The 57,671-nt window shown below is 38.7% G+C and carries 47 protein-coding genes and 3 tRNA genes (1 of these 50 running past the window's edge); 4 read left to right on the forward strand and 46 right to left on the reverse strand.

The window, feature by feature from the left end; genetic code table 11:
• Nucleotides 1–226: 226 nt before the first annotated feature.
• From DWV85_RS08555 to DWV85_RS08630, 16 genes are all read right to left on the reverse strand, one after another.
• A tRNA-Lys gene (locus tag DWV85_RS08555) sits at nt 227–302 on the reverse strand.
• Between the two features lie 4 nt (nt 303–306).
• Nucleotides 307–381 (reverse strand) — tRNA-Gln (locus DWV85_RS08560).
• 24 nt (nt 382–405) lie between these two features.
• Nucleotides 406–481 (reverse strand) — tRNA-His (locus DWV85_RS08565).
• Between the two features lie 218 nt (nt 482–699).
• Nucleotides 700–1,539 carry a polyamine aminopropyltransferase gene (gene speE, locus DWV85_RS08570; protein WP_004695340.1) on the reverse strand — a complete coding sequence of 280 codons (840 nt, stop codon included), beginning with the start codon at nt 1,537–1,539 and terminating at the stop codon, nt 700–702.
• Between the two features lie 83 nt (nt 1,540–1,622).
• Complete coding sequence (locus DWV85_RS08575) at nt 1,623–2,252, reverse strand: hypothetical protein (RefSeq protein ID WP_118091589.1); 630 nt, start codon at nt 2,250–2,252, stop codon at nt 1,623–1,625.
• Nucleotides 2,253–2,256: 4 nt separating this feature from the next.
• Nucleotides 2,257–2,691: a peptidylprolyl isomerase gene (locus DWV85_RS08580; protein ID WP_004695336.1), complete on the reverse strand. Its 435-nt coding sequence runs from the start codon at nt 2,689–2,691 to the stop codon at nt 2,257–2,259.
• The gene (locus DWV85_RS08585; RefSeq protein ID WP_004695334.1) at nt 2,688–3,395 is read right to left on the reverse strand and encodes a tRNA threonylcarbamoyladenosine dehydratase; all 708 of its coding nucleotides are present in this window, start codon (nt 3,393–3,395) and stop codon (nt 2,688–2,690) included. Before DWV85_RS08585 ends, DWV85_RS08580 begins: the two co-directional genes overlap by 4 nt.
• A complete protein-coding gene (locus DWV85_RS08590; protein ID WP_004695332.1) occupies nt 3,395–3,769 on the reverse strand; it encodes a VOC family protein in 375 nt (124 codons plus the stop codon). Before DWV85_RS08590 ends, DWV85_RS08585 begins: the two co-directional genes overlap by 1 nt.
• Nucleotides 3,770–3,861: 92 nt before the next feature.
• On the reverse strand, nt 3,862–6,945 hold the full coding sequence (locus DWV85_RS08595; protein WP_123138522.1) for an SMC family ATPase: 3,084 nt from the start codon (nt 6,943–6,945) through the stop codon (nt 3,862–3,864).
• Nucleotides 6,946–8,178 (reverse strand): exonuclease SbcCD subunit D, encoded by a 1,233-nt coding sequence (locus tag DWV85_RS08600; protein WP_004695328.1) that lies wholly within the window; start codon nt 8,176–8,178, stop codon nt 6,946–6,948.
• Nucleotides 8,179–8,473: 295 nt separating this feature from the next.
• On the reverse strand, nt 8,474–9,310 hold the full coding sequence (locus DWV85_RS08605) for a deoxyribonuclease IV (RefSeq protein WP_123138523.1): 837 nt from the start codon (nt 9,308–9,310) through the stop codon (nt 8,474–8,476).
• 193 nt (nt 9,311–9,503) lie between these two features.
• Nucleotides 9,504–9,923, reverse strand: coding sequence for a Fur family transcriptional regulator (locus tag DWV85_RS08610; RefSeq protein ID WP_004695325.1), 420 nt, complete (start codon nt 9,921–9,923; stop codon nt 9,504–9,506).
• 171 nt (nt 9,924–10,094) lie between these two features.
• Nucleotides 10,095–11,642, reverse strand: a complete 1,548-nt coding sequence (locus tag DWV85_RS08615; RefSeq protein WP_004695322.1) for a DEAD/DEAH box helicase — start codon at nt 11,640–11,642, stop codon at nt 10,095–10,097.
• A 97-nt stretch (nt 11,643–11,739) separates the two neighbouring features.
• Entirely contained in the window at nt 11,740–12,168 is a 429-nt protein-coding gene (locus DWV85_RS08620) for a hypothetical protein (protein ID WP_004695321.1), read from the reverse strand.
• A gap of 105 nt (nt 12,169–12,273) precedes the next feature.
• Nucleotides 12,274–12,666: a hypothetical protein gene (locus DWV85_RS08625; RefSeq protein WP_004695318.1), complete on the reverse strand. Its 393-nt coding sequence runs from the start codon at nt 12,664–12,666 to the stop codon at nt 12,274–12,276.
• Nucleotides 12,667–12,687: 21 nt separating this feature from the next.
• On the reverse strand, nt 12,688–13,638 hold the full coding sequence (locus DWV85_RS08630; protein WP_021148458.1) for a hypothetical protein: 951 nt from the start codon (nt 13,636–13,638) through the stop codon (nt 12,688–12,690).
• 303 nt (nt 13,639–13,941) lie between these two features.
• Between DWV85_RS08630 and DWV85_RS08635 the strand changes: the two genes are divergently transcribed.
• Nucleotides 13,942–14,517, forward strand: a complete 576-nt coding sequence (locus DWV85_RS08635; protein WP_058948040.1) for a hypothetical protein — start codon at nt 13,942–13,944, stop codon at nt 14,515–14,517.
• A 62-nt stretch (nt 14,518–14,579) separates the two neighbouring features.
• Here DWV85_RS08635 and DWV85_RS08640 read toward each other — a convergent pair whose 3' ends face one another.
• From DWV85_RS08640 to recQ, 5 genes are all read right to left on the reverse strand, one after another.
• Nucleotides 14,580–16,064, reverse strand: a complete 1,485-nt coding sequence (locus DWV85_RS08640) for an aldehyde dehydrogenase family protein (protein ID WP_105086973.1) — start codon at nt 16,062–16,064, stop codon at nt 14,580–14,582.
• 262 nt (nt 16,065–16,326) lie between these two features.
• Nucleotides 16,327–18,639 (reverse strand): Tex family protein, encoded by a 2,313-nt coding sequence (locus tag DWV85_RS08645; protein WP_058948042.1) that lies wholly within the window; start codon nt 18,637–18,639, stop codon nt 16,327–16,329.
• Nucleotides 18,636–19,130, reverse strand: coding sequence for a dihydrofolate reductase (locus DWV85_RS08650; protein WP_008715045.1), 495 nt, complete (start codon nt 19,128–19,130; stop codon nt 18,636–18,638). Before DWV85_RS08650 ends, DWV85_RS08645 begins: the two co-directional genes overlap by 4 nt.
• Nucleotides 19,131–19,261: 131 nt before the next feature.
• Entirely contained in the window at nt 19,262–20,053 is a 792-nt protein-coding gene (locus DWV85_RS08655; RefSeq protein WP_058948043.1) for a thymidylate synthase, read from the reverse strand.
• Between the two features lie 125 nt (nt 20,054–20,178).
• Nucleotides 20,179–22,047 carry a DNA helicase RecQ gene (gene recQ / locus DWV85_RS08660; RefSeq protein WP_058948044.1) on the reverse strand — a complete coding sequence of 623 codons (1,869 nt, stop codon included), beginning with the start codon at nt 22,045–22,047 and terminating at the stop codon, nt 20,179–20,181.
• 316 nt (nt 22,048–22,363) lie between these two features.
• Between recQ and putP the strand changes: the two genes are divergently transcribed.
• Complete coding sequence (putP, locus tag DWV85_RS08665) at nt 22,364–23,851, forward strand: sodium/proline symporter PutP (protein ID WP_123138524.1); 1,488 nt, start codon at nt 22,364–22,366, stop codon at nt 23,849–23,851.
• A gap of 48 nt (nt 23,852–23,899) precedes the next feature.
• Here the strand turns inward: putP and DWV85_RS08670 are convergent, their stop codons facing one another.
• From DWV85_RS08670 to nifJ, 3 genes are all read right to left on the reverse strand, one after another.
• Nucleotides 23,900–24,928: a WYL domain-containing protein gene (locus DWV85_RS08670; RefSeq protein WP_123138525.1), complete on the reverse strand. Its 1,029-nt coding sequence runs from the start codon at nt 24,926–24,928 to the stop codon at nt 23,900–23,902.
• Nucleotides 24,929–25,288: 360 nt separating this feature from the next.
• Nucleotides 25,289–26,905 (reverse strand): class I SAM-dependent methyltransferase, encoded by a 1,617-nt coding sequence (locus tag DWV85_RS08675; protein WP_123138526.1) that lies wholly within the window; start codon nt 26,903–26,905, stop codon nt 25,289–25,291.
• Between the two features lie 196 nt (nt 26,906–27,101).
• Nucleotides 27,102–30,638, reverse strand: coding sequence for a pyruvate:ferredoxin (flavodoxin) oxidoreductase (gene nifJ, locus DWV85_RS08680; protein ID WP_123138527.1), 3,537 nt, complete (start codon nt 30,636–30,638; stop codon nt 27,102–27,104).
• A 386-nt stretch (nt 30,639–31,024) separates the two neighbouring features.
• On the opposite strand from nifJ, the gene DWV85_RS08685 reads away from it, so the two are divergent.
• Both DWV85_RS08685 and DWV85_RS08690 read left to right on the forward strand, forming a co-directional pair.
• The gene (locus tag DWV85_RS08685) at nt 31,025–31,948 is read left to right on the forward strand and encodes a LysR family transcriptional regulator (RefSeq protein WP_008602616.1); all 924 of its coding nucleotides are present in this window, start codon (nt 31,025–31,027) and stop codon (nt 31,946–31,948) included.
• Nucleotides 31,948–32,376, forward strand: a complete 429-nt coding sequence (locus tag DWV85_RS08690) for a hypothetical protein (RefSeq protein ID WP_038125714.1) — start codon at nt 31,948–31,950, stop codon at nt 32,374–32,376. Before DWV85_RS08685 ends, DWV85_RS08690 begins: the two co-directional genes overlap by 1 nt.
• Before the next feature lie 149 nt (nt 32,377–32,525).
• Here DWV85_RS08690 and DWV85_RS08695 read toward each other — a convergent pair whose 3' ends face one another.
• The 22 genes from DWV85_RS08695 to DWV85_RS08800 all read right to left on the reverse strand — a co-directional run.
• Complete coding sequence (locus DWV85_RS08695) at nt 32,526–33,143, reverse strand: SAP domain-containing protein (RefSeq protein ID WP_123138528.1); 618 nt, start codon at nt 33,141–33,143, stop codon at nt 32,526–32,528.
• A gap of 146 nt (nt 33,144–33,289) precedes the next feature.
• Nucleotides 33,290–34,603 carry an MFS transporter gene (locus DWV85_RS08700; RefSeq protein ID WP_123138529.1) on the reverse strand — a complete coding sequence of 438 codons (1,314 nt, stop codon included), beginning with the start codon at nt 34,601–34,603 and terminating at the stop codon, nt 33,290–33,292.
• 241 nt (nt 34,604–34,844) lie between these two features.
• Nucleotides 34,845–35,201, reverse strand: coding sequence for a cupin domain-containing protein (locus DWV85_RS08705; RefSeq protein WP_024066296.1), 357 nt, complete (start codon nt 35,199–35,201; stop codon nt 34,845–34,847).
• Nucleotides 35,202–35,229: 28 nt separating this feature from the next.
• Nucleotides 35,230–36,105, reverse strand: coding sequence for a DUF4261 domain-containing protein (locus DWV85_RS08710; protein WP_123138530.1), 876 nt, complete (start codon nt 36,103–36,105; stop codon nt 35,230–35,232).
• Nucleotides 36,106–36,121: 16 nt separating this feature from the next.
• Nucleotides 36,122–36,625, reverse strand: coding sequence for a hypothetical protein (locus DWV85_RS08715; protein WP_024064552.1), 504 nt, complete (start codon nt 36,623–36,625; stop codon nt 36,122–36,124).
• Between the two features lie 249 nt (nt 36,626–36,874).
• Nucleotides 36,875–38,422, reverse strand: coding sequence for a citrate lyase subunit alpha (gene citF, locus DWV85_RS08720; RefSeq protein WP_005385631.1), 1,548 nt, complete (start codon nt 38,420–38,422; stop codon nt 36,875–36,877).
• Entirely contained in the window at nt 38,412–39,377 is a 966-nt protein-coding gene (locus tag DWV85_RS08725) for an aldolase/citrate lyase family protein (RefSeq protein ID WP_123138531.1), read from the reverse strand. Before DWV85_RS08725 ends, citF begins: the two co-directional genes overlap by 11 nt.
• Nucleotides 39,377–39,646, reverse strand: coding sequence for a citrate lyase acyl carrier protein (gene citD, locus DWV85_RS08730; protein ID WP_004696923.1), 270 nt, complete (start codon nt 39,644–39,646; stop codon nt 39,377–39,379). Before citD ends, DWV85_RS08725 begins: the two co-directional genes overlap by 1 nt.
• Before the next feature lie 123 nt (nt 39,647–39,769).
• The gene (locus DWV85_RS08735) at nt 39,770–41,173 is read right to left on the reverse strand and encodes a DASS family sodium-coupled anion symporter (RefSeq protein WP_012864718.1); all 1,404 of its coding nucleotides are present in this window, start codon (nt 41,171–41,173) and stop codon (nt 39,770–39,772) included.
• A 387-nt stretch (nt 41,174–41,560) separates the two neighbouring features.
• Nucleotides 41,561–42,472: a LysR family transcriptional regulator gene (locus DWV85_RS08740; RefSeq protein WP_105086979.1), complete on the reverse strand. Its 912-nt coding sequence runs from the start codon at nt 42,470–42,472 to the stop codon at nt 41,561–41,563.
• A gap of 13 nt (nt 42,473–42,485) precedes the next feature.
• Nucleotides 42,486–43,229, reverse strand: a complete 744-nt coding sequence (locus tag DWV85_RS08745; RefSeq protein ID WP_101928435.1) for a Bax inhibitor-1/YccA family protein — start codon at nt 43,227–43,229, stop codon at nt 42,486–42,488.
• 35 nt (nt 43,230–43,264) lie between these two features.
• On the reverse strand, nt 43,265–45,013 hold the full coding sequence (gene pyk / locus DWV85_RS08750) for a pyruvate kinase (protein ID WP_123138532.1): 1,749 nt from the start codon (nt 45,011–45,013) through the stop codon (nt 43,265–43,267).
• A 199-nt stretch (nt 45,014–45,212) separates the two neighbouring features.
• Nucleotides 45,213–48,620 (reverse strand): DNA polymerase III subunit alpha, encoded by a 3,408-nt coding sequence (locus DWV85_RS08755; protein ID WP_123138533.1) that lies wholly within the window; start codon nt 48,618–48,620, stop codon nt 45,213–45,215.
• A 12-nt stretch (nt 48,621–48,632) separates the two neighbouring features.
• Nucleotides 48,633–49,400, reverse strand: coding sequence for a SprT family zinc-dependent metalloprotease (locus DWV85_RS08760; RefSeq protein WP_119563347.1), 768 nt, complete (start codon nt 49,398–49,400; stop codon nt 48,633–48,635).
• 182 nt (nt 49,401–49,582) lie between these two features.
• The gene (locus tag DWV85_RS08765) at nt 49,583–49,993 is read right to left on the reverse strand and encodes a hypothetical protein (protein WP_147416660.1); all 411 of its coding nucleotides are present in this window, start codon (nt 49,991–49,993) and stop codon (nt 49,583–49,585) included.
• Nucleotides 49,994–50,035: 42 nt separating this feature from the next.
• Nucleotides 50,036–53,350, reverse strand: a complete 3,315-nt coding sequence (locus DWV85_RS08770; RefSeq protein ID WP_243632560.1) for a hemagglutinin repeat-containing protein — start codon at nt 53,348–53,350, stop codon at nt 50,036–50,038.
• A 334-nt stretch (nt 53,351–53,684) separates the two neighbouring features.
• On the reverse strand, nt 53,685–54,116 hold the full coding sequence (locus tag DWV85_RS08780) for a hypothetical protein (protein ID WP_123138534.1): 432 nt from the start codon (nt 54,114–54,116) through the stop codon (nt 53,685–53,687).
• A 156-nt stretch (nt 54,117–54,272) separates the two neighbouring features.
• Nucleotides 54,273–55,160, reverse strand: a complete 888-nt coding sequence (locus tag DWV85_RS08785; protein ID WP_123138535.1) for an immunity protein YezG family protein — start codon at nt 55,158–55,160, stop codon at nt 54,273–54,275.
• Nucleotides 55,161–55,430: 270 nt separating this feature from the next.
• A complete protein-coding gene (locus DWV85_RS08790; RefSeq protein WP_004696790.1) occupies nt 55,431–56,195 on the reverse strand; it encodes a DUF3969 family protein in 765 nt (254 codons plus the stop codon).
• Nucleotides 56,196–56,332: 137 nt separating this feature from the next.
• Nucleotides 56,333–57,205 (reverse strand): hypothetical protein, encoded by an 873-nt coding sequence (locus tag DWV85_RS08795; RefSeq protein ID WP_123138536.1) that lies wholly within the window; start codon nt 57,203–57,205, stop codon nt 56,333–56,335.
• A gap of 38 nt (nt 57,206–57,243) precedes the next feature.
• Nucleotides 57,244–57,495 (reverse strand): hypothetical protein, encoded by a 252-nt coding sequence (locus DWV85_RS09430; RefSeq protein WP_243632561.1) that lies wholly within the window; start codon nt 57,493–57,495, stop codon nt 57,244–57,246.
• Between the two features lie 24 nt (nt 57,496–57,519).
• Nucleotides 57,520–57,671: the 3' portion of an immunity protein YezG family protein gene (locus DWV85_RS08800; protein ID WP_243632562.1), read on the reverse strand. The gene runs 460 nt beyond the window's last position; the window shows 152 of its 612 coding nt (coding positions 461–612); its start codon lies off the right edge, out of view; its stop codon occupies nt 57,520–57,522.

The raw sequence follows: 57,671 nt of genomic DNA on the forward strand, positions 1-57,671 counted from the left end.
CAATCGTTTTGATTGATTACCTATCATTGTTCAGTTTTCAAAGATCTGTTACGTTAGTTCTGCGCCCTAACGACTTGTATAGTATATCAATCTAACCTTAAATCGTCAACCTCTTTTCCAAAGATTTTTCAACCAATTTTTGATTAAATTTATACTCACAATCATAACCAAAATCTCTAAAAATAGAGATAGAAAACTCACAAACCGAAGTTTGTGAGTTTTAATTTGGTGACTCACCCGCGACTCGAACGCGGGACACCCTGATTAAAAGTCAGGTGCTCTGCCAACTGAGCTAGTGAGTCATGTTGGCAGGGGTGGCTGGGATCGAACCAGCGCATAACGGAGTCAAAGTCCGTTGCCTTACCACTTGGCGACACCCCTACAGTGATTACGATGTGTAGGTTATGGGGTGAGTAGTGGGGATCGAACCCACGCGTAACGGAGCCACAATCCGCCGTGTTAACCGCTTCACCATACCCACCACCTTGTAGGTATCGAAGACATTGTCTTCGTAACAAAGAGAATTATATCTTTTCTAGAGATTTGTGTCAACACCTTTTTCTCAATTTCATTAATTTTTACAACCGAAACTTTTGATTGTGTTATCTCTAATATAAGCCCTTTAATCCTCATATAAATAAGGAAGCACTATCGGAAACTTTCATTTCACAAATGGTGCTCCCCCATTATACATATTATTTACTTAGTTGGCAAATAATTTTTTACAAAATTTGGCAATGCAAAAGCAGCTTTTTGAATGTCTGCATTATAGTACTTAGTTTCAAAGTTTTGTTCTCGGTTTGGAGTCCATGTTAGAGGATCAAATGTTTTGGACCCCAAGGTGAAACAATGCATCCCTGCAGGATAGATTGGAATGAAAGCTGTATATAAGCGAGCAATTGGGAAATGGCTATTAACGTAACCAAAAACTTTTTCCACTAATGGTTGATGTAACATCGGAGATTCTGTTTGTTGTACAAACAAGCCATCAGCTTTCAAAGCTTTTAATGTATTCTTATAGAATTCTTCTGTAAATAAGCCTTCACCAGGACCGATTGGATCGGAACAATCCACGATAATTACATCATAGTAATCTTCTGCTTCTGCCATGAAACCAATACCATCACCAATTTTTACAGTCAATTTAGGGTGGTTTTCAATCATAGCTTTAGCAATAGTTGGTAGATATTGTTTTGCCAACTCTACAACCTTACCATCGATTTCAACCATTGTTACTTCTTTTACACAATCATGACGTACACATTCTCTAGCTACGCCACCATCACCACCACCGATAATCAAGACACGTTCAGGATTAGGATGTAAGAACAAAGGGATATGGCTCATCATTTCATGATAGATAAACTCTTCACGCTCAGATGTTTGAAAAACACCATCTAAAGCGAGCATCATACCATACTCTTTTGATTTAAAAACTTCAATTTTTTGAAACTCAGATTCCCCAGAGTAAAGCACTTCTTCCGCTTCAGCGCTTAGACGTAAGTGAGGTGTTTGTTCCTCAGTAATCCATTGACTCATGTAGTACCTCCTACTATTTATACTACAATACGCATCGCAAATCACTGCGATGCGTATATATATTACTTTAATTATCCTGTTACTTACTCTTTGCGACTAATGTAACAGAATCCACCACCTAAAATAGTGTCTTTCATCCAATTCGCCAAAGAAAAATCACGAATTTCACCTTCATCAAAGATGCCACAGCGGATATCATCACCGTCCATAAACATCTTGTGAATCGGAACCCAATGCCATGTATAAAGAGCCTTTTCTTTTCCTTTATGACGATTTAAAAATGCTACAGGCACATCCTGTGCCAATGCATCATGTATAAACTGAGCTGCAGCCTCCACCTCTACGCGTGATGCACAGAACGGAGATACATTCAACATATGTACATCATAAGATAGACCTTTATCCTCGAGTAAGCGAGTAAGACCACGTTCCATCCATTGAGTTTTATAAACACCACCACCAAAACGTGGCTTTACATATTTCCAAACTAAGTTCATCCGTTCTAAAGCAAGCGTTTGGTCGGATGTGGTTTCTAGATCTAATAAGCCATCCCTAAATAGCGAATAGCCCAATACTTGTGATGCCGATGTAGGCCCACAACCAGACAAGCGTTGCCACTCATCAGTGAACCACTCTTGGTCATACCCATATGATGTTTTACCATTTACATCGATATATAGCCATTCTGGATGTTTAATAGATACTTCATTCATGAGATTAACCTTCGATTACTTCTACAGTTTCCATGATAGCACCTTGTTGGATACCATCAACTACATCCATACCTTCAATGACTTTACCAAATACAGTATGTACACCATCTAAATGAGGTTGTGGCTCATATACAATAAAGAACTGACTACCACCAGTATTAGGGCCACGGTGAGCCATAGATAAAGCACCGCGCTCATGTTTATGCGGATTGCCAACTAATTCATCTTTAATTGTATAGCCAGGACCACCTGTACCGTTGCCATTAGGACAACCACCTTGTGCTACGAAACCAGGAATTACACGGTGAAAACGAAGGCCATTGTAGAAGCCTTTGTTAATCAAGTCGATAAAGTTTTGTACTGTGCCAGGCGCTTCTTTTTCAAATAATTCAATTACGATATCGCCGCCGTCAGCCATATGGATTTTCGCTTTTTTCATTGTTCAGGTACCTCCAAAATTGTACGCAACACATGTGCTGCTAATATAAAACCTGCCACTGGTGGCACAAAACTACATGTCCCAGGACTTGTAGCATCACCACGAAACTGTGGTTTTGTCGGTTTTTCAGTAGAAAATAAAACTAATTGTTTTTTTATACCCCGTTTTTTGAGTTCCCGACGCATAACGCGTGCCAAAGGACATGTATGAGACTTATTGATATCTGCAATCATAAGTTTTTCCGGGTAAAAGCGATTACCTCCGCCCATACAAGAAATAACAGGGATGCTTTCACGTTGACAAACCTCAATGATATTAAGTTTTGCCGTTACCATATCGATGGCGTCAATAACATAATCAACGTTCAAGCTTTGAATAAATCCAGGATAGTTTTCCTCAGTATACATAATATCATGAGTTTCTATCACCACATCAGGATTGATAGAAAGAGCTCGCGCCTTTGCTACCTCTACCTTACGTTCCCCAATCGTATTATGAGTCGTAATCATTTGACGGTTCAAATTGCTAGGCGCTATGGAATCTCCATCGATAATGACGATGCGACCTACACCAGCTCGCACCAATGCCTCAAGGGCACCACCACCTACGCCACCTACACCAAAGAGCGCGATAGACGTGTCTCTTAATGTTTGGATTTTATTGGGACCAACCAACCACTCTAAACGGGTTAACATATATTCCATTAATATTTCCCCGCCGGAATGATTTCTGTCCAATATCCATCTGGATCTGCTATGAAATAAATACCCATATCAGCATTCTCATAAGCAACAACGCCCATTTCTTTATGCTTTTTAAGAGCCGCTTCATAGTCATCTACATAGAATGCCAAGTGGAATTCATTATCCCCCAAATTATAAGGACGATCCCAGTCACGCAACCATGTAAGTTCTAATTCATGTGCTGTATAAGGACTTTTTAAATACACGAGGGTAAAAGCACCGCTTGGGTCTTCCAAACGACGAGACTCCTCGAGCAATAACGCCTCTTTATAGAATGCTAGACTTTTATCAAGGTCTTTAACATTTATATTATTATGAGCAAACGAAAACTTCATAGAACCCCCTTCGTAAATACAGGATGTTTTTGTAGGAATTCTCCTCTTTTTATAGTAACACATTTGGCAAATCTATATCTAGTTTATGATATCTAGTTAATAACAAATTTTGCCGTACTACCGTCGTCACCTCGAGTCACGTCTAAATGAGCAGGTATACGAGACTTTAACTCAGGTACATGAGAAATGATGCCGATGAGACGTCCTGACGATTGCAACTGTAACAATGTTTCCATGGCGAGTTCCAATGTATCTGGATCGAGTGTACCAAAACCTTCATCAATAAACATCGTATCCATATGGATGCCACCAGCATAACTTTGGATAACATCCGCTAATCCCAAGGCAAGCGCCATAGAGGCCAAGAATGTTTCACCACCAGATAAGGTATTTGCTGGCCTAGATTGGCCTGTAAAAGCATCCATAACCGCCAAGTCGAGGCCTTGCTTGCCACGACCACCACCTGTATAGTCGGATCTTTCCAAGGAATATCTGTTGCGACTCATCTTCTGAAGTCGTAAATTAGCAGCATATACAACCTCATCTAAAATAGCCCCCAGTACATAGCGTTCAAAGGTAACATTTTTAAAGCCTTGCTCCCCACCATTAGCGAGATCATTTAATCGGCTTAAGAACTTCACCTTTTCACGAGCCTCGCCCATAGCAGCTTCGAGTGCTTCTAATGAGGTGAGCGTAGTTTCGATATGCTTTGTTTCTTTATCCCATGCCGCAAGATTACCTACTAATATATCTCGATGCTCTACTGCTGTAGCATAGATTTCATCAGAAACAGTATCACTTGGTTTAACCACAGTTTCTGCTACCTTTAACGCCGCATCATATACAGCTTGTGCTTTATTAAAGGCTTCATCCAAAGCATGCAGCTGTATTCTATAGGTCTCTATCTCTTTAATATCACGTAAAGCCTCTACAAAATCATTCTCTGTTAAAGAAATGGATTGTAATGACTTTGTATAGTTCTTATACATCAAAATAAGATTTTTTGTTTCTTCTTTTACTTGAGAGGACAAAGTTTCTAAGCGTCCGCGTTTGGCATTCAATTGTTCTCGAGCAGTATCTAAATTAGTTTTGCTAACTTTCACCTGCTCATCGTAGAGTGTAATATCACTATCCAATGACTCTACCTGTTTTTGCCATGCATCTATATCCGTGATTGGTAAAGTTTTAGATAGAGCATCAATGTTAGCTTGTACTGAGCTAATACGAATTTCTAGGTCGTGTAGATTTTTAAGTAATTCATTATGGGCAAGTTCTAAAGTTGCTAACTTATCTCTAGCTACTTTTAACTTATGTTCATTGTCAGCTATAGTCTTACTCAACAATTCAGACTCACCATGTAAAGCTGTAAGTCGCTCCATTTTAGTCAACAAATCTTGTTGAACAGATGTAAAGTTTTTCTTAGAAAAACCATCCATAGATGACTTAAGTTTGGAACATTGTTCTACTTCTAACTTAGCTAACTCCTTAAGACGAGCATCTAATGTTTTCTGTTGTCCCACTTCGCTAGCTTGCTTTTGCAGTGCCACGTCACGGGTTTTGCGAGCCTCTTCAATTTCATCCTTAGTCGGATACATCTCCGGCTTAGCTGCTAACCGTGGATGATCTGTAGAGCCACAAACCGGACAAGGCTCATTATCTACAACTAAATGAACTAGCTCAAAGGCACGCCCTTCTTGCATTAGATGCTCTAATCGTTCAAGATGTACCTTTGCAACCTGCAAGGTTTCATCTAAAGACGCTAACGTTTGACCTTTATCGTCGATTTCTTTTTGTACCTTATTAATTTCTTCTAGCAATTCAGAATATCTATGTAAATCATTTAGTTGCCCTTGAATAACATTAGCATCCTCTAAGAATTTGTTATTATCTCGTAACTGTTTACGCAAACGTTCTAAGTCGTTTTCTAAAGTTTTCACAAGCTTCCGTTGTTTAGCTAAGGCATCCTCGCTTTTTTTACTATCTAATTCTTCTAAATTACTCTGTAATGTGGACAATTCCTTTTTCAATACATCTAATTCATTAAACTTCTCTGCTTGTTGTTGAAATTGAGCCAAAGTAGTTCTTTTAGCTTGTATACTTTCAGCTTGACCTTCTAAGTCACTGTATACGTCTAAACATTTAGCCTCATGTTGAGTTGCTAGTTCTACATGTTCTTTCGTATCTGAAAGGGCTTGTTCTAAAGTTTTTAATACAGCTTGTTTCTCAATATATTGTTTATATAATTCATGAGTTGGTGCCAAAGAGTTAAGGAACTGAACCTTTTCGCTTAGATTTACACGCTCAGTTTTCCTTGCTTTCACCATGTCAAGTTTCGAAGTAGCCTCAGCAAGAGATTGTTGAGCCTGATTATATAAAGACCATTGATTTCGGAGCACATTAAACTGTTCTACCACGGTTACTGCCTCATCTCGTTCTACCGCGAGAGCATCTCGATGTGGGCCCCGATTTGCTAGTAACTCACGCACATGCTCAATGGTTACCATTGGAGTCGCTCCATCATGAGGGATGGACTGCATAAATGCAGTTTGCTTAGTTAGATTTTCTTCAATACCTGCCTTTGCTTCATCATAAGCAGCCTTCAGTGCTTCTTGTAATTTTCGATATAGCTCCGTTCTAAAAAGTGTATGTAGTAATTCCTCACGTTCACTCGTAGAGGCCACTAGCAACTTTCGGAATTCCCCTTGAGGTAATAGCACAACTTGTAAGAACTGATCCTTACGAAATCCTATAATTTGCTGAATAGTATCGCGAATGGCGACAGCAGAGGTAGCAATGACCTTCCACTCACCATCTTTCTTCTCATATACAGTAGCGCTAGCATTCTGCTCACGCATCCCTGTACCACGTTTCTTTGCTACCATCTGTTTCGGTAATCGTTCAACACGATATTGTGCATTGCCAATAGCAAAGGAGAAATCGACACGAGTCATACGATGAGGTTCTGCAAAGTCACTGCGAATAGCATCTGTTTTGCGTACTTCTCCACTCGGCTCACCATACAAGGCATACACTATGGCATCTAAGATTGATGTTTTCCCTGCCCCCGTAGGACCAGCAATGAGAAACATGGAATGGTCTTGAAGCTCATTAAAATCTAAAGTGACCGAATCACGATACGGACCAAAGGCTTCTATAGTTAATGATATAGGCTTCATTTAGTCCTCCTTAAGAATTCGGTCCCATACAGAGTTGATATATTGCTGTTCTTTCTCTGTTAAAGGTTCCTTCCACACAGTTTCTGCAAACTGATTAAATAGATCACGTTCATTTAATTCTTTGAAAATTGCCTCACCCATATCTGCTACAGGCCCTGCCACGCGACCAACTAGATCAATGGTCATACAACGATGATATACCTGGCGCAGTTTAGCCATTCCATCCATAATCGGCATCGTATCAAGTAAACGGGCTTGCACATAATCATCCCTATGTTTAGCCTGTAATGCTTTATCATTTAACAGGTCTTCAAAATATCCTTCCAAAATAACTACATCTCGCTTCGCCTCTACAGGAATCGTACTAATATCTACGTTCCCCTTTGTATCCATATCAATGATGGTGAAAGACTTCTTCTGCATATGTTCATCAAAGGAATATTTTAATGGAGAGCCACTATAGCGAATATAATCTGCACCCATTCGTTGAGGCCCATGTAAATGTCCCAAGGCAGTATAGTGAAAGTCTTTAAAGACTTGAGGATTTACCTGTTCGCTGCCACCTACAGACAAGGTACGCTCTGAACCCCCTACTTCACCGCCCATAACAAAGGCATGGCTAATAGCGATACTGCGCATCCCCTTAGGTACTTGTTTATACAAGTGGTCGCTCCAAGCCTGATACATTTGGTCATAATTGTGAAGATTCAAAGCGCTTTCGCAATTTTGCTCATAACACTGTGTTACTATGTCAGCAATTTCAGTATCGGTAGATTCTGCATTAGTAGCCTCTACATCAGCAAATAAAGCCTCTCCTATGCGCCGGGGTTCACTAAAAGGCATAGGACAAATTGCCACCTTGCCATCTGTCCCTTCAAATTCAAAAGGCATCAACGCGTGATGAGGAGAGCCCCAAATATGGATACCCGATTGACTCAACATAGAGCGTCCCACTTCAAGACGTTCCGCCCCATCGTGATTACCACTCACCACAAAGAAAGGTACCTTGTAGTCCATAGCGAGACGAGTGATGATGGAGTCCCACAATTCGATAGCTTCAATGGGTGGCACCGCTCTATCAAAAATATCCCCTGCGAGCAATATGCCATCGATGTTTTCATCTTTCAAAATATTAAAAAACTGATGTTCCAATACATGAGCTTGGTCCTCTGTTAAGTACTGGCCATAAAAAATACGCCCTAAATGCCAATCGGCAGTATGTAAAAAACGCATTTTGTCCCCCTTTCCAGTTCTCCCTATACCTTACACAATGTATGTATTCAAATGCCAAAACGAGCTCTTAGTCCCATAAGTTTATGGAAATTCAATAACTTTATATAACTTTATATAACTTTATATAACTTTATATAGCTTTATATAGCTTTATATAGCTTTATATAGCTTTATATAGCTTTAATAGCTTTAACAGCTTTAATAGTTTTAATAACTTTGTGTATTTGCAATAACTAGTATAGCATCAGGTATTCTACATATTTATTATATAACTAAATTAACTTCTGTATTTTAATTATTTATTCTCTACGATAGAACGTAGCATAGCAATTTCCTTTGCGTAACCGTCCAATTCATTTGGTGTTTCCAAATAGAATGGCAAGTTCGTCAATTTAGGATGTGTTACAACGCGAGCAATAGCATCGATACCAATATGTCCTTCCCCAATTTTTTCATGACGATCTTTATGAGCACCCATAGGATTTTTAGAGTCATTCAAATGAATGGCTTTCAAACGATCAAGACCTACAATTCGATCGAACTCGTCAATAACGCCATCGAGATTATGTACGATATCATAACCCCCTTCGTGAATATGGCAAGTATCAACACACACACCCATGTACTCTTTTAGTTTTACGCCATCGATGATGCGTGCAATTTCTTCAAAACGAGAGCCAATTTCTGTACCCTTACCAGCCATTACTTCCAAGAGGACTGTTGTCTTCATACCTGGGAATAAGATTTCATTCAAGCACTCTACAATGTACTCAATACCTTGATCTACGCCTTGCTTCACATGGCTACCAGGGTGAAAGTTATACATTTGACCTGGCAAATATTCCATACGCTCTAAATCTTCCATCATAGATTGCTTCGCAAAAGCGCGTAAATCCTCTTTGGCGGCACATGGGTTATAAGTATACGGTGCATGGGCCAACAAGCTACCAAAGTTGTGTTCTTTCATATATATACTAAGGTTATTCATATCCTCAACATCGAGAGCTCGCATGCTACCACCGCGAGGGTTGCGCGTAAAGTATTGGAACGTATTGCCCCCAATTTTAGTCGCTTCCTTGCCCATATGTAAATAACCTTTGCTAATTGATAAGTGACTGCCTATTACAAACATAATACTCCTCTATATATGACTATACGATTTCTACAATTTTATAATTATAAAACGCCTAACTCTAATATCTATTGTATTATGCTTATAGCTATTTTTGTTACTATAGCTATTCTATAACACTAATAGATAAAGATATATGATAACTAATATAACCCCTGCCGTGAAGGAGCCCTTCAACAACAGGGGTTATCTATTAATGACTTTCTTTTTTTGCACACTCAGGGCAAACACCTTCGAAGGTAATATGTTGACCTGTGATTTGATATTCACTACCTTGATCAGCAATCGTTTTGATAGCTTTCAAATCAATGCCCATCATGTCCTCTACCTTATTACAACGAATGCAACGGATATGGGAATGAGCTTGTGTGTCCCAATCGTAATGAGCGCGCTCATCACCAACTTCTAGAATTTTAACAAGACCGATTTTTTCAAAAATCTCCATCGTCTTATACACTGTAGCCAAGCTCATGCTTGGATGTTCTGGGCGCAACGTATGATACAACATCTCTGCTGTTGGATGATCATGATGACCACGCAAAGCATCATAAATCGCAATACGTTGTGGGGTTACTTTAAACCCCTGACTACGCAAAATTTGTGCGATATCCATAATAATCTACCTTTCTCCACTTGGAAATCTATAAGGCATAGGCCATTATCGACCGTTTACAAGAAATAATTATTATTTATTATATCAAAATTATCAACACTTATCAAGATAAATAGTATTAACTATTAAGTAATAAAAAATGTGGATTGCCCAGAAGCAATCCACATCCTATTAGTCTTTAAAGTAAGGCTTAAAACCTTCACTTTGATGGCGAGTTTTTTTCTCTCCACGCGGACGATCAGATTTACGATCATCTCTGCGACGGTCACCTTTACGGTCATTGCGACGATCACTTCTACGATCATCGCGACTGCGACGTGGGCGGTCATCTCGACGACGATTACCATCACGACGGCGACGATCACTACGACCACTTTCACGACGACGGCGTACGCGCAATGGTTTTTCTTCTGTAATATTTACAGGAGTAGTATCTGGTTCTTTTGTTAACAATTTAAGAGCTGCCGCCAAAAGTGTTACGGAATCTGTATCATTCAACAATTCCTCAGCACTAGATTTGAAAGGCGCCAATGCTTCTAAATTATCTGTCATTTCAACGAGGCTTTCAATTGCCAAACGTTGTTGACCTTCAAGAACTTCACCTAATGAAGGTGCACGACGACGTGCAATTTTACGTTTTGTTAAACGTTCGATAGCATGTAAATGCTCCATTTCACGAGGGATAACGAACGTGAAAGCTTGACCTGCTTTACCGGCACGACCTGTACGACCTACGCGGTGTGTGTAGCTTTCAGGATCTTGAGGCATATCATAATTATATACGTGAGACACGCCAGAAATATCAAGACCACGAGCTGCCACATCTGTAGCCACGAGAATATCAATGGTACCTTCGCGGAATTGGCGAATTACGCTGTCCCGTTTTTGTTGAGACAAGTCGCCATGGATGCCTTCCGCCATGTAACCACGTTTCTTAAGACCTTCTGTCACTTCATCAACACGACGTTTCGTACGCGTGAAAATAATAGCAAGTTCAGGTGTTTGGATATCAAACAAACGACAAAGAACATCGAATTTTTGACGGTCTTGCACTTCGATATAGTATTGTTCGATCAAGTCCATCGTAACTTGAGTCGGTTTCATGCGGATCAATGTTGGCTCTGTCAAATATGTTTCAGCTAATTGTTGGATAGCTTTAGGCATCGTAGCAGAGAACAACAATGTTTGATGGTCTTCTGGGATAGCACCCAAGATTTTATTGATATCATCAACAAAGCCCATATTTAACATTTCGTCGGCTTCGTCCAATACCACAACTTTCACATGGTCAAATTTAATAGAACCACGATCCATATGATCCATCAATCGGCCAGGAGTGGCAACGATGATTTGAGGGTTCTTTTTCAAGGCACGGAACTGACGATTAATATCTTGACCACCGTAGATTGGTAGTGCTGTGATATTCGTGTACTGAGCCATTTTGTTAAGCTCTTCAGCTACTTGAATAGCTAATTCTCGTGTAGGGGATAAAATAACTACTTGAACGTGACGCTCATTCCCGTCTACGCGTTCCAATACAGGCAAGCCAAATGCTGCTGTCTTACCAGTACCTGTTTGAGCTTGACCGATCATGTCCTTACCGCTCATGGCAACTGGGATAGCTTCCTGTTGAATTGGCGTAGGCTCTTCAAAGCCCATATCGTTTAACGCTCTTAGAACAGGTTCGCTAATCATTAATTGTTCAAATTTTTCTAACATCTAAATGTGTTTCCTCCTATCGCGCACGAACTATGCGCATTTAAGTAGTATATCATATTTCGAGGGCGAGCGCTATAAAAGTAATTCTGAATCTAAGCTAAATAGGATTTCTTTTCCCCTTAAAATGTTCAATCAACACAATTCCACCTGATACACATAACAAAACAAGATATGACAAATGAATAGGTATATACAAGCATTCAACAAGAACAACCCATAGAATCAAAATTAATTTAGAAATCCATTTCGTTCTTATTTTATCAGTGATCATAAATATAGATAAATTGATAATTATTTTAATGATTATCGCAGCAATAATAACTAATGTCGTAAATTCTTCTCTATAATCTGTCAGTTCATATAAGGGATATAATAAATAACTTAATAAAACGCTAAGTATTATTAAAAACCAAATATTGAGTCCCTTTAAAAATTTAGATTTACTATAGTAAAATACGCCAACCAAAAGAAAAAGCAAAACACTAAGCAATATTCCTATAATTAATAGATAATCTAATTGAATCATGAATTATACTGTCCTTTAATCATTTTTTTATTTCTAAAAATCATTCCATAAGTGCCCACACAAAACAACACTATATTGATAAAATCTGAATTGATATATTTACTACTAAAAGAACATATTCTTTAATGCATAACCTAAACCAGCAATACCAAATAATATAGAAAAAATAGCAAAAAGGCCACGTTTATAATACAAACTATTCCGCTTTTGATAAAAACCTGTACACATTATAAAAAGTACGAATACGCCCCAAGCAACACCAAAGCGGGCCATAAATACATAATCTTTGTCAATTAGAAATTTAAAATTTAATAGAACTATACTTACAATTGCAATTATTGCTAAATACTTGGTTAAATCGCCAAAAGCTCTATGTTTTTTGATATATTCATATTCTTCATCAATGACACGTTTACTGATCTCAAGTTTATATAACCCCATAGATAAGGATATAGATATAAAAATCCAAATATATCCTAATATTTCAAGTTTATTCATCTTCCACCTTCCACTATATGGTTACCGACTCAAATACTGACGAAGTGTCTGGTTTTCTAACGGGCCTAACTGCAATGCCTTCCGATTTTTAATTGCATCAATGGTTAATGCTTCAAAGGTAATTTTATCAAAATCAGAAAACTCGTTAAAGGAATTAAACACGATGAATCGTTGATTTAGTAAATTAGTTAATACCTCTATGTCTTTCGTTCTTACTTTATTTAGCTCATTTCGTGCATAAGATTCATATCTCTCATCATCTGCATTATTCTTGCTAAACCGACCGATATCAAGACTATCAGAATAATAGCTATATATAGTTTTCTGAGAAAAATCAATTTTAGTCAATTTTCTGAATTCAAAATTATAATAAGCGTTGTTTCTATAAATATGCTCACTACCATACTTACCAATAATAGTTCCTGTAGAAAGATCTACTATATCATTATGCTTAACCATATCTTCCTTTCTATATGATACATAGAAAGGTAGCTTTATAGTATATCCAGCGTGTGGACCTGTATATCGTTTCTCACTATCAAAAAAGATTTCATTCCATATATCTCTATCACTTTCATCAAGACTAGAAATATTAGGATATAACTCATCAAGACTCACATTAAATTGCGTTTCTTTAGCATCTATCCGAGGAATGAAAGTGTTATATTTATTAATATCTTTATTCCAAGCATCTAACAAACTTACATTTTCATCAAAAATACCAATACCGTCTAAAGTTATATAATAAAGTTTATTATCCACCTCATGAACAGCAACTACATTATCAGCAATCTTACGGTTTTCATTGCCATAATATAATCCACTCTCTTGAAGGTCACTTAAATAAATCAGACTATTTTTAAAGTCTCCACTTGCCAAGAAATATATCAATACTCCCAATATGAGGATATAAAGCACTACCATTATGGCAACAATATATCCAATCCATTTAATTACTCTCTTCAAATTCATAATAACCCTCTCTAAATAACACGATTTCATGTGACTACAATTATAACATACCCTATACTTTTACATATAATAGACTATTGTTAAGTACAAAAAAGGCGCCTCTTTCGGGCTGCTTCTTTATTATGGTTTATTGAGAGTTGTGTGGTATTAATCAGCTATATGAGTAAACATTTAATTTAGATATAATATAATTAAAACAGTGTACTCCAAAATGTACTCCAAAATTCCGCCAATAAATTAAACGTGCCTGTTAAGCAATTACGATTTACTAAACTTTCTAAAGTAGTATAAAAGGAATATACAATGAAACCTTTTGCCCTAAAACGATTTATATTATTTCCACTGATTATACTATCCCTCATACTAACAACGGGTTGTCATCTTCTCTCACATTATAGTGAAGATGAGGTACAACAATATATAAATGAGGATTATCCTAATCTAACATATCACTTAGAGTCTCATAGGAACAATAGATGGCAAGTCACCTTTGACAAATATCCACAAATGCCCATTGAAATATCTGAAGCCTTGCATACCTCTGCACCTGTTGTACCACAAGTGGAGCGAATACTGATAACCAACATTCCGTTAATAACTGCATTCCCATTAATGAAAAACTATATAACAGAAGAGGAGTTATCCTATGCTACATACGATACATCTTCTTTGTATATTGAAATGCCTATTCCCTATTCGGCCATACAAAACCAAGATGTAACAAATTTTTACAATCGAATGGATCAATTCTGCAAAGAATATGCAACAACATATCCAGACTTCAAAGAAGATATATATATTAGAGTTATTATAAAACCTTCTGATGGTTCTAATGCACCAGAGGCGTATAGAAAAATATTCCGTTTATCTCAATATTAATAAAGAGGCACCTCTTTCGAGGTGCCTCTTTGTTATAGTTCATCGGAGAAGTTTATATGTTATTAATCTAAATCGTAGAAACCAGATGGTTTATCGCTCAAGTTTACGATGATGTTTTTCATTTGAGTGTAGTGCTCAAGGATAACTTTATGAGTTTCACGTCCGATACCGGATTGTTTGTAACCGCCAAATGGAGCGCCTGCAGGGATAGAGTTATATGTATTTACCCACATACGACCTGTTTCGATACCGCGAGCTACGCGGATAGCACGGTTGATGTTTTGAGTAAATACGCCACCACCAAGGCCGTATAAGCTGTCATTAGCTTGTTCAATAACTTCTTCTTCGCTGTGGAATTTGATGACAACTGCTACAGGGCCGAAGATTTCTTCGCGAGCTACACGCATATCATTTGTAGCATCTACAATAAGTGTAGGTCTTACAAAGCAACCTTTACCAAGTTCGCCATCAGTAACACGTACACCACCGGCTACAATGCGAGCACCTTCTTCTTTTGCAAGGTCTACATAGCTAAGTACTTTGTTCACTTGATCTTCGTAAATTAAGGAACCAAGTTGTGTAGATTTTTCCCAAGGCAACCCGACTTTTACCTTATCGAATAGTGCGGCAAGTTCAGCTACGAATTTATCATAAATTGTATCTTGTACAAAGATACGGGAACCTGCGCAGCATACTTGACCTTGGTTGAAGAGGATACCAAGCATTGCCCCATCAAGAGCCTGTTTCCAGTTCGCATCGTCAAAGAAGATATTCGCAGATTTACCACCTAATTCCAATGTGGCAGGAATCAAGCGTTCAGATGCTGCTTTATATACATCTAGACCTACCTCTGTAGAGCCTGTGAAAGCAAGTTTGCTAAAACCAGGATGATCAAGGATATATTGACCAGATTTAGAACCTTTACCAGTTACGATGTTTACAACACCTGGCGGCAAGATTTCTTTTAAAATATCACCAAGTTCTAATAAGCTAAGAGATGTGTGGCTAGAAGGTTTAATAACAACTGTACATCCTGCTGCAAGAGCTGGAGCCAATTTCCAAGCGGCCATTAGGAATGGGAAGTTCCAAGGTACAACTTGGCCTACAACGCCAATTGGTTCGCGCACAATAAGGCTCAATGTATTTTCATCAAATACTTGTGCAGAGCCTTCTTCGGAACGAAGCACGCCTGCAAAATAACGGAAATGGTCAGCCCCAAGTGGAATATCCACATTCAATGTTTCGCGGATAGGTTTACCATTGTCGTATGTTTCAACTTGCGCCAAATGTTCTTTATGCGCATCGATAGCATCCGCAATTTTTAACAAATAATCGGCACGTTCTACTTGAGATACTTTTTTCCATGTTTTGAAAGCTTCTGTTGCAGCCTCTACAGCTTTATCAACATCATCATTCGTCGCCTCTGCACAGATAGCGAGTTGTTCGCCATTAGCAGGGTTATATACATTAAATTCAGCACCGTCAGATGCCTTTACCCATTCATTATTAATTAAAAGTCCATATCTTTCTTTAAGGTTCAAGCTCATTGCATTACCTCCTCTTTAGGAATATGATTGAGGGAATTTCCCCTCTATGGTTTCATCATACTCCCTATATCTAATTTTTTCAATCAGATATATCATTTTCGATATATCTGTTCTGCATTAATATACATAGTTTTTAGCTATATAGAAAAACCGCACCCTCTAAAATCATAGAGGGTGCGGGTTTTGGTATAATGACTTTTAGTCAAGAATGACTATCATTTAAAATCTATTAATGTAGATTAACTAGTCTTCTAAGAAATTATCAGTTTCGACGATTCCCATTATTAAGAGAGCCATTATGGTGATTATCATTTTGACGTCCGCCATTATTACGGTTGTTATTTCGGTTATCATTATTTCGACGTTGACCATTATTATTTCTATTATGGTTATTATCGTTATTCTTTGGTTTTTCTGGTTGTAATGCTTTTACAGACAGACCGATGCGATTGCGCTTTACGTCAACAGAAATGATTTGAGCTTCGATAATATCACCTACAGCAAGCACATCTGATGGATGTTGACGGCTATTGCAAAGCTCGCTGCGGTGTAATAAACCATTCGTTTTAAGCCCAAAGTCTACAAAAGCTCCGAAATCAACTACGTTATGAACAGTACCTTTTACAACGGTACCGACCTTGATATCTTCAAGGCTCACTACGTGTTTTCTAGTAAGCGGAGCCGGTAAATCTTCCCGAGGATCACGACCTGGTTTTGCAAGAGCCGCCAAGATATCCCGAACAGTCGGCACGCCCGCATCAAGCTTGGCAGCCATTTTATCGGCATCCACAAGAGGTAATTTTACTTGCAATGCTTCTAATTGAGATTTATCTTGTAAGTCTTTTAAGGTAAAGCCTAATTCACCAATGATGCGCTCTGCCAATTCATAAGACTCTGGATGGACGGATGTATTATCCAGTGGATTTTTACCGTGTTGTAAGCGCAAGAAACCAGCACATTGTGTAAAGGCTGCAGGGCCTAAACGAGGTACTTTTAGCAATTCCTTACGGCTTTTAAACACACCATTCTCTTGACGGTATGCAACAATATTTTTAGCCACCGCACTAGAAATGCCTGCAACATGTTGCAAGATAGCTGGAGATGCAGTATTTAGCTCTACCCCAACGTGGTTTACTACAGTTTCAACTACTTGGTCTAAGGTATGTGTCAATTGTTTTTGATTTACATCATGTTGATATTGACCTACGCCGATAGATTTAGGATCGATTTTAACAGATTCAGCCAATGGATCTTGTACACGGCGTGCAATAGATACGGCACCTCGAATGGTAACGTCTAAATCTGGTAACTCATCGATAGCCAATTTAGATGCTGAGTACACAGATGCGCCCGCTTCATTAGTAATGATATAGTGGCAATCTAATTGTTCCTCTTCAATCATAGTAGACGCAAATTGCTCTGTTTCATAGGATGCAGTACCATTACCGATAGATAAAAGAGTAACCTTAAACTTACGGATTTTATCAGCCAATACCTTTTGAGCTTCCTTGCGAAGCTTTTCACTATTTGTTAAATAGTACGCACCGTAATCGAGCACATTGCCTTGTTGATCGATAATCGCCATTTTACAGCCAGTACGGTAACCAGGGTCAAGGCCCATGATAACATGTCCGGCCAATGGTGGTTGTAACAATAGATTTTTGAGATTTACACCAAACACCTTGATAGCTTGCTCATCGGCTTTTTCCGTCAATTCATTGCGGATTTCACGCTCTAAAGCTGGGAAAATAAGACGTTTGTACGCATCAGCTACAGCAGCCGCTTTATACTCTACGAAGATTGACTTCGGATTTTTCTCTAACTTTTGTAACATATAAGCAACATAGGTGTCACCTGGTACGGTGAGCGCCAATTTCAAAGCACCTAATTTTTCGCCGCGATTAACCGCCAAAATACGATGGGACGGCATTTGACGTACAGGCTCAGCATATTCAGCGTATTGCAAGAATTGTTGTTGTTCTTCCTCTTCACCGCTCAATTCAGCTTGAATAAAGCCTTCATTCCACATCTTCTTACGCAAGTACGCCCGGAAGTCTGCACTATCACTGACGATTTCCGCTACTATATCAGAAGCGCCTTGTATGGCATCCTCTGGCGTAGGAACCTCTTCTGTTATGTATTCTTTTGCAATCTCTAACGGATCTCCAGAGGTAACCGTATCGTTGATAATCATATCAGCCAATGGCTCTAATCCACGTTCACGGGCAATCATAGCACGCGTACGTTTCTTTGGACGGTACGGTAAATACAAATCCTCTAACTCTTGTAGCTTTGTAGCAGCTTCCAAAGACTTCATCAACTCGTCTGTCATCTTTTCTTGCTCTGTAATAGAAGCAATGATTTCTTGGCGACGTGTTTCTAAGTTGCGCAAGTATTTAATGCGTTCTTCGATGGTGCGCAATTGCTCATCTTGCAATTCGCCCGTTACCTCTTTACGATACCGTGCAATAAATGGTACTGTATTGCCTTCGTCCAACAATTCTACGGCAGCTTGCACCTGCTTTGGCTTAACATTTAATTCACTGCCGATAATGGCAAACATTCTTTCACTCATTTAGCTGCCTTTCTGCGATAGGTTACAAAACGATGAGGATATTGATTCTTTTCATCCACAATGCCGTCTACAACGGATTCGATGGTGAAAGCATCCTCTGAGAATTCAGGGAAAAATGCATCTCCATCAAATTCATGGTCTACTTCAGTGATATACATAGTATCTACATAAGGTAGAAAAGCTTCGTATACTTGAGCGCCACCAATAACGTAGGCCGCATCAAGCGCACGTGCGGCTTCAGCAGCCGCCTCAGGGTTATGGAAAATCTTAACACCTTCTGGTGCATCAAAGCCTTTATCACGAGTAATTACCCAATGCTCACGATTTGGCAACAAGAACGGTAAGCTTTCAAAGGTCTTACGGCCCATGATAATAACATGTCCTGTTGTTTTTTCCTTAAAGAATTTCAAATCATTTGGCAAATGCCAAATCAAAGTATTATCTTTACCGATTACACGATTATGTGCTACGGCTACGATTAATGCTAACATACTGCCCTCTTTCAGTTAATACTATATGGCAACAGTCATAAATTATACTATTTAGCAATGGCTATGAACACAATACTATATATCAATAGCCATACATATTATGCTATTTAACAATTGTCATGAATACAATGCTATACAGCAACAGTCATGGATAATTTACCTAAATGTTCATATCCATCTAAGGTAATGTCCTCTGGTGTGAAGTCATAGAAGTCTTTTACCTCAGGATTCACAATAATTTTAGGAGCAGGCAACGCTTGTTCACGACGTGCTAATTGCTCACGCAATGCATCTACGTGATTTTCATAGATGTGAGCATTGTTGATAACATGTGTAAATTTACCTGGTTTTAGACCGGTTACTTGAGCAATCATACATTGTAATGCCGCATATTGAGCCGTGTTAAATGGGACGCCAAGCCCCATGTCGCCACTGCGTTGGATGAGCATGCAGTTCAAGTAACCATCCCCTACATCCCATAAGGTTTCATACGCACATGGTTGCAACGCCATATCATCTAAATCTTCAATATTCCAAAGGGTTACAATCATTCGGCGGCTATCAGGATCTTCTTTAATCGTTTTGATGAGCTTATCTAGTTGTTTGTACTTCGCAATTTGATAGCCGTATGCTTTACCAATAGTACCATCTTCACGCATCCATTCATCCCATACGTGCACATTCATTTCTTGCAATTTGCGCACGTCATTGGACTGCATTTGCCAAATCCACAATAATTCTTTTACAGCTGTTTTGAAAGCTACAAATTTAGTGGTTAAAATTGGAAATTCCTCTTGCAAGTCAAATTGCATGATTTGTTGAGGCAATTTGTACGTTGCAATGCCTGTGCGATTTTGACCATAAATGCCATGATCTAAAATATTTTCAATAATACCGAGGTATTGTGTATCTGCTAAGCTCATTTATCCCCCTAGATCTATTTATAATAAGCAAAAAATACTAATGTATATCTTGATAATCTTACTAAAATATATAGTACTATCATACTAAAAAATATACAGTACTACCATATATACAGGAAAATTTATTATCCCTTATATTCTGCAATGGCCTGTAAAAAGGTAAGTCCATATTTTTTTAATTTTGCTTCCCCTACGCCTTTAACATTGCCAAACTCACCTAATGTAGTAGGTCGTAAATTTGCCAAATCTATGAGTACTGTATCAGGGAAGATAAGATACGGCCTAAGACCCGCTTTTTCTGCCAAGCGTTTGCGATGTTGCCGTAAATGTTCAAATAAGCCGCCCGATGTAGAGCTGGATTTTCCTCGCACCACTGAAACAGCAGACTTACTAGTGCGAGAAGGCACAGACACATGTTGTCTAATTTCCTCCACCTCTTTGCGACCGGCTAACACTTCCTCTGCACCAGCCGTTAAGGATAATACAGGATATTTACCTGTAGAGCTACGTAAGTATCCAGATGCTACAAACTGTTGGATAAGCCCTTTAATTGACTTTTCATCTACATTACTCAGTAAGCCAAAGACTGGCAATGCATCATGGCCTGCACGCATAATCCGATCCGTTCGATCCCCGCGGACAATAGAGGTTATCATTGATGCCCCATATCGCTCATCGGTGCCCATGATGGCACGGAAAATAGCCTTTGCTTCTTTCGTAACATTGACCTTATCAGTAGCCCCCTTACAAGAGCTACAATTATCACAGGTTGTCCAAACGGTGCTTTCACCAAAGTAATTAAGCATATATTTACGCAAGCAATTACTACAGAAACAGTAATCAATCATAGACTGCAATTTGCGTAACTCCACATCTTGTCGCTCAGGCGTTTCAATGGACTGTTCAATTAAATACTTATGAACCTGTACATCCTGCCCACTATAAAGCAAGATACATTCAGCAGGTGCCCCATCACGGCCAGCTCGTCCTGCCTCCTGATAATAGGATTCCATATTACGCGGCATTTGATAATGTAGCACATAACGTACATTACTTTTATCAATGCCCATACCAAAGGCATTGGTAGCCACCATAACCTGCAATTTATCGTCTGCGTAGGCATTCTGCATTTCACGGCGCACCTCGTCGTTGAGCCCCCCATGGTAATGGCCCGCTTTGATGCCCGCACGGGTTAAATTTTCATACACACGATCTACATCCTTGCGCGTTGCACAGTAGATAATACCATTTTCATTGGCGTGCTGACGCACATAATGAACAGCGTAATCCATCCGCTTTGGTGTACGGATAACAGAGAAGGATAAATTAGGCCGATCAAAACCCGTCACGTATACATTAGCCTTATCTAGGCCTAATAAATTTTTTATATCGTTTTCTACATATTTCGTCGCCGTCGCTGTGAAAGCCCCCACGATAGGTCTCTTTGGCAATGAATTGAGCCACTCACCGATAAGGCGATAAGACGGTCTAAAATCATGACCCCACTCAGAGATACAATGAGCCTCGTCCACAATGACTTGAGCAATCGGTAATGGTCGCAGTACATTACAAAAAAAATTAGAACTCAACCGCTCTGGTGCAATATATAAGAGTTTAATCTTACCACTACGTACTTCGTACATGGTCTTATTAAACTCAGATTGTGTAAGTGTACTATTGATGAGCGCTGCTGGTATATTCTGCACTAAGAGACCATCCACTTGGTCTTTCATAAGAGAAATGAGAGGAGAAAATACAATAGTCAAGCCCGCCTTACAAAGCGCAGGTATCTGGAAACAGATAGACTTCCCAGCCCCTGTTGGCATAATTCCAATTACATCTTCATTCCGCAACAAAGATGCAATAGGAGCCTCTTGAGCCGGTCTAAAGGAGGTATACCCAAAGTAGGTCTCCAACATGCGCAATGCTTGTTGTTTCGTCACAACTTGATGTTGTCTAGATACATCTTGTTTTCCGCCTACCTGTTGTTCCATAGGGTCCTCCTTTCACGTTCCAAAAATATAAGTATTAATTTCGATTACTACTGACAAATATTTCGTACACTCAATACGAAATATCGTTTTTTCATTCTTTTATTTTATCATATTTCGTTCGGTATGGGACTCATTAGTATATGATTTCATAAGTAACAATCTAATGCGTATCTCTAAAGTATATGGGCTAGATTAGTATAGGAATCTTGTTGATATTACCAATTTTTTACCCTCTAAAGTACTAATATGTGGTACAATAAAAATTATTTACTATACTATAGAATATAACTAGAACCTAAGGAGGTCTTATATAGGCATGACACAAGACAACTTAATGATTATTATCGCCTTTGCCTTATATCTAGGACTCATGATGTATATCGGGGTCTACTATTATCGTAAATCGAACAGCATTGGTGATTACATCCTCGGTGGCCGACAATTAGGACCATGGATTACAGCACTTAGTGCGGAAGCATCAGATATGAGTGGTTGGATGCTCATGGGTGTGCCGGGCCTAGCGTATACTACGGGGATTTCTGGTGTGTGGATTGCCGTAGGCCTTACATTAGGCACATGGGCCAACTGGAAATTCGTTTCTAGACGCCTGCGCAACCATACGGAGGTAGCCAGTGATAGCTTAACATTACCGGATTATTTGAAGAATCGTTTCCACGATCAGTCTCATTCGGTAGCTGTCATTTCCGCCTTATTTATCTTGATTTTCTTCTTGATTTATACATCATCAGGCTTCGTGGCAGGGGGCAAATTGTTCAATACCATCTTTGGTCTTGATTACACCGTATCCCTCTTTATCACCGCTTGTATCGTCGTATTTTATACCTTCCTTGGTGGATTCCTCGCCGTATCTTGGACAGACTGTATTCAAGGTGCATTAATGTTCTTTGCCATCTTGGCCGTACCAATTACAGCAGCCATGTACATGGGGGGCCCTATAGAAACATTCCAGCTCATCCAACATGAGTTCCCACAAGGACTTAGCTTGTTTGGTAATCCGTCTGATTGGTTTACTTGGGCTATCGGCCTAATTTCTTCTCTCGGTTGGGGTCTTGGCTACTTCGGTCAACCTCACATCCTAGTGCGCTTTATGGCTATCTCTGATGCAAAAGAGCTTAAGAAATCTACGAACATCGCCATGGTTTGGGTTATCTTATCCCTTATGGCAGCTATCGCTGTAGGTCTCATTGGTCATGTATATATGTTACCAGACAAATTGGTTGGCACAGATGCAGAAACAGTATTCCTCATCATGACTGAACGGCTCTTTACTCCATTTGTAGCAGGCCTTATCTGGTCCGCTGTATTGGCCGCTATTATGAGTACCGCATCTGCTCAATTATTAGTAACAGCCTCTGCTATTTCTAATGACTTCTATGCTAATATCATCCATCCAAAAGCAAGCGATAAAGAGCTTGTATTAGTAAGCCGTATCGTAGTACTTCTAGTGGCATTGGTTGCCATCTATATGGCAATGGACCCAGACAGCTATATCTTGACGATGGTAGCCTATGCTTGGGCAGGCTTCGGCGCAGCCTTCGGTCCAGCTATCTTGTTCTCTTTGTTCTGGAAACGCATGACGCGTCACGGCTGTATCGCTGGTATTGTTGTAGGTGGTTTAACAGTACTCATTTGGAAACAATTTGGATTCTTTGGCCTATACGAAATTGTGCCAGGCTTCATCTTCTCTTCTATCGCAATCTATATTGTAAGCCTCATGGGCAAATTGCCTCCACGTCCCGTTCTAAAAGACTATAGAGAGGCAGAAAAAATGCACGTTCTATAAGGAAACATAAAAAAAGCTAGTTGATTCATCGATCAACTAGCTTTTTATTTATGAGTATTGGTGTAAACCTTCCTCAATTGCGGCTTTTACCTCTGTCACTAAAGAGGCTGGAGTAAGCACTTTTACACTTTGCATATATTGGAGCGCCCAATATTTAAAGGCGTCATGATTAACACGTACACGGCATACAACATTATCAGCTGTTATATTCGTAAACTCTACATTGCCATCGAACCAATCCAAAATTTGATTTACAATGGACCGTTTAGCTTTAAAAGTAACAGTTATAGATTCACCACCGAACATATAAATATGTTCCTTTACGTATTGTGACACGTTAAAGGTGCGTTGTTGTTGATATCCCTTTATCTCCCGTAAAGGTTTTCTACGTTCATTTAGCACAGTAATATGTGCAATTCGATCAACGCGTAATGTAGACATATCATCATAACTTTCGTGATTTCCTACCAAGTAATAATGTCCTCGATTCATTACTAGTTGGAATGGATTAAATACATACTTCCGTTCCTTATGATCTGGCCCAAGATTAATATGTAATCGCTTATCCACATCTGGTTGGCAATAGGCCAATGAAATTTTTCTACCCTTTTGTATTGCTTCTTCTATGAGATCAATATTAAGAAATAAATCTTGGCTTCTATGAAGGTACCCCGTATTACTTTCAATATCAATACCATGAGGCTTAAAATAGGAGCTCCCCAATTTTGCAACACGCCCGATTAAATCTTTACGTTGAGATGCAGTAATATGGCGAGATGCCAATATACCATCAATCAATAACCGCAATTCAGAATCTTCAAAGGTATGAATCATATAGAAATCAGTACGTCTAATGGTGCCATCTGCTCCCACAGCAGACTCTTCACATTGAATACCAAAATCTCCAGATTCATATAAATCATTTAAATGACGGCCTAAGGTTTTCCGATCGACGGATACCTCGTACCGTTCGGCTAATATACTGCGAATCTCCTCTTGAGATAACGTATGATTAGCATCTGTTTCGTCTTTCAGGATTTCCAGTATGTATACTAGAACTGCCTTTTTAGATGCCATAAAAGACTCCTTTTACAAATAATACAATTAATACAACTTTATCAACTAATACAATTTATAGAATCATCCACAACACATCGGATGATATTTACAAAATACCCAAACACATTATACCATACTTTCATGAACGGTTCATTTTTTCCTCATTAAAATTATCGATTTACTATACTTTTTCAGCAATATAAAATAACTAAAAGTAATAAATATAAAATAAAAGTAAATTTAATTATATAAAACAAAACCCGTTAACACTTAGTACATATATATGTTATAAGTGTAACGGGTTTCTATTTTAGCTATAAAATCAGCAGAATATAATACAGACTCATAGCAACAGAATCAAATAAAGGGAGCTATCACTTAGGAAATACTACCTGTTTTCTTACTTCTAATAAAGCCTAATTGTTCCATACGCGTTGTTAATTCATTATAAAAAGCTTCAGCCATGGCATTTTGATGCTTTGTAGTTTGAGACTGATCTGCACTAAAGAGAGCCTCTTTAATCTTTTTAATTACCGTAGATTTCGCTTTTGGTTTGTTCAACAACTCCATAAATAATAAATCCTCTTCAGAAATATCACCAATAGCATCATTGAACATATCTGCTCCATACATATATTCACTGCCACCATGAACAATAGCTTTTACAAAGTTTGTAAAACGGGCAGGAATATAAGATAAGCCCTCCATATACTCTTCTTTTACAGGGAATGTTTTATAGAAGCGAATACCACCACGTACCATATGCTCTACTACAGCACGATACAAGCTACATACAGCAGGTTCTAATTCATCATCAGATGCATGAGCCGCCTCATGAGCCGCTTTCAAAATAGCGAGGGCTTCAATCATATTGAAAGTGCCACCATCTTTAATTATTGCTTGGAACGTATCTCTTACGAGCTCATTTTCAAACATTTCCAGTGCTTCCTCATCAAAGAGAATTTGGAAAACAAAGCTATTTACAATAGTACGTACAGGAATTGTATCCACTTCAGCCGGATTCGCAACAGCAAAGTTAATATTATTTGCAAAGCTAGCTTTACAAATAATTGACTTGCGGAATGTCGTATCTAGTATAAAATCTAAATATTGTTCTTGATCCGCTTGGCTATTAGGCGCCAGTTGCTCAAGTTTAGCTGCTATACTTTCATCATAGGTACGAACCATAGATAGTGTAAGGTCTGCATCGCATACATAAGCAAGATTATGCGCTTTCAAATGATCATTAAATTGATAGAAATAGCACGGATCATTATGCGGCTCTAGATGGTCATGACCTACATAATAGTCATCCTTTTGCATGACAGAGCGCAATGCACCAAGGAATTTACTATTTCGTTCTTTAAGGTTATCATAGTTAAGAATCTGAGCACCCACAAGACTGCCTACGGTCTTACCGCGCAACACCTTTTCCTTATGGGTCAACTTATCTTGGCCACGATTAGCAAACAGCATGAGCTGACGTACTTCTTCCATGGTATGCCAACCTGGATACGTATTGTAAGACACATAGGCAATACCATTATCCGCCAAATGATTAGAAATAATATTGAGCAGCTTATCCTTCATTTCATCATTGATCCAAGAGTAGAATCCATGTGCAATAATATAATCGAAAGTCCCCATAGATTCGTCAAAATTCAAAATATCTCCTTGCACCAAGGATACATTCTCTAATTTTGCATCACAAATAATTTGATTGCCCTTCTCTACTTGGTCTTGTGAAAGTTCAATGCCTACAAAGGTCGCCTCTGGGTTAAATACAGCTTGAGAAATAATATTACCGCCATAAGTAGCGCCTAGTTCAAGAACACGAGCTGTCTTCGCAGGTGGAGTATTTAGCCCTACAAGAGCACCATATGCTTCTAAATAGGCCGGCGTTGTAAAAGGAAATGGATAGGATTTATAGCCTAACTCTTTATATATCGTTTGTTGCATGTCTTCCATTGCTATTTGTGAATTATCCTTAGCCATATGTACCTCTATGTTTAACTTTATGAAATATACATTGTTATTTATCATTATACCAAATTACTAGTATATTACCTACGTTTAAAGCAGTTATTACCTAAATAATATGATATTAACACATTTAGCTATATAGTATTACATACAAAAGAGGCACCCTTTCAAGGGTGCCTCATATAGTTCTCAGTCGTTAAATAACGAATTATTTTACGTCTTCAAAACCTTTTTGCAAGCGAACATAGCTTAAGCGACGTTCTTTAGCGTCTTTTTCAGTTTTAGCGAATAATTCTTCTGCAACGTCTGGAGCTGCTTTAGCCAAGGAAGCGTAACGTACTTCACCTTTAAGGAAGTCTTGGAAGCTTTCAGTTGGTTCTTTGGAATCCAAGGAGAATGGATTTTTACCTTCTTCTTTAAGTTGAGGGTTGTATCTGTAAAGATCCCAGTAACCAGCTGCAACTGCTTTACGTTGTTCTTCTTGAGCTTTACCCATACCAGCTTTGATACCATGGTTGATACATGGGCTGTAAGCGATGATCAAGGATGGACCTGGATATGCTTCAGCTTCTGTAACAGCTTTCATCAATTGGTTTTTGTCTGCACCCATAGCTACTTGTGCTACGTATACATAACCATAAGACATAGCCATCATGCCAAGGTCTTTCTTCTTAGTACGTTTACCAGAAGCTGCGAATTGAGCAACTGCTGCTACGTTAGTGGATTTAGATGCTTGACCACCAGTGTTGGAGTATACTTCAGTATCGAATACGAAGATGTTTACGTCTTCGCCAGAAGCTAATACATGGTCAACACCGCCGAAGCCGATGTCGTATGCCCAGCCGTCACCACCGAAGATCCAGTGAGAACGTTTGATCAAGAATTGTTTTTTCTCAAGAATTTCTTTCAATTCAGGAGTTGTAGCGCCTTCAGCTTCGATAGCTGCTACTAAACGTTCGGAACGTTGACGAGTAGCTGCACCAAGGTTAGCAAATTCAATCCATTGTTCTAAAGCGTCTTTCAATTCGCCAGTAGCAGTTTCAACTGCTTTAGCAGCCAATTCTACTAATTGTTGGCGGATTTTCTTAACACCGATGTACATACCATAACCATACTCAGCATTATCTTCGAACAAGGAGTTTGCCCAAGAAGGACCATGACCTTGTTGGTTAGTTGTGTATGGAGATGCAGGCATGGAAGCACCCCAGATGGAGGAACAACCAGTTGCATTGGCAATCATCATACGGTCACCGAACAATTGAGTTAACAATTTAGCATAAGGAGTTTCACCACAACCTGCGCAAGCACCGGAGAATTCGAACAATGGTTGTTCAAATTGGGAACCTTTAACAGTTTCCTTCTTCATAGGATTTTCTTTTACAGGAAGGTTAACACCATAGTTCCAAGCTTCAGCTTGTTCGATTTCAGTATCGATGGATGTCATCACGATAGCTTTGCCTTTAGGAGCTGGACAGATATCAACACAGTTACCGCAACCCAAGCAATCTAATGGGGATACAGCGATACGGAATTGAAGATCTTTAGCACCCAATGCAGGGATTGTATCGAAATGGTCTGGAGCTGCAGCCACTTCTGCTTCAGTTGCCAAAATTGGACGAATTGTAGCATGTGGACATACGAAGGAACATTGGTTACATTGAATACAGTTTTCAGGCAACCATTTTGGAACGAACAATGCAGGACCGCGTTTTTCGAATTTAGCAGTACCAGCAGGTAATGTACCATCTTCATAGCCAGAGAATTTGGATACAGGAAGATCATAACCAGCTTGTGCATTGATTGGTTGTGCAATATTTTGAACGAAGGATGGGCAAGATTCGCAACCAGGTTTAACTGCATGATTGCCATCATCTACTGCGTCTTTCCAGCTAGCAGGAACATCTACTTTTACCAAAGCGCCAACGCCTTGATCGATAGCAGCATTGTTCATGTCAACGATATTTTGACCTTTTTTACCGTAAGAAGTTACTACAGATTCTTTAAGGTATTTAACAGCATCATCTACAGGGATGATTTCAGTCAATTTGAAGAACGCAGCTTGCGTTACCATGTTGATACGACCGCCCAAACCGATTTCGGAAGCGATTTTCGCAGCATTGATGATGTAGAAGTTCAATTCTTTTTCTGCGATTTGACGACGTAATTTAGCAGGTAAATGTTCATCCAATTCTTCAGGAGACCAAGTACAGTTCAATAAGAATGTACCGCCTTTTTTGATGCCGCGAATCAAGTCGTATTCATGTACATAAGATTGACGGTGACATGCTACGAATTGAGGTTCAGTAATCAAATAAGGCAAGTTGATTGGGTTTTTACCAAAACGAAGGTGAGACATTGTTACGCCACCAGATTTTTTGGAGTCGTAGTCAAAGTATGCTTGAGCATACATATCAGTGTGGTCACCAATGATTTTGATAGCGGATTTATTCGCACCAACTGTACCGTCAGAACCAAAGCCCCAGAATTTACATTCAGTCAAACCAGGAGTTTCAACTTCTACGCCTTCAGCACGATCTAAGGACAAGAATGTAACATCATCATTGATACCCAATGTGAAGAATTTCTTACCATTTTCAGCAGCTAAATTATCGAATACAGCAACGATGTCTGCAGGGATAACGTCTTTGGAGCTCAAACCATAACGACCAGCGATAACTTTTACATTACGGCCACCATCAACTACAGCTGCTTGTACGTCTAAGAACAATGGTTCAGCCAAAGCACCTGGTTCTTTAGTACGGTCAAGAACTGCAATGCGTTCTACAGTTTTAGGAAGAGCTTTCAACAAACGATCTGTTGCGAATGGGCGGAACAAATGAACGTTGATAAAACCAACTTTGCGACCCAATTTGTTGAGGTAATCCACAGTGGATTCTACAACTTGAGCGGAAGAACCCATAGTTACAACAACGTCAGTAGCATCAGGAGCACCATGGTAGTTGAACAATTGGTAGTTAGTACCTGCCAATTTGTTAACTTCGTTCATGTAGTGTTCTACAACGTCAGGAACGTTCAAGTAGAATTTGTTGGATGCTTCACGATGTTGGAAGTAAACGTCAGGGTTTTCTGCAGTACCACGAGTTACAGGAGCATCTGGATTTAAAGCATTTTTACGGAAAGCTTTAACAGCATCCATGTCAACCAATGGTTTTAAATCTTCATAGTCCCAGATTTGAATTTTTTGAATTTCGTGGGATGTACGGAAACCGTCAAAGAAGTTGATGAAAGGTACGCGAGTTTTAATAGCTGTCAAGTGAGCTACAGCGGACAAGTCCATTACTTCTTGTACAGAGGATTCAGCTAACATAGCACAGCCAGCTGCACGAGCAGCCATTACGTCTTGGTGGTCACCAAAGATAGCCAAAGCATGTGCAGCCAATGCACGAGCAGCTACTTGGAATACACCTGGAAGTAATTCACCTGCTACTTTATATAAGTTAGGAAGCATCAATAACAAACCTTGGGAAGATGTGAAAGTTGTTGTTAATGCACCAGCTTGTAAAGAACCGTGGGTTGCAGCAGCAGCACCTGCTTCAGATTGCATTTCTACAACTTGAACAGTGTTGCCGAAGATGTTTTTTCGACCAGATGCAGCCCATTCATCAATGTGTTCTGGCATTGGAGAAGATGGAGTGATTGGATAAATCGCAGCAACTTCTGTAAAACCATAAGAAACGTGAGCAGCCGCTTGGTTGCCGTCCATAGTTTTAAATTTACGACTCATGTGATTATTGCCTCCTTAAGCATTTAGCAAAAATAGAACACTTGCTTAATCTATCATTATGTTTAGGAATAACAACCATTACAAACTTGCGCACATGAAAAAATAATGCAATAATATATATGTTATATATAATATGGCATTATGTGTGAGCATACTTTTTTGTGATGGGCACAACCATAATTCCTAATATCATAACTTGATATAGCCCTATATGCTAATTATAACGTGCTGGGCCCTATCAACGCAACACATACAGTGACTGTCGCTTTGCCAATATTGCTATCCATGCTTTACATAAAGTAATAGCTAATTGCATTACAGTAATAACTATTCTCATTTAGTTAGGTCACGTCCTATAACCAAGTTTTATTTTTAGGGGGTTAATTATGGATTTTCATCATTTGAAATACTTCGTTGAAGTAGCTGATCAAAAAAGCTTTAGTAAGGCTGCAAGGAATTTACACATCTCCCAATCTGCAATCAGCCGTACAATCAAAGCTTTAGAAGACGAACTTGGTGTTGTTCTCTTCATGCGTAATGCTAAATCTGTAGAACTTACTGATGGGGGTACCATCTTCTTAACCCACGCTAAACGCGTTGTGTTTATGTTTGAACATCTAAAAACTGATTTTGAAAACGAATTTCGTTTGGAGCAAGGTTCCATCAGAATTGGTATTCCACCAATTACGGATGCTCCCATTTTTGCCCAGTTATTAGGTGAATTTAAAAAAGTATATCCACAAATCGAATTGGAACTCTACGAACAAGGTTCTAAAAAGGTTGAGATCAGCGTTCAAGAAGGTTTAATTGATATTGGCATCATCTGTACAAAACCAAACCCTAAAGAATTTGAATCTTTCTACCTTACGAGTGACCCACTGTCCGTTATCATTCCAAAATCTAGCCCTTTAGCAAAAGAAAAAGAAATTCGCCTAGAAATGCTAGCTGATGAATCCTTTGTATTGCATAAAGACGATTTCAACTTACATGATGAAATCATCAAAGCTTGTAAACACACCGGCTTCCAACCGCACATCGTGTTTGAAACAAGCCAACGTGATCTCATGTTACAAACGGTTAGTGCAAACCTTGCTATCGCATTATTACCATCTCGCCTCTGCCCTGAGGTAGGTGAAAATACAGAGGTTGGTTCTAAGGTTGTCGTAAGACCTCTCGTACCTGAAATTATTCATACTCTTTATGTAATTTGGAAAAAGGGTCATTACCTCTCCCACGCTTCTCGCTTGTGGTTAGACTTTGTAAACTCCAAATTACCATTACCTGGATTACAACTTGAGGATCGTCAATAATGAACAAACCATCTGGGCTCGCATCTAAATTGCGAGCCCTTTTGAAAGCTAAAGAAGCTCCCATGTGGGGCGTTATCATTGTGCTGGTTATCGTTATCATATTCCAGCAAATACAAATCTCTGAATTACAATGGCGTGTCGATGAAGACCACGATGGCTCTACCATCGACAGTGTAGCAGGTCGTCTTTACATTCTTGAAGGGATGGCTAATAAGCATAGTGATCAACTAGACGAAATCCTAAAAGATATTCGTCAACTACAAAATGACGGTGCCAAGTACGACTGGGAACTAAAGCAACTACAATGGTTGCATCCAGAGCTCAAAGTACAACCACCAGAGGCAAACCCACGCCCATTCAAATCCACAGATCTAAACCTCGATATGAATCCTGGGAAAGTGCCTGATGTAACAAAACAAAATCAATAAAGAAATCAGGAATAAATAAAAGCACCTTACATACCTAAAAAAGTCATCACAAATGACACTTCTCATAGGATATAAGGTGCTTTTATCGTTATTCTATTATAGATTTAATTGCTAGTTTTCCCATACATCTCTGCAATGACAAGTTGCTTCTACTTGCGATACGCTTCTAATTTATATGCATATTCACTTAAAAGCTCCTTTGAATAAATTTTTTCATTTTTTGAATCTCTGACCTCTTTCCAAATAATAGATGCTACTTTTAATTTATTCGAATAATTGCCACTAGACTCATCTGCACAAAAATCCTTAAAAAATTGATTCCATTGACAAACCGAATTATCATACTTTGCATAATCTGATTCACCATAATATACTTTCAGCAAATCTCCAATTGTAAAGCTTGTATTTTTTTCACTTTTTACTTTTCTCCAAGCAGTAGCCATATCAGCATTAAATTTAAATCGTGAAACACCTATTAAATCAGAGAAATATTCTCTAAACTTCGTATTAAAGGAAAAATTACATTCAAGTAATGGTGTATCTAAAGTAATAGTTTCCACTTGCCTTCTTCTATTTTTTATTGATGATTTTTTAATTAAATCGCCTTTAAAGTACTGCTCAATAATATGATTGAGTTCTTGTTTTGTTCCCTTGTATTCTAATCCTAATGATTTACATATTTGTGAAAGTTCATCACGATACCAATAATATTTTTTAAATTCATCAAATGATGTAATTTCATCAAACTTAGGTCTACACTCTTTCAATATTCTGTCTCCTCAAGTTTAAATAATACTATTTTGTAAATTGTAACATAAAATTGAATAGTATCCAAAATCACACCATTGAAGCATTCGTTAAATATTTTCCTATTAAGTTGTCTATAATCTAGTTATCTATAATATAGCTCTACTTAATCCTCTTTATGCTCCATAGATTTTGGAAGCGTCAAAATTAATAGGCCAGCAAGGAACATGCAAGCCCCCATTACATAGTAGCCATAAGCAAAGCTACCAGTGTGACCATTGATAAATCCGAGCATATAAGGACCTACCCAGCCCCCCATATTACCTGAAGAGTTAATGAGTCCCATCGCCCCCGCTGCAGCAGCGCCAGATAAGAAGGTTGTTGGCATGGTCCACCATACACCCATACCACCGTAAACACCTACTGCAGTTAAGCATATAAAGAATAAGCTAACTTCTGGAGACGGACTGTGTGGTGTTGCTAAGAAACCAATAGTACCAATGAACAATGTAGTAGCAACGTGCCAACGTTTTTCATTGCGCTTTTCAGAAGAGTAACCACAGTATATTTGTACAAGTAAGGCCGCTGTCATTGGAATAGCAATAGACCACGCTACCACACTTGGTGGCCATCCAGATAAGCTTTTAAGAACTTGAGGCATCCAGAAACTAAATCCCCAGAAACCAATAACCCACAAGAAATAGATTAACGCTAAACGCAATACTTTTGGGTCTTTTAACGCTTGCCAAGTAGTATATTTCTTTATGGCTTGCTTTTGTTGCTCTTCTTTTTCAAGTTCAGCTTTAATATATACCTTTTCTGCATTAGTTACCCAAGATGCATGTTCAGGACGCTCTTTCATCCAGAATGCGAAAATGAACGCAAAGATCACAGCAGGAATAGCTTCAACGATAAAGAGTGTACGCCAACCATGTAGACCAAAGAACGTTGTATCCAATAAAATACCTGCCAATGGCCCACCAATGATGTTAGAGAACAATAAAGATGTCAACATCAAGGAGATTGCCTTCGCGCGCTCCTTTGGCAAGAACCAATTTGGAATGAGTAATGAATAAACTACAGGATATAAAGAAGCCTCACATAGGCCAAGTAAAAATCGATAAACATAAAATTCCAACTCAGTGGTCATCGTCGTCATAAGAATACATACGAGCCCCCAACTAAACATGATACGCGCCACCCAATGCATAGCATTACAACGAGCTGCAATTAAAGATGCAGGCACTTCAAACAAAACATAACCAATAAAGAAAATGCCTGCCCCCATACCAAATACTTCTGGCGTCAACCATGGTAAATTCTCCTTCATAGTCAAGCCTGCATAAGCAATGTTAACGCGATCCAGGAAGGCAATAATAGAAACAATAAACAATGGTAAGACTACGTGAAGCATACGACGTTTCGTAAAATCTCTGAAATTGATATCCCCACTTTGAGGCTCTAGTGTAGATGAGTTCATATAATTCCTTTCTACTTATTAAAATATTACATACTTTACCATCTTAAAAGAACAAACGTCCTCTGTCAATGGAATTTTATAGAGTATAGAAATAACAAATAGGAATAGTAAAACCAAAATAATGACATATAAAATAGAAAAGGTATATTCGCTAGAAATGACTGTATAAAATAAAAAAGCACTTTATAGTATGAATATATCTCTATCACAAGAGAAGAAAATACTATAAAGTGCTTTCATATTAATTAGTCTTAACAGGATCATAATCAGCAGGCACTGGAGCAACGATACTCACAAAGACAATATCTTCCGTTCCAGTATTTTTTGCACCATGACATTCACCCTTTTTAGATACTATAACTTGCCCCTTTGTAAAAGGCACCTCTGTATTAGGCGTTGGATAAAATACACCCTTGCCTTGCAATATAACCCATATATCATCAGAGTGATGATGATAATGTTTTGGTAAGATTTGACCAGGTTTAATAACCCATACTGAACCACCTGTGGAATCAGTTTGATAAAATGGCGTCCTAACAGCGTTCTCCAAACTTTCAACTTTCACAAGTTCCATATCAAAAACACGTTGATCACTCATAATGCTCACACCTTTCATTGATTAACAACTACCGAGTTCCAGATGCGTATTCACCCATATTAATATCTAGAACCTCTCGAACGGGCTGGATTAAAGAATCCTCGTATTGAACCTTCCACTGAATATCCTGATTCATCTCGCCATTTTGTAACCCCGCAATGGTTCCCCCATAACCTATTATATTACCATGTTCGAAAATATAATTCAACACATTATAAGCATGAAATACTACATGATTAGGATCTACACCGTGAAAGTGATACTGTAAATCAGGTAAAAATAATGTACTCATACCCACAGAATCTACCATCATATCATTGGTACCTTGAATACTAAAATAACGCACATTTACAGCATAATACATGAAACGAGTCACCTCTTTATCAGGATGATTTTCAATCGATTCTCGACTTAAGAACTTACGAGATGGTCCAAATACAACGGCTTTACAAGAGGGATATAATTCTAGTAATGCATCTACATACTTTACAAGCATATCTGCACGTTCTTTGGCCGCTAAACCAGAGGCTAACATATCCGTAGCAAACACCCTGTATTGGCACTCTGCTAATAACTCATCCACATTTGGACAATCCCATACCTGACTACGATCAAAATCATCTAATACAGGCTTATCGATTTTCTCACAATTCGTCACCATCAAGGTCGGTGGAATATCTGCATCAGTATCCTCGTAATGCACCTTATAATTCTGAGGTGCAAAACCTGCGGAATCACGACGATGATCAAAACAATCCACAGGTCCTAAATACTTTGTGAGTACCTCTACCATTGTATCGCGGCCAGGCATATCACACTGCTCTGGCATCAATAACTCAACGAAAAAAATACCACCTGGTCGGACTGAAGTATCTGTTAAATCTTGTTTAAAAACTTGGCTCATATGCTCTCTCCTATAGTTAAAGCGTAATATAAAATGCATCCTTTATCCTATAGTATATCGGATGTTTATAAGTACTACAATTACGTAACCAATGTTTTATAAATAATATAAAGTCTATATTTTGACTACAGGTTAGAGTAATTTCTATATACTGTGACATCACGTTTATATGATTTAAACATAGGGATTCATATTCAGGTTCAAGCTGTTTACTATTCTCTAATGTTTGTAGAAATTTTGCATATAAATAATCAATACTTTCATAACGATTACCAACCTTACAACTCCCCATATCAAATAGGTTACGATAAGAAATATCTCCAGGCAATACAGACATCCAGTTTAAGGCATACTCTGATACACCGAATACTGTATTTTCTGGATTAGGCCCATCTAAATCATCCTGTAACCACGCTGATATTATTTGGTACATATTTAGTATTTCATATTCGCCTATTTCACCATAAAACTCACCTAACCCATCTAGATCAATCTCTAAATTGGCAATACAACGATACATAAAAACTACCTCCTAAAAGTCTCCAATCTTCTTATAGTAAAAGTATAACTATAATCATGTACCATATTTGCCACATTAGACTTTATTTCTATCTTTGAAGTTAATAATAAAACAACGCATAAATTCAAAAAGACCCGCTTCATGGTCCTCGAACTCATGGAGCGGGTCTTTGTATTAACTTACTAGCATGGGATGGTGAGTTGACAGCGAAACCCAAACGGACTCTACCGGACTCCAACCCCTACTCAATTATAGAGGTTTACGAACCACGTCAAGGATAGAACCATCGCGGTATTCTACGATTGCCACGATGTCTTCGTCTTTGTCGGATACAGGGATATCTTGTGGTTTACCTACCAAGTCGAATGCTAATTGTTGTAATTCTTCAATTGTGTAGATAGGCAAGTTGCTATCTTTGAAGCGTTCAATCAAATCAGTACGAGCTGGGTTGATTGCAATACCGTATTCAGTAACAAGTACATCAACGGAGGAGCCTGGTGTAATTACAGTTGCAACTTTGTCACGGATCATTGGCAAACGACCACGGATCAATGGACAAGTAATAACTGTACATTTAGCACCTGCTGCTGTATCGGAGTGACCGCCAGAAGCGCCCATCAATACACCGTTAGAGTCAGTCATTACGTTTACGTTGAAATCAAGGTCGATTTCAGTAGCACCAAGGAATACTACGTCTAGGTAGTTTGTAGTGCAGTCAGTCCATGGGTTAGCATACATGGAAGCGGACATTTCGATGTGTGCAGGGTTTTTATCTAAAGAAGCTGCTGCAGTTGTATCGAATGTTTGAGTATCGTAAATTGCACGAATCAAGCCTTCTTCAAGCATACCAGTCAAGATACCAGTAGCACCACCGATAGCGAAGCCACCTACTTCACCGCGTTTGCGAAGTTTTTCAGCGATGAATTTTGCAACTGTCAATGGAGCACCGCCAGCGCCCAATTGAAATACGAAACCATCTTTAATGATGCCTGCTTGGTCAAGGAATTCACCAGCTAGTTCAGCAATTTTAATTTGGATAGGGTTTTTAGTGAAACCTACCGCACCAGAAGCGATACCTTCTGGATCACCAATGCTTTCAACCTCAACAACATAATCTACATCAGTTTGAGGAATTGCATAGTTGTGTACATAATCAACCAAATTATCAGTGATGATAACAGTTTTGTCTGCATAGTGAGAGTCAACTTTAGCATAGCCAAGTGCACCACATGCGGATTTACCCATACGACCAGTAGCATTACCACGTGGATCAGCTGTAGGAGCACCCATAAAAGCTACGTCGATATGAACTTCGCCAGATTCGATAGCACGAGCACGACCACCATGAGAACGAATCACTACAGGGCGTTTCAATACGCCTGGGTTTTGAGTTAAGAATTTACCAAGACGATCGCGCAAGCCAGATGTTTCGATAGCTGTTACAGTACCATCTTGAATCATTTCTACCAAGAATTCATGGCATGGGGACAAGGAAGAAGATGCGATAGTAATATCTTTGATACCTTTTGCTTGTACGCGTTCCATAACCATTTTCATTACATAGTCACCGTTGCGCAAATGATGATGGAAGGACAATGTCATGCCATCTTTTACGCCAACCTTTTCGATTGCTTCATCGATAGAAGCAAGTACTTTATTTGTACCAACACGGCTCATATGTACAGGTTTACCTGCGCGATGAGCTTTAGGTTCGATTGCGAATTCACCTTGATATACTTCGCGACCTTCTAGTGCTGGGATATTTGTTGGGATATCGCGACCTACTTTATTTAACATCGTATTCTGCTCCTTCCTCTAATTCAACTTTAATGCCTGCTGCACGTGCTTTATCAACAACGCGTTGTGCACGAACTACGATAGGACCATCGATCATTTTACCATCTACGGAGATTACGCCTTTATTGTTGCGCAATGCATCTGCATAGCTGTTCAATACCTTAACGGAATGAGCGATTTCTTTTTCGTCAGGAGTGAATACGTCGTGGATAATTTTGATTTGGCTTGGGTGGATACAAGATTTGCCATCATAGCCCAAAGCTTTAATGAATTCAACTTCTTCGCGGAAGCCTTGTGGGTCTTTCACGTCGGAGAATACAGTATCGATTACGCGGATACCTGCTTCACGCGCCGCATGAAGGATTGTTTGACGAGCGAACAACAATTCAACAGCTGGTTTATGTTTACCTGTGCGAAGGTCTGCACGATAGTCTTCAGCGCCAAGAGCGATAGCAACTACGCGAGGACCATGGCAGATTTCACGAACATTATATAAGCCGCGGACGGATTCAATAGCCACGATAATGTTGATTGTACCTTCCGGCCAACCGTTAGCTTTTTCCACTTCTTCAATCTTCTTCGCTACGATTTCAACTTCAGAAACATCTTCAGTTTTAGGTAAACGAATCATATCAGGTTTAGCTGGAACGATAACATCAAGATCGTCATAGCCATAAGGAGTTTGTGTAGGATGGTTGATACGAACAACTGTTTCTGCACGGAATTTACGGGATTTCAATGCTTCTGCAGTTAAAAGACGAGCTGTGTCTTTTTCTGTAATTGGCACGGAATCTTCGATATCGATCATGATGGAGTCAGCACCGTGAATATCTGCACTGTTAATCATTTTAGGTGTATTACCCGGTACGAACATCATGGAACGAGACAAGCGTTTTTTAGCAGCCTCTGTTAATGGGTTAGTTTTAACTTCTGGGAATGTTTTATCGTTAGCCATTATGCTTTGCTCCCCCTTTCCAATGCACCTAATACGCGAGCTTTAATTGTGTAATCCCAAGCATTTTTATCTTGTACGATTACTTTTACGCCATCATAACCAGCTTCTTTCACTGTGTTCAAGATAACGGATTTAATTTGGTCGCCGTATTGGCGGATAACTTTGGATGTTAATTCAATTTCGATACCGCTAGCAATCGGTTCAACCGTTACTAATGCATCATTTTTTTCGTCGAAGCCAGCTTGCGCAGCTTTTACTAATTGTGCCATATTGCATCCTTTCGTTGTGAAACATATATAAAGTTCAAGTCTGTACAGGCTCGTCGCGAGAGCCCAGTACAGACATTGAATACTAACAATTAAATTCTAACACTCCATAGTGAAAGCTTCATATTACATGAAACCAGTGATTTTCCACCAAGGGATACCGATTACGTAGTTCAATACTAAACATACTAAAGCGGAAATCAAACCAACTGTCCACCAATCTTTTACGTTGTTGTAACCAGCGGAGAAGATGATTGGACCAGGAGCAGCACCGTAGTGAGTTACGGAACCACCATAGGAGTTTGTGCCGATCAAGATGAAAGCAAGTAATGTAGGATCCACGCCTGCGTTAACACCTAAAATCAAGAATACTGGAAGCATCGCGGAGATGTATGCAGTACCAGATGCGAAGAAGTAACGAACTGCAACGGAAACAATGGAGATAAGGATAAGCATCATGAATGGATCTAAACCGAAGTTCATGTGAGTTTCTAAGTATTTAGCCAACCATTCGAAGAATTTACCTTTAGTCAATGCAGAGGATAAGCCCAAGATACCACCAAACCAAATCAATGTGTTCCAAGCAGCTTTAGTTTTGAGCAAATCATCCCAAGTAATAATACCAAATACGAATGTAGCAAGCATTGCTACGATAGCAACTGCTGTTGCATTAAGAGTAACATCAAAAGTAGGAAGAATCCAGCCTACGATTGCAAGAAGTGCGATAGCGATAAGACCTTTTTCGGACGCTTTCATAGGTCCTAATTCCGCCAAACCGTCAGCAGCAATTTTCTTGTTGTCGATGTCTTTTACACTTGGACGTTCATACATGTAGCCAATAAGTGGGATAAGCATTAACATGATGAAACCAGGTACGAACATAGCTAATGCCCATTGAGCCCAGTTTAAAGTTACACCAGTCAATTTAGTAATGAAGTCTAAAGCCAATAAGTTTGGCGCCATTGCTGTCGCAAAGAAGAAGGATGTTACTTTAGTTGCAAAGTAACCATTCTGTAAGAGGTAAGCACCTGCTTTTTTAGCAGTCTCACCTGGGTAAGAACCAACTGCTTCAGCGATGGACAAGTTGATTGGATATACGATACCTGCCGCACGAGCTGTGTTGGATGGTGTTGCAGGAGATAAGATCATATCAAGGAATGCAGTTACATAACCAAGACGAAGTGTTGTACTACCAAAAGCGCGAACCAAGTAGTACGCAATGCGGTGACCAAGGCCAGTTTTACCGAATGCAACGGATAAAGCGAAGGCTGCGAAGATCAACCACAATGCTGTATTACTGTAACCAACCAATACGTCTTTTGTATTGTTCAATAAAACAGAAGATGTAGCAACACCTAATAATACTGTAATAGGAACTGGGAATGGTTTTAATACCAAGCCCACGATAGTAGCTAAATAAATACCAAATAATTTCCATACTTCTGGTTTGAGGCCTTCAGGTGTGCCACCGAACCACATAAATGCGACGATGGCAACCATAAGGCCAATGCGCCATAATTTGTCTTTCATGTGTGTCTTTCCCTTTCTTAACTAACTTAGGCATACATAAAATCATCTAGTCTTTAACAACATAACCGCTCGCGACGTCGATTACATTGATTAAGTCTACCCTCATTATAAATGTTTAAAAGTAATATGAAAAATAGATTACCTTTATAGGGGTTATAAAAACTTTTATATCTACTAATCATACTTTTTATGCATTTTAAGCATAGAATTATAGTCCCAAATGAAAAAAATGCATGTATACCTCCTCAAAAGGATATACATGCACTTACATGGTACTATATTAATCTTAATCTATATTATGAGTTATTATATCGAAAAAGTCCAATACTAAAACAGCATGGATGAACAGTTAGAAAATCTCATAGATATACTCTATTATAATGCATCCTATGCTTTATATTCTCTAAATATACTGTCATCCACTACGGTATGTTCTTTGTAGTAATTACGAACATATTCGATAAATGTTTTTACTACAACCAGATTTTCCGCATCTTTTGTGTACACCATATTCGTATCACGGGTGATGTATTCACCATCTTTGCTACGCAATGGACTCACATAGATATCTTTATCCTTACAGGATCCAAGTCCCATATAGGTCAAGATAGACCAACCAAGGCCAGCACGAACAAAATGGCGACAAGTACTCATAGAGTTTACATCCATCGCCACACTTGGAGGCTCATCAAAATGTTCTGCACACCAAGTTTCGATAATATTTGCCACCGATGCATCTGTTTGATATTTAATGAATGGTACTTTTACCAAGGATTCAGGTGGCACTAATTCTTTATATACTAAACAATATGGTTCTGCTAGTAACAATTCAGACTTGCCAGACACATCATAACCACCACGAGCAAAGGCGACCATACAGTCACCGGTATTAAACATCTTTACCACTTGATGGCTGAAAGCAGTCTTCACTTGAATGTGAACATCTGGATATTGTTCTCGGAAAGATCTCAATAAGGCTGGTAATTCATAGTCTGCAAAGTTAATAGATGACGCGATTTTCAATGTCCCTTGAATCTTGCCAGAAGCGGAATTCATAGCATTCTCCAAGGCCTCTTGTTCTTGCATCATTCGCTTGCAGTAATCATAGAAAATTTCGCCTTGTGCCGTGAGGGCAATCCCTTCAGCAGTCCGCAACAACAGAGAATGGCTCAAGGCTTTTTCCATATGGCGCAACCGATAGCTCAACGCTGGTTGCGATAAAAATAATTTTTCAGCAGCCCTTGTAATATTGCCTTCATCCACAACAGTAACAAAGGTTTGCCATTCTCTATCGTCCATATAAACTCCTTTGTTATCGCTTATTACCAAAGATGCGTAATAAGGATAAGAATAAGTTAATGAAATCTAAATAAAGGCTCAAAGCACCAGTGATTTCAATGCGGTCTAAAATTGTTTCATCCTCCATGAGCGCCACTTGTGTCACATTATTTTTAATGCGGTTCACATCGATAGCTGTAAAGATAGAGAATACTACAACACCTACATAACCTAGAACTAAACTAACAGTATCACTAAAGCCACTGAGTACAGTCCAGTTAAAGAAGCGGGCCCCCATCATCACCAAGGATACGATGATCATGCCGAACAATGCCGCCATCACATATGGTGTAAGGGATGATAAATTACGTTTAGTTATAGCCCCTACCACGGCAAAGCCAACGAAGAAAGCAAGCGTACCTATTAACGCCGGAATAACAACATCAAACACATTGTATCGCAACGATACCAAAGTCAATGTGAGACCATTCAAAGCACTATAGAGGAAGAACATACCTCGTAACGTCATTACATTAGCAGAATATGCACGAGCACTAAAAAGGAATACCACACCTAGCTCTACTAATAAGATAATATTAAAATTTTGGTACGCAAAGCGTAACCAATTTGGATTCACTAATGCAGCAAAGCCAACACCAATAGTTGTAAGTAAGCCTACAACCATCCACAAGAAAGAGCCTTTTAATCGTTGGGATACGATACTTTCAACCTGTGCAACCTCAGCTGCAGTAGGTCCTGTTACATTATATGGATTCATACTATCCCTCCTTATTTAATTATCACTCATAGAGATTATCGAGCATTTGCAATGCCCGCAAACACCTTACCACGTTCGCCATCGATAGTCACTTCTTGACCTTCGAGGAGCACTTCGTGGGCATTTTTAGCGCCTAAGATAACAGGAATACCATACGTAATGCCCGCGATAGCACTGTCCGATGTATAACCATCTTCCACTGCGATGATACCGCCAGCACGTTTAGCAATGGCCATCAATTCAGGCTCCATTGTACCTACCACTAGGATATCGCCATCTTTGAAGCTTTCATAATTGCCCTTATGATTAGCCGCAATGTACACATTACCTGTAACGGATTTGCGTAAAATACCATTACCAGACAGGAGCACTCGACCTGCAATATGAACGCGAATCATATTGGTCGTACCTGTTGCACCAGATGGTACCCCAGCGGTAACAACTACGAGGTCACCAGACTCGATGGCGCCAGTGCCAAGAGCACCGGTAATAGCTTGTTTAACCATTTCATCGGAGTTGATGATTTCATGTCCCTTGATAGCCTCTACACCCCAGCATAATTGCATGCGACGGATAGTTTCCTCATGAGGTGTAACAGCGATAATTTTACAATCTGGACGATGACGAGCCACACTAAGTGCGGTGTGACCAGATTCAGTACATGTCAAAATAGCTGTGGCCCCGAGGTTTTGAGCTACGCGCACGCTAGCCAAACATACGGCGCTTGTGGTAGTCATTTCTTCATCCTCACGAGCGCGGCTATAGCTATCATAAATTGCAGCCTTCTCCGTTACCTCTGCAATGCGAGTCATGGTTGCAACAGCTTCTACAGGATAGGAACCATTGGCTGTTTCGCCAGACAACATAATCGCATCAGTACCATCCAAAATGGCGTTGGCTACGTCACTTGCTTCCGCACGTGTAGGACGTGGGTTTTGAATCATAGACTCGAGCATTTGTGTCGCCGTAATAACGGGTTTCCCCAAGTCATTACATTTTTCAATCATCATCTTTTGAAGTACTGGCACCTCTTCTGCAGGAATTTCTACACCGAGATCGCCACGAGCAACCATGAGTCCATCCGCAACTTCCAAGATTTCATCGATATTTTTAACGCCTTCTGCATTTTCAATTTTCGCGATAATCTTTATGTCTTTTTTCTCAGACTCAAGAATGCGACGAATAGCCACAATGTCTTTGCCGCGTTGCATGAAGGATGCGGCCACAAAGTCTACCCCTTGTTGACAACCAAAGCGCAAGTCTGCTTCATCCTGTTCAGATACGGGTGGCAAGCTTAGTGCTATACCTGGTACGGCTACACGCTTGCGGTTACCGATTTCCCCGCTGTTTTGAACAGTTGTAACGATATTATTACCTTCGATAGCATCGATAACAAGTGTTACAAGCCCATCAGCCAAGAGGACTTTATCCCCTACGGACACATCGCCTGTAAGACCTTTGTAGTTCACGGAGCTAAGCTCTTTTGTACCTTCCACATCATCTGTAGTCAACGTAAATTGTTGACCGGCTTCGAGAAATACCTTGCCCTCTTTAAATAGACCAAGACGTACCTCTGGACCTTTTGTATCGAGCATTAATGCGATTGGTTTATTCACAATCATCGCCGCATCGCGCACCATTTGCATGCGTTCTGCTTGCTCTTCATGGGATCCGTGGGAGAAGTTAAAACGAGCTACGTTCATGCCCGCCCGCATCATATCTTCTAAGATACCAAATTTATCCGTTCCCGGACCTACAGTACATACGATCTTTGTACGTTTCATCTTTCCTCCTATGAAAGCACCTCCAAGATTGGATCTTTCATTTCTTATTATATCAATGTTGGTGAAAGCTATCTATACCTCACGCAACATATGTTTCTCTACACCATTTATATACTTATGTATCAAGTATATGCTTATTACATGTTACACCTATATATGCTCATTATATGTCGCACATACTTGTGTTAACATTATATGTTTACTGTACCTCTACGGAGCCCTCGCCTAGAATAGATTCAATAGCCCTGATAGATTCATCACTAGGGTCAAAGCACATATTCGGTGGTAAATTAATGCGTTTTCGTTGACGGTGTAAATATAACGACGTTGGCACAGAGCCAGCGGTGCTAGTCAATACGCGTTTTAAGGCTTCGCTATTTTCTGGTGTATCATATTGGCTATAAATGTGGATTGCCACCTGTTTTGCCTGCCCATAGTTTACCTTTAATGGCGTAATACGGTCTGCAATGATTTGCACACCCTTTTCATCCGCATCAACCCGGCCTTTTACCTTAACAATCATATCGACCGCAAGGAATTGCTGACTTTGACTAAAGACCTTAGGGAATGCCACTACATTAGCCGCACCAGAATAATCTTCGATGCGAAGAATGGACATAACCTCATTGCGCTTTGTCATGCGATCCGATTTATTTTCGATGAGGCCACCAAAGGTAATGGTTTGGCCATCGTATTGCTCTGGATTTTCTACGAGAGCACCCAGTTCAAAGAGACCTTCCAATTCTTTCGCATATCCTTGCAATGGATGCCCCGTAATGTAAAAGCCGGTATATTCTTTTTCATCCTTTAACTTATCGTCTTCCGATAAATCCTCCACATTGGGAACAGGGATGAAATCGACAGATTCTTCCATATCGCCAAAGAGGTTCATGGTACCCATAGCAGCATCTTTTTGCTCTTTAGCACCAACGGCTTGTGCGCTTTCATACATGTGCAACAATTGGTTACGATTTTCCTTGAAGCCATCCATGGCGCCGCAGCGAATGAGACTTTCAAGAAGTCGTTTATTAACAACCCTATTATCCACCCGTTTGCAGAAGTCCACGATATCCGTATACAGACCATGCTCATTGCGCTCGCGAATCAAGCGATCAATAGCATTGTCCCCTACGTTCTTAATACCGCCAAGGCCAAAGCGAATGGCGTCGTCTTGTACGGCAAAACTGCGTTCAGAATAGTTAATATCTGGACCTAGAACCTTAACGTTATGCTTCTTGCAAGAGTTAATGTAATACGTTAACTTTTGCATATTCTGCATGAAGCTCGTCATGGTAGCCGCCATAAATTCCGGGAAATAGTGCGCTTTCAAGTACGCTGTCTGGTACGCGATATACGCATAAGCCGCACTATGTGATTTATTAAAGCCGTAGCCAGCGAAGTATACGAGCAAGTCGAATACTTCATTCGCAACGGATTCAGTAATACCGTTTGCTACGGAGCCTTGAATAAAGGACTCCCGTTGCGCCTTTAGAACAGATTCCTTTTTCTTACCCATGGCACGGCGCATCAAATCCGCTTGACCAAGGGAGAAGCCCCCCATGGCGGACGCAATCTGCATAACCTGTTCTTGGTATAAGATTACACCAAAGGTATCTTTCAAGATAGGTTCCAAAATAGGATGTAAATAAGTAACCTCTTTTTTACCATGACGGCGGTCGATAAAGTCCGCCACCATCCCAGAGCCTAATGGGCCTGGACGATACAAGGCTACCAATGGAATTAAGTCTTCAAAATGCTCAGGCTTAAGGTCCATAACGAGCTTAGTGATACCTTCCGACTCAAGTTGGAATACACCAGATGTGTCACCCTTGGTGAGAAGCTCACAAGCCGCCGCATCATCGAGCGGAATGGCGTCTAAGTCTAGGTCAATACCACGGTTCGCCTTGATGAGTTTTAAAGCATCCCCCATAACCGTCAAAGTACGGAGGCCCAAGAAGTCCATTTTTAGGAGGCCCAATTCCTCGATATTATCCTTATCATACTGCGTTACAAAGCCTTCATCGTTGGCATTTTGTACAGGTACATGGTCATCGAGAGGATCTGCAGAAATTACGACGCCCGCCGCGTGCGTGGACGAATTTCGCGCTATCCCTTCTAGCTTTTTACCAAAGTCGAATAACTCTTTTACATTTGGATCGGTTTCGTATAAAGCTTTTAACTCTTTTCCTTGTAGAGCCTTATCTAAGGTAATCCCCAGTTCGTTGGGAATCATCTTAGCGATGCGGTTCACTTCAGCCAGAGGTAAGTCGAGCACGCGACCTACGTCACGAATAACGGCACGAGCTGCCTCTGTACCAAAGGTAATAATCTGAGATACGCGAGCTTGACCGTATTTTCTCGTCACATATTCAATGGCTTGACCACGTTTTTCATAGCAGAAGTCAATATCGATATCAGGCATGCTTACCCGCTCTGGATTTAAGAACCGTTCAAAAAGCAAATCGTATTTTAATGGATCAAGACCTGTAATACCTAAAAGGTACGCTACTACAGAACCTGCCGCAGAACCACGGCCTGGTCCTACTAAGATATCGTGCTCACGGGCATACCGCACATAATCCCACACGATGAGGAAGTAATCCTCAAACCCCATCGTACCGATAACATCTAACTCGTAGTCGAGACGCTTTTGTAACTCTTCAGACGTTTCACCATAAAGGCGTGGAATTTCTCGTTCACAAACCTTACGTAAATACGTTTTAGACGTTTCCCCTTCGGGCACATCAAAGTGAGGCAAGTGATGTTCGTCGAAGTTGAATTCTACGTTACAGCGCTCTGCAATTTTTAATGTGTTTTCAATGGCCCCAGGAATATGAGAGAACAACTGCGCCATCTCATCCCCGGATTTCAAATAGAACTCATCATTAGGGAACTTTAAGCGGTCCACTTCGGCACGGCGGCGGCCTGTAGAAATACAAACCTTAATATCCTGAGCGTCTGCATCCTCTTTTAAGACATAGTGGAAGTCATTAGACGCTACGATGCCAAGACCGTATTCCTTGCTGAGCTTAATGAGCTCCTCTTGTGCCTTTGCTTCTTCTGGTAAGCCATGATTTTGAATTTCTAAGAAGAAATTATCCTTGCCGTATGTCTCGATATACCATTCGATGGAGCGTTTAGCACCCTCCATATTATCTTGCAAGATATACTGAGGGATTTCTCCTTGAATACAAGCACTGAGGGCAATTATCCCCTTGCTGTATTGGCGCAATAAATCTCGGTCTGCACGAGGACGATACAACATACCTTCCGTCGATGCTTTAGACACGATTTTAACGAGATTACGATACCCCTCCATGGTCTCAGCTAATAGGATGAGATGTTTTAATCGTTCACGGCTGCGACCTTCGGGACGATCGAATCGGCTATGTTCCGTTACATACACTTCACAACCGATGATAGGCTTAACGCCTTGCGCTATACACTCTTTATAGAAGTAAATAGCTGCATACATATTTCCGTGGTCTGTAATGGCAAGGGCCGGCTGATTTAACTCCTTCGCACGACGTACCATGTCAGGCAAACGACTGATGCCGTCAAGCAAACTAAACTCTGTATGACTATGTAAATGTACAAATGGCTGCATGGTACACCTCCTTTAAGGGCGATGAGCAAAATACACGTTCAATGACTTCTTACGAGCCTTCCAATCTGGCAAAAACTGTGCCACGAGATTGTGAAAGTTCTTGGAATGGTCTAAATATTTAAAATGAGCAAACTCATGAACCATGACGTACTCAATATACGCCTGTGGCCCCTCTAACAAACGGGTATTCATCTTGATGAGCTGCTTTGCTGGGGTACAAGAACCCCAACGGCTCTTCATACGTTGCTGTTTTATAGTTGGCATGGGAACATCGATATGTTGCTTGTGAAAGCGTTGATACACGACCTTCGCCCAATGGACAAAGACCTTCTCCCCTAAATTACGCCAGTAACTTTGCATTAATTTATGTTTAGCTTCAAAGGTCGTACCACGAGGTACAACCATGGTAAGTATGGCTTTTCCATCAAAGCCGATGTGAGGCTTTCCATCCTGCTCAACTAGGCGCAACGTAACGGGAATACCGAGGATTGATAAACTTTCACCATTCACATACTGCAACGCATCGACGCGCTTGGCATTCAATGCATCAATCTTATAACGAGCCCGCTCAATGGAGGACATATTTTCGATAACAAACTTGTCCACCACATAATCCGGCACATACCCATTCGCCGACACATGGATCACACCATCCATGGTAATGCGCATGTTCATGTTCTTCACACGCTTGATGGTTAACTCATATTCAATTGTGTCGCCATTATAGGTAATAGACCTAGTTGTTGAAGTATTCATACCTTTTATTTTATCATAAAACACTCATAAAATCGTAAAAATCTAGTGATTTTAATAGAACTACTTAGATTTTAATCAATACTGATTTTTATTAATTTGTAATATAAAAATGACACCTATACCAAGCTCTTGTGCATGGTATAGGTGTCATAAGAGTAAATTAAAGATTTAAGTAAGATTATTTTATACAAAATTACTTTTTAAAATTAATAAATAAACTTAACTATAGTTTTATTTTGTTCTTTTGAAACAATAATTTTTACTTTATTTGTCGTATCAAATAAGGTATATGTAGAGCCTTCAGATTTATCAGAATCAATAAGCTTTATGCTATATAATTGCAATTCATTGATTACTTCTTCTACGGAGAGGTTCTGATACTCAATTGTTTTTACAGCAATCTGACTATTCTTCCCCTCATATGAAGTATTCATAGCCACTACATAGCTATTATACCGCTCTAAAGTCGAACTAGAATTATTCACATGATTTAGGAATATAGGATGCATCAAGACTATAATTATTGAATATAGCAAAAATAGACTAATTATTAAAATCCAACCAACTATTATAAATCGAGCTCGAAATGGTAATTCATAAAATTTAGATCTTAACATTGTATACATCCACATAGTTACTCCATAAAAAACCAAAAATCTCTAATCTATTCTTTCCTCTGATGACTCTTCATTATTGTTATTAGGATTTGTAAATAATCCATTTGGTTGATATATATTATAATATTTAAAATCAATTCCTCTTGCTTCATTAACCCCATATCGAAAATCATTGGAATTAGGCATTTGAATAGCAGTCTCAATTCCTACTACTGCCATACCAGTTGTACTAATAGACGAATTTGTTGAAAAAGAATCTTTAGAGATACTAGCTCCTGTTCCTCCCAAAATACCTATATTAGCATATGCACTCACACCAGTAAAACTTCCCCATTTATAGGTTACAGTAGACTTCGTAATATGAACAGGAAAAGTCCCTTCACCAATATCTGCGCCTTGAATTAAATATTTATTTCCCTGATAATCCACACCATAAGCATGGTTAAATGTAACCGGAATACTCCAAGGAGAGATACCTGCAGCTTTTACCACTAACTGATTCTCTTCTTTTGGCCAGTCTCTTGGTGGTAATAAAGTATCTGCTTCACTTTCCATTGATTTTACCATAATGTATCTACCATATTGCTCTGCAATCTGCTTCTGCTCCTCCGTCCCCAATTGATAATCTTCCGCAATAGGGGCATGATATATTCCATACATTGGAACCACATATTCATTCCACTTAGTAGCATAAGATGCAGTTGCAGCACCACTATTACTTGATTCTCCACTTACTTTATTAACTACACCACCTACGGCAGCACTCAACCATTGTGCTAATGCAGGATCATGTTTAGCTACTTTCTTTATTTCTCCAATTAATAGCTCATTAGTCATAGTAGCTTTAAATCCGCTACCCGGTGTATTACCAGCCATACGCGCTGCTACTTCACCTATGATACCATGTGCAATAGATTTAGCGATTTTGCCATCTTTGGTTGTTGGTTGCCAGTTATGTAGTTGTTCAAATGCGTTTTTAGAGAAAAGACGTGCTAATTCTTGACGCTCTTCAATTTTCTTTTTATCGAAAATCTTATCTAATTGATGCAACGTATTTTCGGTATTCGTATTGATGGTTTTAGTATCAATTTCTTTGCCATCTACAGTTAGTATACCATCAGAGATAGCAGATTGAGTAGTAGAGCTTGCTTTACCTTTAGATCCTATGCCTAAATTTGGAACTAGACCGATATTGTTATAAATCTTATCATAGCCTTTTTTATCGCTGGTCTTCATCTCTTCGAGTTTCTTTTTACTGCCATAGTAGTTATATCCAATACCATTGTTGCTATATGTATACTCAGCTTCATTTTGGATATCTTTCATCTCTAGAGATTTTGTAGTCAATTTATTCTTAGCTTTTAGAGCATCACTTTTAATTAAAGCACCTTCTAATGTAGTACTATTACCTACATTAATGTCATAGCCTTCTTCTCCAGCATAAATGCCAGCTTGTTCTGTTACGCTTTTCCATTTGCTATCAATTCTCCCTACACTAGCATTTATACTGCCAGTTGGATCCTTAAATGTTGGTTTGAAGGAAACAGAGAGCCCAGCGGATTTACTATGTTCTTTAAAGTTATCTACATCTTGTAAGCTTTGAATATGTAAATCACGACCTGTATCTACATCTACTTTTTTACCAGATACGGTAGACCCAATAATATTTGTATCTCGTTTTGCTTTAAGCTGTGCTAATTCAACCGCTTTAATCTTTGTTGGTACATAACTTTCTTGATGGGTATCTCCATTTTGTCGTGCCATATGAGCACTCGCATTAATATCGAGAAGGCCACCACCAGTTAAACTAATACCAGCACCTACGCTCCAACCAGAGCTTTTATAGGAATTATTAACATCTACAGTATTTTTACCAGCCTCAAGTTTAATATCTCTAGCACTATCTAATACTAGTTTTTTAGCTTTTACCGTTTCACCAGTTAAACCGATACCATTTTGCTCAGCATCACGAGCTATAATGTGTACATTATTTTCACTAATAAGAGTACCACCTTGATATGTTTTTGTATCAACTACTTGACCTTGTTTCCTTGAAGTACTACCAACACTTACAGATAGATTAATAGCATTATCAATATTTTTAGGACCTCGTTTAGCTTTACCATCTACTTTTTCAACTTTACCAGTCACTGCATCTCGTATTTTAGCTCCATGTAAAGCACTATCTACAGCTTCATATCCATCTTGTAACTGTTTACGAGCTTCATTAAGTTCAAGTGCTGCTAAACGTTTATCATCACGGCCACCAGCTTGTTTAATAGTTCGCGTTGCATTCGTTATACTATCAGCTAAAGCACCACCTAATGCTACTGTTAAACCGGACTTTTTATAGCGATCATCATGCGTCATATGTTGCGTATCAGTATTACCATCAAGGGTTACTGTAGCCCCCTCAATCGTTGTACCGGTTTTACTTAATACATCGGCACTAGTAAGATGTACCGTATCATTAGCCGTAATGTTTACATGGCCCTTCGTACTAGCAATAGTATTACGTACAGTTTCCTCTTCACGATTGGTATCATCTACATCTCGTTTTTCTGTACCAATAGTGAATCCGATACCACTTCCCATTAAACCTGAAGTCTTATGACGATATGTACTCGCTTCTTTCGTTACATTCTTATCCGCACCGAGTTCAACCTTGCCAGCTGCTGACACTTGAACGCCTTGTTCCCCCATCAGTTTAGCGGATTGTCCCATCACATCATGACCAGATTTAATCGTAACTTCTTTACCACTCACAACAGAACCTGTTACAGCAGTCACTTGTGCCACACCGGTTGCATCCGTACGTTCCCGTTTAACTAAACTTTTCTTCTTGTCCTTATACACATGGTCAACAGTACTTGTAGCCGCTGCAGTATCAAGTTTTACATTCTTACCTTCCACCTGAACTTTATCAGCTGCCAAAATTTCACTACCACTAAGTGCTACATCAGCATTAGCAGCCACAGTTACATTGTTACCTTCCACACTGCTGCCTACAGTGGTTACTTCATTCACTAAATCATGTGTTTCTGTAGTCTGAGAATGACCACCACCAGATTTTCCTTTATCATAGCGATGTTCCTCTAATTCATGATTCGCTGTCATAGACTGCATGTTTACCTGACGTCCAGCTACTAGAGTAACATCTTTATTGGAAGTCACCTTACCGGCCTGCATTGTAACATCACGGCCTGCTGTAACTACAGCATCACCTTTCGCCATAATTTGACCTTGATCTACAGCGTTTACCGTCTCACGACGACTATTGGCACTGTTCCATACAACCTTATTATTGCTAGCTTCATACTTGACGCCGTTATTGATAACATCACGATCTGCCGCCACGACAAGTTTTCCTTTTTCAATAGAATAGGCATTTTCTCTAAAGTAAGTGAAGAGTCAGACTTAACAGCCAAAATTCTCAACCACAATTCTAATACCCAACTCAATATGCCTATAACAGCTAAAAGATGAATTAAATTAGCACCATCATAAGGAATATTAATGAGTATAAAAACCAGACAACCTATTCCTATTTCTATATATAACATAGATTTAGAACGTTTAACTTGTTCCTTGTCTAATACAAAATAAGGATTCCTAATAAAATATAGACAATATATACATAAAAAAAATAATGAAAGACCAATCTTCATATATAGCTCCATTTAAAATAAAATTATAAATGCAATCTTTCTAACCAATTATTACGGGCTAACACTACAATATATCCATCATTTACCGGATCCTTTGTTACATATACTCTATATGATTGATTTTCATATACATAACGAGACTCAGTTTGGTCAACTAAGGTCCAATTCCCACTCAAGGGCTTTATTGATTTTATATCTCTATGTAGTAAATCTTTCTTTATGTTTATTGATACTCCTCTAGATAATAGATTTTTTCTGTTCGAATCATATACATCTCCAGCGATCATATAGTGTTCTCGTGGAAAAGTTGCATTTAAAGCTTGCGTCAATTCCATTCTAGACTGCTCAACATTATCATTAAACAAAAACTTATAACCTAATCCACAAATTAGCCATAAGCTAAAACAGCCTATAAACATATACCAAACAACAGAATAAATTGTTTTAAAATTCATCCCTAATTTTTCCTCTTACCTCATCAATATCACTAATATCAGAGTCAGTTCTATTAGTTGACTTTTTGTAGTATAGTTTGCCACCCATCGATTTCGAACACCTAATGAACAGATCCGTAAAAGCTTATCTAATCAATTTCATCAACGAACTTTAAATCATTTATCTCCATAAGTTAGCTCTAAAGATACCTCACCATTAGAGGTTAATGTATATACTAAACCAGAGAATGGGTTTTGATTATAGAATTTAAAAGTCTCAATCATCGCTAAAATTTCATTCTTTAAATCATACATAACTTCCGAAATAATAGCCGGCTCTTTATCATTATTTTCTACATACTTTGTAATACATGAATCATCCTCAGTTTTATAAACCCAAAGCTCTACAAAGGGATTATTAACATTCATATCAAAGTGTAATTTAGCACGATGCCAATTTAGAGGCGTTAACTTGTATATACTTTTGGCCACTTTATTATAATGTTTTTCAAGTTCTGATTCTAAGCTTATATGCTTTAACTTAAACGCCTTATCAATGGCAGTATAATTTTTTGCTAATACACGAGACTCCATATCTTCCAATAATAAAACACCTCGAGGACCTTTTAGCATTTCTTTATATACATCCGGCTCAAATTCATCTTCTCTAGCCAGAACACCAAAATTCTGATATCTCCACTTATGTCTATTTTGAAGCCAATACTCATCAGTTACGCGATCATTATGAAATTCACAATGGGGTTCATAGTCATCTCGTGAAATATACATCGTTCCCCATGTCCATTGTTCTGTAGAAGCTTCATGAAGTAAACGTACATACGTCAAAATCTCACTAGTCCCAGCTTTTATAGATTTTACTTTTTCATCACTACAATTATATAATAAATCTCCATAACTAATGATTGAACCTGCCGGAGTTTTTACATAATAACAAGCCGAACTCATACCTGATTCTGTACATTCAAAAAACAAATAACACTTATACCAATGTATTGGCATACAATCAATAAGTATATCTCTTATTTTATTAATATATCTATCCATATATCCTCACATTAATTATTAGGAATTTCATCGGAGGATCTTCTATTCCTCTTACATCATCATTAGTAATGATTCGATGTTTATCTAAATCAAAAAATGTTAGATCATAACCTAAATAATACCAGCGATTATTGCTAGTATTTAGCACCATGGTTTGAGTTAATTAGCATTTTTCTAAAGTTATATAAAACCTCTTTTGAAAAGCCTTCTAACTTAGTTTTCTTAAATAATAATCATAAGTATATATACAACTTAAAAATCTTCTAGAATCTATAATCCTAAGTCTATAAACTTCCCTGAAACTTTGATCTGCCAAAACATCCCTTTAGTGGCTTTTAAATCAATACCTGTTTCTAACTTGTCAGAACTCATACCATAAAATGGTAATAATACCTGTAATGATGCTAATTTTGCTTTCATAGTAATTAAATCTTTACTTAATTGCCCGGATATATTAGTATCGGCTATCTCCTGTAAATTGGAAATACATGCTTGAAGATCTTCATCCTGAATACGTTCACACGTATATATTTCAGACAAATAAGTCTGTTTAATACAACTTAAGATTGATTCAGAAATGAATTCAGGTTTTTGTAAGACTTCATACAATCCTAACAAAAACAACGCCCAAAATATCTCCTCTACATAATCGGTAAAGAAATAGATACCGAACTTCTTTTCATCATGTGTAGAAATCTTTAACGCTTCAGATAAAGTATTACCCTCTAACTCCCGTTCTATTAAAGCAATCCAACTACTGCATTCAATATCATCTAACGTATCATTTAATGCTGGTATAGGGATTCTACGAGCCATCCACTCATCAACATCCTCTAAACTCATCCCATCACCAATTATATTTAACAGTTTATCGGACAGATGTGCTTTTCTACACATTAATCGAATTAACATACTAAATATGTAATATTCTAGAATGGTCAAGTCAATATAATTTCGTCTATATGCCTTAACAGCACCCAATATAAAGACCATTAAAAATGTATCTAAGCTTTTTTTATTTTTAAAATAAATCATAATTATACCTCTACCCACTATATTATTTTAGCTTTTGATTTACTGGTTTATCATTAACCCTTTTTATTTATAGTAATAAATAATATATATTCTTTAGCCAGACTCCCCAACTAAGTATGAATACATTGAAAAGTTAATCACTCTAAATAGTTTTCTAACCCCATTTTATGTTCTGGTTTTAAGCTCATACTCTCTCGTGCAGTAACTAACTTAATAAACAATTCTTCTATAACATCCTTATCATCTTTACTAAATTGACTATAATGATCTATAGCTATAATTTTATCTTTTAGTTGTTCATCATGATTTCGTTCTTTGATTAATTCATTAACACTAAACTCTTTTGATTTACTAGAAACCGTTTCATTAATAAAATTATAATTTAATAAGTTATTAGAATAGTACTTCCATACTATACCAGTTTCTAAATCTATCTTAGTAATGCTTCCAAAATCAACATTATAAAATATATTATTAGAAATTTTATACGTATCAATTTTCGATAATTTAGATCCTGTAGCTAAATTATAAATTCCACGGGTTTCGTAAGAAAAAAAGAATGGAAATCTAATGATACTTCCCTCCTCTATAGGAATTCTTTGCCTAAAATCAGCATAAAATTTGCTTTTCCAAACTTCCTGTTCCGAATCAGAAAAACGACTAAATTCTGGATATACATTAGTAATGTCATTTATTCTGATTTCATTAGATGGCTCTTTATGTAATATAAATACATGTTCGTTATTTAATTCATTATATACACCAATACCATTTGTAGTTATATAATATATTTTCCCTCGTACTTCATCAAAACCAAGAACATTAGAAGCAATTATATTAGTTGGCTCTTTGTAATATATTATACCTCCCCTCAGATCCAAATAGTGGATAAATGGATGCATAAAGTTTGTAGCAAAGAAAAGCCAACCGCCAAAAATAATACCTACTACTATTAAACAAGAAAGAAGTATTCTCTCAAGCCATTTTTTTGAGTTTTTTCCTATCTGCATGAAAGCTTATCCAATCAATTTCATCAACGAACTTAAAATTATTTATCTCCATAAGTTAGCTCTAAAGATACCTCACCATTAGAGGTTAATGTATATACTAAACCAGAGAATGGGTTTTGATTATAGAATTTAAAAGTCTCAATCATCGCTAAAATTTCATTCTTTAAATCATACATAACTTCCGAAATAATAGCCGGCTCTTTATCATTATTTTCTACATACTTTGTAATACATGAATCATCCTCAGTTTTATAAACTAGAAGCTCTACAGAGGGATTATCAATATTCATATCAAAGTCTAATTTAGCACGATGCTAATTTAAAGGCGTTAATTTGTATATACTTTTGGCCACTTTATTATAATGTTTCTCAAGTTCTGATTCTAAGCTTTTATGCTTTAACTTAAACGCCTTATCAATAGCAGTATAATTTTTTGCTAATACACGAGATTCCATATCTTCCAATA

The organism is Veillonella sp. AF13-2 (assembly GCF_003603295.1).
In the GTDB taxonomy this organism is placed as follows: Bacteria; Bacillota; Negativicutes; order Veillonellales; family Veillonellaceae; genus Veillonella; species Veillonella parvula_E.

Coding starts and splice junctions, on each gene's coding strand:
- speE (WP_004695340.1), bottom strand. CDS start 1,539: ATGAGTCAATGGATTACTGAGGAACAAACACCTCACTTACGTCTAAGC.
- DWV85_RS08575 (WP_118091589.1), bottom strand. CDS start 2,252: ATGAATGAAGTATCTATTAAACATCCAGAATGGCTATATATCGATGTA.
- DWV85_RS08580 (WP_004695336.1), bottom strand. CDS start 2,691: ATGAAAAAAGCGAAAATCCATATGGCTGACGGCGGCGATATCGTAATT.
- DWV85_RS08585 (WP_004695334.1), bottom strand. CDS start 3,395: ATGGAATATATGTTAACCCGTTTAGAGTGGTTGGTTGGTCCCAATAAA.
- DWV85_RS08590 (WP_004695332.1), bottom strand. CDS start 3,769: ATGAAGTTTTCGTTTGCTCATAATAATATAAATGTTAAAGACCTTGAT.
- DWV85_RS08595 (WP_123138522.1), bottom strand. CDS start 6,945: ATGAAGCCTATATCATTAACTATAGAAGCCTTTGGTCCGTATCGTGAT.
- DWV85_RS08600 (WP_004695328.1), bottom strand. CDS start 8,178: ATGCGTTTTTTACATACTGCCGATTGGCATTTAGGGCGTATTTTTTAT.
- DWV85_RS08605 (WP_123138523.1), bottom strand. CDS start 9,310: ATGTTTGTAATAGGCAGTCACTTATCAATTAGCAAAGGTTATTTACAT.
- DWV85_RS08610 (WP_004695325.1), bottom strand. CDS start 9,923: ATGGATATCGCACAAATTTTGCGTAGTCAGGGGTTTAAAGTAACCCCA.
- DWV85_RS08615 (WP_004695322.1), bottom strand. CDS start 11,642: ATGTTAGAAAAATTTGAACAATTAATGATTAGCGAACCTGTTCTAAGA.
- DWV85_RS08620 (WP_004695321.1), bottom strand. CDS start 12,168: ATGATTCAATTAGATTATCTATTAATTATAGGAATATTGCTTAGTGTT.
- DWV85_RS08625 (WP_004695318.1), bottom strand. CDS start 12,666: ATGAATAAACTTGAAATATTAGGATATATTTGGATTTTTATATCTATA.
- DWV85_RS08630 (WP_021148458.1), bottom strand. CDS start 13,638: ATGAATTTGAAGAGAGTAATTAAATGGATTGGATATATTGTTGCCATA.
- DWV85_RS08635 (WP_058948040.1), top strand. CDS start 13,942: ATGAAACCTTTTGCCCTAAAACGATTTATATTATTTCCACTGATTATA.
- DWV85_RS08640 (WP_105086973.1), bottom strand. CDS start 16,064: ATGAGCTTGAACCTTAAAGAAAGATATGGACTTTTAATTAATAATGAA.
- DWV85_RS08645 (WP_058948042.1), bottom strand. CDS start 18,639: ATGAGTGAAAGAATGTTTGCCATTATCGGCAGTGAATTAAATGTTAAG.
- DWV85_RS08650 (WP_008715045.1), bottom strand. CDS start 19,130: ATGTTAGCATTAATCGTAGCCGTAGCACATAATCGTGTAATCGGTAAA.
- DWV85_RS08655 (WP_058948043.1), bottom strand. CDS start 20,053: ATGAGCTTAGCAGATACACAATACCTCGGTATTATTGAAAATATTTTA.
- recQ (WP_058948044.1), bottom strand. CDS start 22,047: ATGGAACAACAGGTAGGCGGAAAACAAGATGTATCTAGACAACATCAA.
- putP (WP_123138524.1), top strand. CDS start 22,364: ATGACACAAGACAACTTAATGATTATTATCGCCTTTGCCTTATATCTA.
- DWV85_RS08670 (WP_123138525.1), bottom strand. CDS start 24,928: ATGGCATCTAAAAAGGCAGTTCTAGTATACATACTGGAAATCCTGAAA.
- DWV85_RS08675 (WP_123138526.1), bottom strand. CDS start 26,905: ATGGCTAAGGATAATTCACAAATAGCAATGGAAGACATGCAACAAACG.
- nifJ (WP_123138527.1), bottom strand. CDS start 30,638: ATGAGTCGTAAATTTAAAACTATGGACGGCAACCAAGCGGCTGCTCAC.
- DWV85_RS08685 (WP_008602616.1), top strand. CDS start 31,025: ATGGATTTTCATCATTTGAAATACTTCGTTGAAGTAGCTGATCAAAAA.
- DWV85_RS08690 (WP_038125714.1), top strand. CDS start 31,948: ATGAACAAACCATCTGGGCTCGCATCTAAATTGCGAGCCCTTTTGAAA.
- DWV85_RS08700 (WP_123138529.1), bottom strand. CDS start 34,603: ATGAACTCATCTACACTAGAGCCTCAAAGTGGGGATATCAATTTCAGA.
- DWV85_RS08705 (WP_024066296.1), bottom strand. CDS start 35,201: ATGAGTGATCAACGTGTTTTTGATATGGAACTTGTGAAAGTTGAAAGT.
- DWV85_RS08710 (WP_123138530.1), bottom strand. CDS start 36,105: ATGAGCCAAGTTTTTAAACAAGATTTAACAGATACTTCAGTCCGACCA.
- DWV85_RS08715 (WP_024064552.1), bottom strand. CDS start 36,625: ATGTATCGTTGTATTGCCAATTTAGAGATTGATCTAGATGGGTTAGGT.
- citF (WP_005385631.1), bottom strand. CDS start 38,422: ATGTTAAATAAAGTAGGTCGCGATATCCCAACAAATATCCCAGCACTA.
- DWV85_RS08725 (WP_123138531.1), bottom strand. CDS start 39,377: ATGGCTAACGATAAAACATTCCCAGAAGTTAAAACTAACCCATTAACA.
- citD (WP_004696923.1), bottom strand. CDS start 39,646: ATGGCACAATTAGTAAAAGCTGCGCAAGCTGGCTTCGACGAAAAAAAT.
- DWV85_RS08735 (WP_012864718.1), bottom strand. CDS start 41,173: ATGAAAGACAAATTATGGCGCATTGGCCTTATGGTTGCCATCGTCGCA.
- DWV85_RS08740 (WP_105086979.1), bottom strand. CDS start 42,472: ATGGACGATAGAGAATGGCAAACCTTTGTTACTGTTGTGGATGAAGGC.
- DWV85_RS08745 (WP_101928435.1), bottom strand. CDS start 43,229: ATGAATCCATATAATGTAACAGGACCTACTGCAGCTGAGGTTGCACAG.
- pyk (WP_123138532.1), bottom strand. CDS start 45,013: ATGAAACGTACAAAGATCGTATGTACTGTAGGTCCGGGAACGGATAAA.
- DWV85_RS08755 (WP_123138533.1), bottom strand. CDS start 48,620: ATGCAGCCATTTGTACATTTACATAGTCATACAGAGTTTAGTTTGCTT.
- DWV85_RS08765 (WP_147416660.1), bottom strand. CDS start 49,993: ATGTTAAGATCTAAATTTTATGAATTACCATTTCGAGCTCGATTTATA.
- DWV85_RS08780 (WP_123138534.1), bottom strand. CDS start 54,116: ATGAATTTTAAAACAATTTATTCTGTTGTTTGGTATATGTTTATAGGC.
- DWV85_RS08785 (WP_123138535.1), bottom strand. CDS start 55,160: ATGGATAGATATATTAATAAAATAAGAGATATACTTATTGATTGTATG.
- DWV85_RS08790 (WP_004696790.1), bottom strand. CDS start 56,195: ATGATTTATTTTAAAAATAAAAAAAGCTTAGATACATTTTTAATGGTC.
- DWV85_RS08795 (WP_123138536.1), bottom strand. CDS start 57,205: ATGCAGATAGGAAAAAACTCAAAAAAATGGCTTGAGAGAATACTTCTT.
- DWV85_RS09430 (WP_243632561.1), bottom strand. CDS start 57,495: ATGAATATTGATAATCCCTCTGTAGAGCTTCTAGTTTATAAAACTGAG.